This is a genomic window from Leifsonia sp. 10L418 (assembly GCF_056395445.1).
The window spans coordinates 57672-114765 of record NZ_JBFTJN010000010.1 but is presented as its reverse complement, the minus strand read 5'-3'; the positions used below and the strand labels follow the sequence as shown (position 1 = coordinate 114765).

The following is a 57094-nucleotide window of genomic DNA, read 5'->3' as shown; positions in this document are numbered from 1 at the left end:
ACCTGTCCCGACGCCGTCCCGCCGGTCATATGGGTGAATTGGCCGCCGATGTAGAGCCAGTTGCCCTGCACGTCGAGTGCACGAACGACCGGCACCCCGCCGCTGAGGGTATTGATCAGTTTTGTCGTGAACGCGGTCTCCGTCGCTCCCGTTGTCGGGTTGAGCACGACCAATGCCGGTCGAGCCGCTCCGTTCACTTGACTGAAGTACCCGCCGACGGCGAGCGTGCCATTCGGCAAGACGGCGAGTGCCTTCACCTGCTTGTCAAAGGTGGGTCTGAATGACGAAATCCATTCGCCGGTCTTCACGTCAAAGGCGGCCAAATAAGCCTGTGAGACTTGGGAAGCGCCAGCTGCCGTCTTCTGAACCGTCAGGAAGTTGCCGCCGACGTAGACGACGCCGTTGCTCTCCGCGAATGCTGAAACCTCGTTGCTGCCCTCGACCGTGTTGGGTCCGGCGCCGAGTCCGCTGACACCCCACACGGTCGGAACGGCGAAGCTCTCCGCGACGGCCGGCTGCTCGACTTTCACCGTTCCCGTGTCGGGAATAGCGGTGAAGATGGACGAGCTCATCAGCTTCGGACGCAGGAACACCTGGGTGAATGGCCGAGGGTACCCGGCGCTGGTGCTCGAAGCCCAGATGTAGCTGCCGGCATCGGGCGTCCCTCGAGCGTCGCTGCCGAACCCGAATCCCGAAGACCAGCCGGGGGTCGCCCCTGTCGCCGTTTCGATTCGGTTCTGGGCGGTGCCGGAACCGAACCCCTGGGTCATGCCGCCGATGCCTGACTCGGTTCCGATCGTCCACGAGTCGACTCGCTGCACGTTGCCGAACATCCACGACCACCGATCACGTGGCGATGAGAACGTGAATGTCGACTCCTGCCACTGTGTCCCGGCCGTGTCCGTCGCACGGCGCAGCCGGACGCCATCCGTCATCGACGAAACCGGCTGGCCGTTCAGAAGACCCGTGATCACTCGGCTGGACAGCTGCTTCGGGGCGAACGCCGCTTGCCCGGTGATCGTGCCGCTCACGTCGCCCGGCGTGCCTGAGCCTTCATCGGACTGGGACCAGCTGTCGCGTCCGCGCCCGACTAGAACCCAACCGCCACCACTCGTGCTCTGATCGCAATAGAACTGCTGCGGCGCGCCCGAACGGGGTGTGCCGAGCCAATACACGCCGCTGGGGGCCGCGGGCGTCAGCTGCTTGACTTCCCAACACGACGCGGCCGCTGTGGCGGCGGTCAGCCCGTCGGGTGCCGGAAGAGTCGTCACCGCGTTGACGCTCTGGGGCACCAGCACCGACACCAACACGATTCCGGCCGCCAGCAGTGGCCCCAGACGTGAAACGGTCGAACGATCCGAAACGCTTCGGGTAAGCGCCATCTCAGTTCTCCTTGTTCTGTGTTGACGTTTCGAGGGACGGACGCTCACCGAACCGGCGCTCAGCACGTCGTGTCGGCGGGGAAGGTGCGTGAGATCACGCGCCAGGTTGAACCGCTCTGCTGCAGCGTGAAGATGTTCAGCGCGCGGTGGGTCTGATCGTTTCCGGCACCGGCAAGCGACTTTCCGTCGGAATCGAGAGTGACAACGTCACTGGAGTCGATGCACGCCTCCGCAACGGTCGTCGGCGGAATCGCGGTGGGGTCCGCGCTCACAATCGTCAACGAGACGACAGTCGGCGTTCCCTCCTGCGTCCAGCCGTTGGCGACGAGTTCCTGTTGATCGTTCTCGATCTCGGCAATGATGGCGCCGGATGCCACCTTCGACAGCCTGTCGGACGTGTCGTTGGCGTCGGGCGCGATGGCCGCCGCTGCAGCAAGGAAATCGGCGACGTGGGTGGTGGCCGCAACCGGAGCAAGCAGGTCGGGAGCGGGCGATGCGCTCGGGGCGGCTGAAGGGGGAGCTGCTGCGGAGGTGGTCGGGATCGGAGTCGACACCACGGGCTGCTCAGCCGCCTGGGTCGAGGCGGTGGTGCTCGTCCCGGTCGGCCAGACGGACCAGGTGAGGCCGATCACGGCGACTGTCGCGAGCATGCTCACGGTGACGATCGTGGTTCGACGCCGGGAATCGCGCCGCGCGGCCCGTGCAACTTCAGCAGAGTCGTCGATGGCGGCTTCGGGAGACGGGGGCTCGACAGGGTTGCTCATCTGCTGGCTCCCGGACGTTGGGGGAGACGGCGAGGCGAGCGGTGGCGCGCTGCACGGCCCATGCGCAGAAACAATGCAGGTGTCGGGTCCACCAGTACTCTCCTGTATTTCGGGTTACAGGCCTATGTGTGAAGTTGACCAGCTAGAAAAGCTGAATAAATTTCAACATAGGCCGCAGACTACGCCCGCGCCCAGTCGGGAAATACCCCCCATTCGGGTGACCTCGCTCCGCACGCGGCTCAGTGGCGTCGGGCGAGCAGCCGGAAATCATGCAGATGCAGCCGCTTCCGATCGAGCATGCACCAGCTTGCGAACAGGATGGTGCCGCCGATGATCGCAAGGAACAGTGCCAGGACCGTCTCGCCCAGCACCATCCGCAGTGTGATCGCCGGAACTCCAAAAGTGACGAGAGGAACAACGAGCGCATAGGTGATCGCTCCGACGCCCATCCGGATGCCGAGAAAATGTCGGACTTCGATGGTCGCCAGCGCTGCGTCAAGCAGCATGCAGAAAGCCCACGAGATCGCAGCGCCGGTGATTCCGATCAGTGGAATGAGCACAAGGTTTCCGGCCACGTTGACCAGAAGGACGACACCCTTGTTGATGGCTGCCCAGCCGCTTCGCCCGCTCATCAGGAGCACCGACTGAATGTTTCCGGCGGTGAACGCGAGTGTGGCCCCGACGCAGAGGATGACGAGGGCCGTTGCACCCTGCTCGAATCCGGGCCCCAGCCAGCTGAGTACCACCGGGGCGAAGACGGCCAGGATGAGGTAGGCCGGCGTGCCGAACAACACGAGGAGTGTGGCCGTCAGCCGATACAGCGCTTCGACCTCGGTGTACTTCTTCTCAAAAAGGAGGGTGCTGAACCGCGTCGAAACCACGATCCGCAATGCGGTGTCGATGATCAGGCCGGCCGCGACGAATCGGCTCGCGCCGCCGTAGACTCCGGCTGCCGCCGAACCCGCGATCACGCCGACCATGATCACATCCAGCCAGATGAGGGTCTGTTCGAGCCCCGCCGAGGCCGTGCGTGGCAGCGCATAGTTCAGGATGCTGCGCCGCAACGCCGGGACCGGGCGCCACGAGCCGCGCACGTCAGCGGCGCGTTCGTGCCGGCCAACCTGGAACCTGACGATGATCAGGGCGGCGATGAGCGCAAACGGGAGCGGGGCGGCCCACGCGAGGGTGACTGCGACAAACGATCCACCCGCGGTGGCCACCAGCCACACGACGATCGGGCGCACGACAGGCAGACCGATGCTCCCCACGCTCACAAACGGAATGATGCCCCCGAGCCCCCGCGTCACGGCCAGGGCGACGAGGAGCAGTGCTCCGGCCGGCAGGAACCAGCCGGCGACGGTGACGGCGCGCACCACCTCGCTGGAGTGGGCGTCGTCGCCGAGCATCAATGCGGGGGCCACGATGGCGATCGCGAGGGCGCAGGCGCTACTGCTGAGCGCCGTCACGAAGAACATCGTGCCGAGCGCGCTCCGGATCCGACCCGGATCGTGCGCGACAAGGCGCGGCATGATCCAGAGGGCGGCCGAGTCCATTCCGGCACGGGCGAGGCTCAGCACGATGGTGAAGACGGCAATGGCTTGCAAGACGACACCTGAACCCGCGTCACCCAGTGTGCGCGCAAGAACGACCGTCAGGACGAAACCCATGATCGCGCTGGTCGCCGAGCCGACAAAGCTCGCAGCTCCCTGGCGCGCGATGAGTCTCGAATCCTGGGCCCGGGATTCGAGGTCTGACTTGCTCACCTCACTGGGCTGACCCACGTCGGAGGCTCACCACCTGCTTGCTGAGTCGGTAGAGAAACGTCGGGTTGCCGAGAAGGTACCGGGAGCCGAGCCGTTTCGGTTCGATCATCAGGCGCCAGAACCATTCGAGCCCCGACGAGATCATCCACGATGGTGCGCGCTTATTGTCACCGCTCACCCAGTCGAAGAGACCACCACAGGTCAGAATGACGGGAACAGAGAGTAGATCTCGATGACGTGCGACCCAGTCCTGTTGCAGAGGGTCGCCCAGCCCCACAAACAGAATGTGAGCCCCTGACCCGTTGATGTCGGCAATCAACTGGTCCATTTGATCGGAAGGAATGTAGCCGTCTCTGGCCTCGATCAGCAGGTCGGGCTGCGCATCGCGAAGCCGGGCTGCGGCGCGCTCCGCAACACCGGGTTTACCGCCATAAAGGAAGATCTTCTTGCCTTCCAGAGCCGAGACCGAGGCAAGCGGGTGGATGAGGTCTGTCGTTGCGACCCTCTCCGGTACTTCGCCCCCGAGAAGCCGGGCTGCCCAGACGACCGATCGGCCGTCGGCGTAGCTCAGGTCGGCCTCCAGTAGGTTCTTGTGGAACACTCTGTCCGTGGCCGCCAGATTGCAGACCGCGGCATTCACTCCGACGGCGACCCGGGTGTGCGGTGCGTTCGTCCAGGTCATGACCGTCTCGACGATTTGGTCTTGACGCATCCGGTCGACGGGGACCCCGACGACTATCGTGCGGGGCGCCGCGACATCGGCCTCGCTCATTTCGGTGCCGACGACGAGAGCGCGTACGAATCGGCGTCGGGCTCTTCACCGGCGACGACCCGCTCGCCGGGCGGCACCGGCGTCGGGACCAGGGTTTGGGGAGAGGGAAGTGAGCGTTCGCGGGGCACGGTGATCGTGCCGAGGACGGCGATTCCGAGGCGCGCCGACTCGGTGACGACGTCGGCGATTCGGTCGGATCGGCTTGCCCGAAGCGCTGCGACAATCACGACGGCGTCGGAGTGACGGAGCGCGGCAAGTTGGCTGGATCGGGGTGACGCGTGGTCGAGCACGACGAAGTTGAGTTCTCCTTGCCGATGTTGCGAGACTCGGTCGCGCACGTCTTTTGACAGGTCAGGAGAAGAATTGCCGGCCAGGTCCGCCTCCGCCGGAATGAAGACATCAAGGTGCTGGCTGAGGCCGGACCGGTAGAGGTTTCCCGACTCGTCGGCGCTTTGCGAGATCAGGTCAAGGCCCACCCGTATCTCTGCTGAGAAGGCGGGTGGCCCCGACAGAATGAGATGCGTCGTGAGGTCCTGTTCGGCCATTACAACGGCCAGATTGACCGGAATGTCAGAGAGCACCTCACCAGGGGTGTCGTCGAAGATCGTGATGACGTGCGCGTCGACCGGGAGGTCGGTCAGGATGCGTTCGCGGGCGACGCGCAGCAGTTCAAGGGTGTCGCCGCTCACGGGGATCGATGCGTTCAGCGAGATGATGTCCGCAAGGATGGGTGCCCCGGTGATGCGACGCACTTCCTGGGCGTTCCGGAGCCGACGGTCGAATGGGTTGACGATGAAGGCGGCGATGAGGCCGAGAACGCCGCCGACCAGTAAGCCGGCTCCCAATGTCTGTGTCTTGCTCGGTTTCACCACGACGTCATTCTGGGAGGCCGTGGTGAGCACCGATCCTCCGGCAGTGTCGATCTGAGCGAGCACGCTCTTCTGGGTGAGAAGGGTGTTGAGCTCCATGGTGATGAGGTCGCGATCGCTTGCCGCCTGGTTCGCTTCGGTGGTTCCCGATTTCGATGAGCTGATCCGGGAGTTCGCATTCGCGAGTTCCTCGCCCAGCTGGGTTCGGCGAGTTTCGACTCCTTTCAGGAGCGCGTCGAGTTTCGTTTGGGCTTGGGCGGTGCGATAGGCGAGGTAGGCGCCGGCGACGGCATCGGCACCGGCCTGCGCCTCGGCCGCGGTGGGAGCGGTGAACGCGATGTGCACGACCGAAGCGCCGGTGACCGCATCGACCGAAACGTTGCGTCGTACCTCGGCAGCCGACGCCCCCGTTCCCATCTCGTTCGCGGCATCCTTTGCAACCGAGTATGACGTGGCGATCTGGGTCTCCGTCGTTCCGTCGAGAAGGCTGGATGCCTGCTTGGACGCATTGAACGGATCGGTCGAGATGATATTGATATTGACGTCGGCGGTGGCGGTGGCTCTGGTCGGAGTCAGCAGGAGAAAGAATCCAGCAATCAGGCCGCCGAGAAGCACTGACGCCACGATGACCAGCCACTGCCGTCGAAGTACGCGGCCGTAATACTCCAGGCCCAGTGTCGATCCCTCTGCTGACTGCGACATGCTCTGCGTACCCCCACTGTCGGTCAGGCTCGAGCCGGCTGCTCAAATGCACCTAGTTGTGTCGGTTCGCCCGGAATTGACTCCCTCCGGGGTGTAGCTCCATATACTAATCTCCTCGAGAAGCAAAATCGGTGCCAGAGGGCGGTGTTCGTCCGCAGGAGGTGGCCACAAGCGTGCGAGACGGATTCGCAGGTCGGAGCGCTGTTCGAGCGTCTGAGTCCGAACTTTCCGCGCGCTTGGGCGGTACCGGGCGAGTCGATCAGCTTCCCCGCTGGCCGTTCACTGCGATGTTCGTGCTCTTCCCGCTCTGGTGGCTGCTGGGTCCGGGCGAAGCAGTCTGGATCGCGTTGGCCGCGGTGATGGTTTTCTATCTGGCGCGCCACGGGCATGTCGAAGTGCCTCGTGGTTTCGGGATCTGGCTGCTCTTTCTGGTCTGGATGGCCTGCTCGGTAGTCGGGATCGATACCGGCGGGCGTCTACTCGGCTTTCTCTACCGGGCGCTGCTCTATCTCACCGTCACCGTGGTGTTTATCTACGTCTACAACGCCAGATCGAGATTGACCGTGCGCTATGTCGCGGGGGTGTTGACGGTGTTCTGGCTGATTGTCGTCGCCGGCGGGTATCTGGGAGTGCTCGTTCCGCTGTTCACCGTGCACACGCCGTTCGGCCTCCTCTTCTCGCCGACGATCAGCTCGAACGAGTTGGTGCAGGAAATGGTGGTGCGCCGCGTCTCTCAATACAATCCGACGGGTTGGCTCAAACTCGACCCGCGACCGAGCGCGCCGTTTCTCTATACCAACGGCTGGGGCAATGCGTACTCGATGCTGACGCCGATCGTGGTCGCCTACCTGGTTCTCGTGCGGAGGGAACGACGGTTCTGGTGGTTACTCCTCGCCATCCCGGTGTCATTCGTTCCGGCATTTCTGACCTTGAACCGGGGGATGTTCATCGGGCTCGGGCTCGCCGTCGTCTACGTCAGCGTGCGGGCAATTGCCCGGGGCAGCCTCAAAGCGATTCTCATGGTGGCCGGGTTGGTGATGCTGGTGGCGGTGGCCTTCGCGGTGCTTCCGATCGAGCAGCGGCTGACCGACCGCGTCGAGATGAGTTCGTCGACGCAGGACCGGGCGAGTCTCTATGTCGAGACGTTCACGCGCACTCTGGATTCGCCCCTGTTCGGTTACGGAGCACCTCGGCCGTCGGCGTCGCCGTATATTCCGGCGGCCGGCACCCAGGGTCAAGTGTGGATGGTCATGTTCTCGCACGGATTTCCGGCGGTGATTCTCTTCATGGGGTGGTTGGTCTGGGCTTTCTGCGCATCGTTTCGGGCACGGGATCCGGTGCAGGTAGCATGCAACACGGTCTTACTCGTCGTCATCGTGGAGTCGGCCTACTACGGAATCATGGCGACGGGCCTGTCGCTGGCGATGATCGCCGCAGCGCTCACTATGCGTCCCGGATCGGATCGAGCGCCCGAAACTCAAGCTGAGCGGTCCTCAGTTCGTCGGCTACACTAACGCCACGGTTGTCGAACCACGGTTGTCACACGTGTCGACTTTTCGACGCGCAGGAGGCGGGGGACAGGGTGGCAGAGCAGCAGGGCGAGCGGATGCCTCGCGTCAGTGTCGTGATTGCGACTCGAGGCAGGCCCCAGATGCTTCGCACGGCAGTACGAGCAGTGCTCGGCCAGGACTATGCCGGTGCGATCGATGTGACCGTGGTCTCTGACCGCATCGAAATCGATCCGCTCGACGACGTCGAGGTTCCGCTCCTGCGGCGACGGTTGCGAACCGTGGCGAACACTCGTTCACCTGGCCTGGCCGGCGGCCGGAACACCGGAATCCTCGCCTCCGACGGTGAGCTTGTCGCTTTCTGCGACGATGACGACGAATGGTTGCCATCGAAACTTGCTCGTCAGATCGCCCTGTGGAGGGAGCATCCCGACGCGGTTCTCATCGCGACGGGCATCCGGATCGCCACGTCAGGTCGACTCGTGGACCGGATTCCGCCGGAACGCACCGAGTTCGCCGACTTGATCAGATCCCGGCTGACGGAGCTTCACCCGTCGTCATTTCTGTTCCGGAGATCAGACGTGACCGGCCCGATCGGTCTGGTCGACGAGGAGTTGCCCGCTTCCTACGGGGAAGACTACGACTTCCTCTTGCGGGCGTCGCGCGTCGGGCTCATCCGGGCAGTGCCGGAGCCCCTGGTCGTTGTGCATTGGAACCGCACGTCATTCTTCGACGGCAAGTGGGAAGGGATCGTCGACGGTCTCACCTACCTGCTGAACAAACATCCCGAATTCACCCAGAGCGCAATCGGGTCAGCGCGGATCGAAGGCCAAATCGCGTTTGCGATGGCGGCGCTCGGGCGACGGCCGGAGGCGAAGCAGTGGGCCAGGCGAACGATCGGACATGATCGATCTCAATTGAGGGCCTACGCGGCGTGGGCGATTGCAACAGGTCTGGTGCCGGCGGGCCCTCTGGTGTCGGCGGTCAACCGGCATGGTCGCGGGCTGTGAGATGAGCCGACAGAGTGGCCTCGGCGGAGGTGTTCCTCCATGCCACGGTTGAGCGTGATCGTTCCCGTGAAGAACGGTGAGCTGACGATCGCGAGGGCCCTCGGCTCCACGCTGAGGGCGCTGCCCACCGATTCCGAAATCGTGGTTTTCAACGACGGAAGCACTGACGCCACTCTCTCGCTCGTGCAGTCCTACGATTCCCGGGTGGTGCGCGTGATCACCGCACCTCAGTCGGTGGGGGTCGCGACCGCGTTGAACCTGCTGCTTGAACACACCGACAGCGAATTTGTCGCACGCATGGATGCCGATGACGTCACACTGCGGGGAAGATTTCACTATCAGCGACGCGCGATATCTCCGGCGGCCGAGGTCAACTTCACGACGGTTCTCAATTGGCGACCGGATGCCCGCCGAATTGGTCTTGCGGCTCCGCTGGCGATTAGCGCGCGGGCTTTTCCATTTCACCTGTTGCTGACAAATCCGGTTTCACACCCCACCATGTTCGCGCGACGCGACGCGCTGACACGAGTGGGCGGATATCGGCCGGTGCCGGCGGAGGACTATGACCTGTGGCTGCGTCTGGCTGCAGCCGGTGTGGGGATACGGCGCCTGCCGCGTCCGACTCTGCTGTACCGCGTGCATCCGGGGCAGGTCACTGCCTCGCTGGCGTGGAGACATGCGTCGTGGACCGACCCTGACGTTGCGTCGGCGTTCGCCGACCTCAGCCAGTCGGTTCTTGGCCATTCATTCAGAAGGCTGACCACGCTCGGCTTCAGCCCAGACATCACTCCGGCGGATTTCGAGCGTTCGCTTGCCGACTTCGCACGGGCGTTTCGAGCGTCGACGATGCGGTTGCCCCGATCGGAACAGCTCATCGTCAATCGAAAACTCGGCCAACGAATCGAAACGGTGCGCGCAATGAAAGCGAGTGTTGGTCAGGCCTGACCGTGCCGGGGTGTCGACCTCGCGAGCCGTGGAGGAAAGCCCCGGCGACGGAGGAGTGTGGCGGAACCGAGGGTGTCGAGCGAGTCCAGGGCGCGCCGGAGGGTCGTGCTCGATGTCTCCATGGTGTACGGGAAGTAGACGACTTCGACACCGACCGCGGCGAATTCGCGCTCGAGCTTCCGACCGCGCTCGGTGCCCTTCCAGTCGTCGCCTTTGAAATAGACGTCGAAACGCACCTCGCGCCAGGTGTCGAGCTTGTTCGGGAGCCGCTCTTCCACTGCCTCATCGACGAACGAGATATGTCGCACGATCTCCAAGCGTTCCCCGAGGGGGACCACCGGTCCGCGGCCTTTCGTCTGCAGGAGCATTTCGTCGGAGACGACGCCGGCGATGAGGTGGTCGCACTGGCTTTTCGCATGCTTGAGAATGTTCAGGTGGCCGACATGGAACAGGTCGAAGGCCCCGCCGGCATATCCAACACGTGACACGTTCACTCCTCGTACAATTCGATTCAGGATGCCTTCGGCACCGGTCAGTAGGCGCCAACGGGACGAATGACTGTCTTGACAGTGCGCCAGATGATCATCAAGTCGCCGGCAAGCGACCAGTTCTCGACGTAGTAGAGGTCGAGCCTGACGCTGTCTTCCCAGCTCAGGTTCGAACGACCATTCACCTGCCACATTCCGGTCAGCCCGGGCTTGATGTAGAGGCGGCGATGCACATGGGTCTCGTAGGACAGCACCTCGGCCGGCAGCGGCGGTCGCGGACCGACCACACTCATCTGGCCGACGAGGATGTTCCAGATCTGCGGAAGTTCATCGAGGGAGTACTTGCGGAGCACCCGGCCGACCCGCGTCACCCGGGGATCGTTGCGCAGTTTGAAGAGAACGCCGGAAGCCTCGTTCTGGTCGAGAAGGCCGGCCAGGTCGTCTTCGGCAGTGGCCACCATCGACCGGAACTTCAGAATGCGGAAGGTGCGACCGCCGCGTCCGCATCGCTCCTGCCGGAAGAGCACAGGGCCGGGGCTGTCGAGTTTGATCAGCAGCGCGATGAGGAGCAGCAAAGGCGCAAACATGAGGAGGGCTGTCGCGGACAGCACGACATCGACGAAGCGTTTCAACGCGTGCTTGGCGCCGTCGAAATGGGGGATTTCGACATGGATGAGGGGAAGTCCCTCAACCGGCCGAAAATGGATGCGTGGTCCGGCGATGTCGGTCAACCGGCTGGAGAGTACGAGTTCGGCCGACGTGGATTCGAGGTCCCAGCCGAGATTGCGGATGAATTGGCTTCCGCCTTGCGGTTGGCCCGCGACGACGACGGTGTCCACGCCCAGTGTCGCGGCTGCGGCCGCCACATGTTCAAAATCGGACACGATGGGAACGCAATGGCCTCCCACGGTGATGGTCTCTGGCTGATCCGATTCGAGGGCCACGCCGACGACGTAATAGGCGGCACCGGATTTGTCATCGATCTGACCGACAACGTATTCGACGTCCTCGCGGTTACCCACGACGATGGCGCGGGCCAGGTAGTGCCCGAAGCGTCTCTGGCGAAGCAGCCATTTGCGCCAGAGCCACCGATCGAGCAGCAATCCGACCATGCCGAGCGGAAGCGCAAGCATGAAGTAGCCGCGTGCGATCTCGACCTGGAAGACCAGGAAACCGATGGCCAGCAGCCCGAAGGCGAGCGCGCTCGCATTCATCACCTGGCGGTACTCGGCAGCTCCGACGCCGATCACCCGGGAATCGCGGGTGTGAAAGGCGCCGAGGGCGACAATCCACGCGGCAATGATAAGCACCGAGATCGACCAGTACTCGACGTGAAGTGAACTCGGGGTCACGGTGCTCGCGCCGCCGAAGCGCAGCATCAACGCGAGGCTGACGGCGATCATGATGATGCTGATGTCGGTGAACTGGAGACGTGCGCGATAGCGCTTCGCCCAGACCAGCCCTGCCGAGAGGGCGTCGACAGGGGGAAAGAACACCGCCGGTGCCGGAGGTGGCGTCGGGATCAGGCGAAGAACCGGCGGGGGTGCGCTCGCCGCGCTCGATGAGGCCTGATCGCGTGGCTTCGGGTCAGTCATCCGGCGCTCACCCCCCACACAGCGCGGTTCCCCTGGGGGTGTCGCTGCGGAGGCGCTGACGCGCTGGTCCTGATGGATTCGGGTCTATTGGGTCGACAGAATCGTCGACACATTGTCGATGTTTTCACTAGCCATTCCCTGCAATTCGGGTGTACAGGTTATGTTTCAGGTTGCATCGGGCTCACGGCCTAGGGGACCGATCCACCGACGATGAATAGCTGACAAATTCTCAGCTAGACACAGGCTGACATTAGCGTGAATCGCGCGCGGGGCGCTGTGCCCCAATCGGGGGGCGTGATGTGGGCCCATGGTCATCGACGTGAATGAGGGCTGGATTCGGCGACGGCCTCGAGCGCTGCATCGGCTGGGGTGGGCGGAAAAGTCACGCCTGATTCGAGTCGGCTTAAATGAAAAAAGGCCACCCGCGGTAGAAGCCCGCAGATGGCCAAGTGGCTCCGACCGGCATCGATCCGGTGACCTTCCGATTTTCAGTGAGCCTGAGGGTGTTCTCGTACTGTATCTCTGGAGGCGATATCGCGCTGATCAGGAATCATTCTGAATGATCGCAGTTCGTTTCAGTTGCTTTTTGGGCCATTAATGGCCCCTTAATGGCCCACGACTGGCTCGCCAGCCCCACTCGAGCGGCGCTGGCGACTATGTGCTCGGCTCGAAGTGGGCCTTCCTTCAGGAGCGCGTGGCGACGGAGTCGACGAGGTCGAGCTTCTGGTCGAGAGTGACATCTCTGTGCACCTGACTGACACCGTGGGCGGCTCGCGTGAGGTGTGGGCCAGCTGCCGCACCGCGCTTGCGGCTGGCACTGCAAAACTAAATTGGTGCCGTCCCTGGCAGGAGCTCGGCCTCGTCCTCAAGGCGCGGATGGTCTCGGAAGGGTGACCCGCCTGCGATCCCAGTCTCGAAAACGAGCATGCGTCTTCTCCTTTACGCGTCGGGACGAAATATTCCCACGCGGGCATTGCTACTTTTCCGGCAGACGTCGCGTGTGCTTAGTTGCTTTGCGAAGCTCCGTCACGAAGCCTTATGCGCGACAGGATGCGAGCAAGGACTCAGCGATGCGAGGCCGATCGTGGCGAGAACTGCGCCCTTATGCTTGGCCGTTACCCGGTTACCTTCAAAGTCTCGATCGGCCTCGAATAGCAATTGCGTAGCCGTCTTACGGTAGGTCTTGAAAGGAATCTCCGAATGCCCGGCCGTATCGCGCGTCCAGTAGAGCCCCGTCCCCGGGTCGCGAAGATACCGGTGGCCGTCTTGGAGGTGCAAGCACTCGGTCGGCTCGGCCTGAAAGGGGAATGGAAGGCTTCCGGCTTTGCGCTTCGGTCTTGTGTCTCGTGGCAGCTGGATTTGCAGCGACGGCGATAAGCCCACGATGGCGGCGAATCGCTCGCGAAGAGATTGAAGGACGTCGTCGGGTGTCTCTCCGACCAGGGTGCCAACTCGGTCGAAACCATGCGTCGCCCCAAAGTTGTCGCGTACGTCGTTCAGGGGGCAGCTCGTGCCGACGAAGAGCAGGTGGTTGGGCATGTGGGTCGATAGCGTCTTTTCGAGGAAATTCGTGTCTTGGTCCGAAGTCAAGCCAAAAATGTTGGCTTCAACACCGGCCACGGCTGCCGACAGCTTGACTCTCTTTTCCCAACCGGCGTCCGCGAGATCGATCTCGTCGGTGTTGAAAATGATCGCGACGGAGGTCCCGGACGCCTTGTGAGCCATTCCGATGGAACCAAATACCGGCTCAAGCGCGCCCTGGAGAGAACGAGTCGAGTCGTGCCAGGTCGTTGTCAACCATGCGTCGGGCGAGCTTCCGCCTGTTTCAGCAAGAGCCAACGTCAATGTCGCGACCCCTGCGAAGGGGGCATGGTACACAACGCCGGCCTCGAGAAATTCATCGTCGTGCCGGAAGACCGAGACGAGGGTCAGCTGGCGGAGTCGCTCCCGAGGGACGAGCTTCCCGTTGGACGCCCACTCGTCTCCGCTCGGTATCGGAACCACGAGTGTTAGTTTGGGCGTTTGGAGGAGAGAGCACCAGACCGCCCGAGACTCTTCCTCGGTGAGACCTGCGATTTGCCGCACACCAAGTTCTTTGAGCCGCTGCATTCCCGTGCCCGCTTGGGGCAGGGCAAACTTCCCAACGTCGGTTGCGTAAGCCTTCTTTGCCTTGATGCCTGCACCGATCGGATGCGGGTTGGAGCGCGTCAGATTGTGAACAGCGCTGCTGACGAGCGTTGCGTCTGTGACAAGCGAAAGCAGCTGCGCACCCGCCGCCAACTTCACTGCTTGAGCGCGTACTCGACCGGGATCGGAAGACGCAACAACTCACTCAGCGGCATCGAGGCTAGGATGTCGAGCACCCGAGCCTTCAGGACGCCGTCGTCTGCCGCCTGTGGCGCGGTGGACGGTTCTAGCGAGGAGAGAGCTTCAGCCTTCGTCGGTACTTTGACACTTTCGATGGCTGATAGCGGGATACCTTGGGTATCCGCCCACGTCGTGGCCCGGTCGAGGACACGCTTTTTCAGGTAACGCTTCCATCGCCGGCCCGCAGCCTCGAGGTCGCGAACGGCATGGGAAAAACCTCTGACGGGGACATCCTCGTCGAGTGCGCTCAGGAGGGCCTGGCGGGTGTCATGGGAATCTTGGGCTTCGGCGAATGCTCGCATCCACCCAAGCTGCTCGTCTTTCGTGATGGACGGGACGACGACGTAATCGGCAGTGTCGGCCGTGGTGCCTTTCGTCGTCTTCCCACTGACTCGATTGAAGACGTAGTGTGCGCCGGGATCCCAATCTAGAAGCGCTTGCCACAGGTCGACGTTGATCTGAATGCTGGTGCTTCGGGGCTTCGCCGGACCCGCCTCACTTGTAACCGACGAGTTGACACCGCGCACTGTCACGTCGCTCGACCCTGGTGTCCTGTCGACGACAACTAGCCGCCGCAGCTCCGCTTCCTCCAGAAGCTGTCGGAAGGAGTTGAACCCGTCATCCGTGTAGGAGAAGGTCGGATCAATCCGCTTCATGCGCGAATAGACGCCAGCTGCGGCCGGCGGGCTTCCCTTCCAAGCCAACGCCCGAAGTCCATCCAAGAGAAGGTCCATGGAACGGAGGGAGTCGGGCTGGAGAGACGATGTCTCTCCAGCCGCGCCCTGAGGTTCTGAGGCTGGAGGAGCAATGGGCCCAGCATTCGTCGAATAAGTCGCATCCGTCCCAAAAAGGGGAGCGTTCGGCTGTTGCCGATCGTCTGCAGAGTGCTGTTTCGATGAATTGGGCATAGCCAAGGCTCCTCGCGCCGAATAAATGCTGCCCTCTGAAATTCAGAGAGCGACGAGGAAATAGCCAACAACTTCACTGATCGCCTTCCATGCCGTGAAGCATGGACACCCGAAGGTCCTAGCCTGGCCCAACAACCTCATGTTGACGAGTTGGAGGGCGTGCGTTGGTTCAATCAGTACCGCGATTCCGAAAGCCAGAAGACTCCCGAAACCCCAATTTCTCTTCTGCCATCGTACGTGATCGTCTCCGCATCTGGCAAGACGGGTGACGGTCCCCTTTTTGGTGACAGTGGAACCCCCATCTGCGACCGGGTGCCATCAAGACGTCGCGTACTTTTCAGCCCTTCCACCATGCGCGGACAGAGGCCTCATCTCGAGCCGCTTTTCTATTCCATCTCATGTCTGGCTCTATGAGTACTGGACTCGCGGATTAGCTTTTTGCCATTCGGGTCAGTGTGCACAGCCCCTCTTTGGGGGCTAAGCGGGCGAAGGCCACAAGAGCCAGGTCAGGGAACTTGCACCTCATCGGCTCAGGCCGACTTCCGGCGTGTTACGCGTTGAAGAGGCCAAGCTGAAGCTCGTCCCGTTCAGCTGACGAGTTCCGCGACGCCACTTCTCCGTGCCGGTCGCGAGTCCGCGCATGGACTCCTGCGCGGACGCTGTGGCCTTGGCGAGCCCGCGATCGGCGCGGTCGCATTCCGTCGCGAAGACGAACTGCTCCCGTGCATCATCGAAGTCAGGTGCGACGACGTGCAGGCGGTTGGAGTTACGTCCGCGTGTCATGCCCACGTAGATGCCCGCAGCATCCATGCGGTCGCCGAGGACCGTGTGGGACTCGCGCACGGTGGCGCCCTGCATCCCGTAGGCGGTCGACGCGTACGCTAGATGGGTGTGCTCAGCGACGTAGTCCGTCGGCAGTCGCACAGCGCGTTGTCGCCGACTCGAGGCGCGTTCCTTTGCCCACACCGCGCCGTCGTCGCCCACGCTTTGCACGAGCCAGGTCTGCCGGTTCACTACGCGAATTTCGGAGTCATTCTGCCGCGTCTGGATCACATCCCCGCGTCCGATGCTGAGACCGTCGCGACCGGTCGCGGTGCGGCAGTCGTCAACTTGGCCGGCGAGTAGCCTCTCGTCTCGGATGCAAGCGCTCAGTTCGCGCGCTTCGTCGTTGGTTGCCACGGTGATGCCGTCTCCGTCGGACCACTCACGCGCGAGCGCCTCCTGCGGGGCATCCGTGCTCTCATGCAGGACGAAGTGTGTGAAGGCGATCGAACACAGCCTCCGGATGGACCCCGTGCCGCATCTGAACCGTGAGTGCGGCGTACGCGGGGTCGGTGAAGCGGTGCACGGTAGTCAGGTTGAGCTCGCGGGGGAGGAATTGGGCGGCCATGTCGAGTATGCCGCCGCGGCCGATCGCGGCGAGCTGTGCGCGGTCGCCGACCAGGGCGACGGTGGCGCCGTACTCGTCCGCGACGGCGAGGAGCGCGAGTGCTGTGTCCTGGTCGAGCATGCCAGCTTCATCGACCACAATCCGCTCGCCGCGCACGAGTCGCGCGGCCGTCGTCGGGCCCGTGTAGCGTGCGCCGGTTTCGGGGTCGGTCTCCCCGATCGAGAGTCGCGTCCAGACTCCGTCGCGATTCCAGCGCCAGCCGTGCTCGTGGACGAGCTTCGCGACACTGTCGGTCACAACACCCAGTTCCTGATGCGCAACGTCGGCCGCCTTCTTCGTCGGCGTTATGACTCGAGTTGCCCGGCCGTGCGCAGCGGCGGCCTCGATCGCGCCGGCAAGCATCATCGTCTTGCCCGCGCCTGCAGCGCCTTCCACGACCACAAGCGGATCGCTGGATGCCACTGCGGTGGCTGCCCGCGCTTGCGCTGGGTCGAGCCGGTGGCGGCGCGCGACATGCATCACGTCTGGTGCGAGGCGACCGCCCGCATAGGCAGCCCGTGCCGTGAGTAGGTCGCGCAGCCGGGTCTCGGAGGCGATGACGTGCAGGCTCGTGAGGTGCGCGACGTGCTCGGGATGCGCGCTCTCGGGCGGTAGGACCGACAGGCAATCCTGGGTGGCCAACCGCGTCGTGAGCATAACGAGCTCTCGCAGCGGTTCGTGGGCAGCGCGCAGGCCGGTCTCCGTGATGATGTGTGTGACGTGCTCCTGAATGTCGTGCACCGTCCACGTCGACGCGGCAGCCGCGCAGCGGTCGAGAGCGCGCGATGCGACATCCCGAACACTCACATCCTCAAGCGAAACGGACGTGCGCACCGGCGCTCGGGCGACATCTGAGCGGTAGCCGAGGTCCTCGAGCTCGGCTCGCCATGCCGCCTCGTTGCCGAGCGCGGTCGGTCGCTTGTGCGGCCGCTCGTGATCCCAGGACATGGCGACTAGGCGCGACATCGCAGACGGGCCAGGCTGCTGGTCGGGATGCGCAGTGCGCCGCTCCTTCTCGAAGTGCGTGAGGTTACGCGCGACCTGCTCAGCTCGCTTGCTCATCACGGCGTTGAAGGGCTGCAGCTCCGCGACTTCTCCGGTCACGGGATCAAAGGTGAGGCCGTGGGCGTCGAGGACCGCCGCGAGATGCGGATGCGCGGCAATCACTGCCGTGCCCAGCGAACGGATTGCGCCTTGCTGCCTGAACAGCGCCGCGGTGTCGAGGCCACGCCATGCGTCGGCTGCCCACACACGCGTCCCGATCTGGAAGTGCATGTGCCGGTGCGGGTCTCCGGCCCGGGAGGTTTTGTGCGAGACGGCGATCGTCTCCAACTGTTCGACCGGCACGACTCGCTGCTGCTCGCGCGGTCCGACGCGGGTGACGGAATGTTGGCCGAGCCAGGCGCGGATTGCGGCGACTGCGTCGCCTTGCGCGGCGTCGAGTGCGACGGACACCTCGGGGTGCAGGGCCGCGGCGATCGACAGCGACTTCGGTGCGTTCACGACCATCTCAGCGAAGCGCGGCGATCCCTGCCGTCCGTCTCCCGGTAGCCTCGGCTTGCCCATCGACTCGGTGGTGAGTGGGTTGATCCAGTTGACCCACTGCGCGTACTCGTCTGGGGTGAGCGCCCCTTCGCCGATCACCGCGCCGTCGCCGTCGACGACGGAGAACTCGGCGATGGATGTCCCGCCTTCGAGGTAGTACTCGTCAGCGCGTGATCGATCCGACTCGAGGTAGCGGCGCGCGTCGGCCCCGGTGCCCCGAAACAGGATTACGCCACCCTTCATTGCCGCCCTCCGAGCTGGCTCAGGTTCTTGCAACTACCTACGGTAGCATACGTCCATTCAGGGGGAATAGGGGAAGGCGAAAAAGAAGGGGATGCCGGCTCGCGGAGGGGCGCCTCGGAATGACACATTACCTCGGCAGACTCGCTGTATGAGTTCACCGAAGTTGCATCACTTTGTGCCCCAGTTCTATTTGCGACGATTCGCTGATGAAAACGGCAAGCTTTGGGTGTGGGACCGGGCGCTCGACCGGGTGTTCATTGCTAAGCCGGGGTCGATCGCAGCTGAATCGCGGTTCTACTTCCACGACGGTCTCCACTCCGCAGGACACGACCCCCTGACCATGGAACGTCAGTTCAGCGCCTTAGAGCACGACGCTGCCGTAATCATCAATCATTGGCTAGCGCAAGCTCGAGTCTCTGCACCCGGCGACCCTCTTGATATCTCAGACGATGACCGTGACACGATGGGCCTTTTCCTGGCGCTCCAAGCCTTTCGCACCGCCGACACTCGCGAATTGCTCATGAAACTCACCGTCGGCGCCGACCAAGCGGTAGAAACAACCGACGCGGAGGCGCGAGAACGCCATCTCGATCTTCTTTGGGACGAGGTTGTGGTTGACGGCCTCGCGCTACGGATCACAACGTCGACGTGGGTATTGGCGCTGAACCCTTCCTCTACCCCGTTGGTTACCTCCGATAATCCGGTCACGTTTCGGACCAACGACAATCGAATGTGGGTGAGAGGTGCCCTATTCCCTGCAGGTACGTATTTGGCGTACCCACTCGCGCCCGATGTCATTATGTTCGCGTACCCGGACGAGGGCGAATGGCAGGGCAGCGGGGTGCGTAGGTTGAATAACACCGTTTCGCCGGTCGAGGTGACATCCGAGATGGCCCTTAGCGAGAACACGGCGCACGTCTTCATGGCGTCACGTCACATCGTTTCGACTGTCCAAGACTTCGCGTGGGCACGCGAGTTTGCGGCAACAATCGGGACCGACGCGTACGCTCCGCGGCTCGCTGAGTGAGCGAACCGAGCCTGTCCTGGCGGGAGGCTCCGGTCTTCACCATCTTCGCCATTTTCTCCGCCGTGATGATGGTGGCGACTGAGGGAGCAACCAGTGCTCTATCGCAACCCGCGCGCGTGCCCCGTAGAGGCTTCGCCGAGCTTCCTGAGACGCACAGCGATACAGGTAGATCGCGCAGGCCGCGCGTGATGCGAGCGATCTCGTCAGACGAGAAGGGCAAGTATTCGGCGGCTCGTCGCGCACCTCGCCGGGCCGCTGAGCGATCGTGCCGGCGTGTAACAGCTATTATGCGTTACATGCAGAACGTCGGACGCCTATCGTTGGGTGAGCTGACAACGCTCTCTGCCTTGGTCGCCGAAGAGCTTCGCGCTCGACGTGCGCCAAATCGGACGTGCGTGGCGTGTGGCCGACGTTTCGCCGCGCGGCGCGATGCTCTGTACTGCAGTTCGCGGTGCCGGGTGGCAGCGCATCGGCTGCGTCGACGGAAGGAACGACAAATGAGCATCACGGGAATTGGCTACGAAGGATTGGCGCTGGACGATTTCATCTCGCGGCTACGCATCCGAGGGGTGGGGGCTCTGGTCGACGTTCGTCTCAACGCGATCTCCCGAAAGCGTGGGTTTTCGAAGCGTGCTCTGCGTGAGGCGCTCGAGGCTGCCGACATCGCATATATCCACATGCCGGCGCTCGGAAATCAGCGGGACAACCGTGCCGGATACGGCGAACTGACAACGGACCTCGCGCGTGAGGTGCGCGATCGCTTTCGGCAGGAGCTGCGGTCCGAGACCGCAGCGTCAGCCCTTCAAGAGGTCGCTGAACTCGCTCGATCGGGTGAAGTGGTCCTGTTCTGCTATGAGCAGGACGAGCGGCATTGCCACCGTGAGCAAGTGCTCGAGCAAGTGCGGATGCTGCTCGAGCGCGCCTTGATTGCGTCCTAGAAGAGCGTTGGCTGCGGAGCGACCGTATCCTCTGCTCTCGGCCAATAGACACCCAAGACGCTGAATTTCCCTCGGCGCGCAGCGAGCTCGAAGTTTCCCATGTAGAAACCCGAGCGGCGTTCTGAGGCGAACATCTGGTCAAGGAACTTTTCGGTGACTCCAGCTTTCACGTCATCACCGCGATGGCGGAGGCGGTTCTGCAGTGAGGTCAATTCCCAGTCCAAAATGCGTCCCTGGTGTCCGGGGCATCTCAACGCCTCGCAACGGTATCGATATCGGACTTTGAACGCCGGCTCCTTCAGGATGGCGGGGATCGAGCCGCTCATTGGAATGAGAGCGGACGATTCTTTCTCGATGCGCGCCTTCATCTTTGCCAGCTGATCTGGCGTCCATTTTGGGTGAGGCTCGAACTCAAGGCGATCGACATCTGCCGGGTAAATGAGCCCTAACGAGTGCGCGGCACCGTCGGCGGATGCAGCTCGGCTGAGGTCGCACGTTGTCGTGGGCTCAAGTTGTCCGACGACTTCGTGGATGGCTCTCCATGGTGGAAGCTTCTGGACGACTCTCCAGGAGTTCTGGGTGGGCGAATAGCTCTCCTTGCGTGTGTCGGGATCCCTGCGGCGTACCTCGAGTTCGATGACGTCATATTTTTTGAACTGTGAGTCCCCATCAAGCCATCGGAAGGCCATCGGGTAGAGCCGGATCCAAGACGGTTGAATGCCATCGACGCGGATGCCAGCGATGCACGAGGTGTCGCCGTAGTTTGTCGACGGCTGAGGCGTCGCCTTGACGGTGATGAGCACCTGCGCTCGTTCGCCTTGCACTCTCATGCCGACAGCATACGGGTCGGCGAAGGCAGTGACGTCTAGCGCGGCTTCCCGTGGGCGTGTGCGGCCCCGTCACATGACCAGGCAACGCTCGACGATCGGTTCGATGTTGCCCGCGACGAGTCTTTCAGCCCGGTCGGTGGGGCCGGGCCGCATGCGGGCAGGCGGGAAAATTTTCGGCTTCAACCACCTCGCCCGGTGGATGCGTAATATCAGCGGTTACCTCGTCTTAGGAGGGCGACTGTCGTAGCCGCCTACCGTTCTCGGGGGTCGGCCTACCGGCGAGGTGCGCAGGTGCTGAAGGCGCTCGGTACGTATCATCGCCCACGTCGGAGCCGCCACCGCTCGAGCGGCCCGATCGCGTCTCGTCGTGCTGCTACCCAGCCCGTCCCCGCCGCCCGGGCGGCAGCAGCCCGCGCTCCCGCGCCTTCGTCACCCACCCCTGTGCGGTCGAGAGTGCTATTCCGTTGACCTCTGCCATTGTCGCGCTCGGGTTGGCGTCACCCCGCTGGGTGAGGCGGCTGTGCTGGAGGGCGACTAGTTCGTAGAAGTCCGCGACCTTCTTCGGATCGCCCAGCGGCTTGAGCAGGTCGCGCTCGCTGATCTTGCGTCCTGAGGGGAGGAGGATCTTTCCGCCCGTGATCGTCTCGGTACGCTTCATCGCAAACAGGCGCTTGTTGATCGCCGCCTCGATGCGGGCCGTCGGCAACTCGCGGAGAAGCTGACTCGTGATCGGGTCGCCTGGGCGCCAGGGTAGGTAAATCACGCCGGTGATGCGGACCTCCTCCGGCACGGCGAAGAGCTGACGCTGCAGGCGGATCATCACTCGAGTGTGCGTGGCCTCGTGCTCGAGATAGCGCCAGCGCCCGTCGATCGTCTCGTTCTCGTCGGAGGCGCGCTGCGTCTCGTGTCGCGAGTCGGTGGCAACGCCGTCGTTATACCCGAGCACGAGATCGATCTGCTCGCTCGCGTCATCGTCACGCTCACCGGGGAATCGGCTGGGCAGATACCACCCGTCGGGCAGGTCGCTTGCGACCAGCAGGCCGTCGTACGACTGGTCGCCAGGGCGCGGCGTGGAAAGATCCATGCGCCGAGTCTAGCCAAACATCTCAGGTTCTTGCCAAAAGCCGCGCAACGGTGATATTCTCAGGTAATTGCAAATAGCCGCGCGTGTGCCGGCGTGCACTAGATGCCAGCACCGTAGGCATGTCAGCCGAAGGAGTGCATTACGGTCGACGCTGCGCTGAGGGTCGAGTACCTGAGTCGTGTCGAGGCGGCCGCGCGGTGCCGCGTTCCAGTCTCGACTTTCGACAAGCTTCGTCACGACGGGCTGATTCCTGAGCCCGACGCGCACATGGGCAAGCACTTGCTGTGGAGCGCCGACACGATCGACGATGTGCTAGCGCGGGGTGGGACGGAAAGCTGATGGCCGGGGGGCCCAGCCGGGATTCCCCGACGAGGGTTGATCCGCGCACGGGACGCCCGCTCCCAGAAGGCATTCGCTGGCGCGCCGACCGGCAGCGGTACCAGATCCGCGTCGTCGGCCCGAGCGTCGAGGGTGGCGTCGCAGAACGATCGCGCACGTTCCTGACGTTGGCCGAAGCCAAGCGCGAGCTCGCGAAGCTGGTCGCCGGCCGCAACCCGAACGGCTCGATGACGCTCGAGCAGTGGCACGAGAAGTACTGGCCGGCGATCGAGTCATCGGTGCGGCCCGCTACCGCGCGCAGCTACGGCGTCGCCTGGCGACTCCGTATAAAGCCGGCACTTGGCCGCCAGCGGCTCGAGGACATCACTTCGCCGATGATCGAGTCGGCGATGGTCGCGTGGTCGGGCGGGGCATCCGCCAAGAACGATGCACTCGCCGTGCTGTGCTGGACGGCGCCCGGCGTTCCCGGTTCATCGACTACGACCCGGCGCGCGAGGTCAAGCGGCCGAGCATGCGCGAGTCAATCTCGCCGGTCTCGCGCGCGCTCACCCTCGACCAAATTCGCGAGCTGCTCGAACTCGTGCCCGACGGCGTCTACCGTCGCTACCTCGCCGCTCTCGTCTACACCGGGATGAGGGCGGGGGAGGCCACAGCGCTGCGGGTCGGCGATGTCGATTTCGAGCGTGGCATCATCCGGGTCAGCCGGTCGCTTAGTCCAGGCATGCGCGGCGAACTGATCGAGCAGTCGCCGAAGAGCCATAAGTCACGCGAGGTCCCGCTGATCGACGCGCTGCGCCCATACGCCGAGGCGGCTGCGCGGGGCAAACGGCCCAACGACCTGCTCTTCGACGGCGCAGATGGCGGACGGCTCACGAACTACAATGCGCGCCGGGGCGCCGACTGGGACGAGTTACGGACGGCGATCGGCCGACCCACCCTGCGGATCCACGACCTCCGCCACACCTTCGCGACCATCCTGTTCGACGCCGGCGCCAGCGCTCCAGATGTGCAGGCGACCCTGGGTCACTCAAGCCTCCAGGTAACCGAGCGCTATTCGCGTGCCCGGGAGGGCGTCGCGCTTCGTGCAGGAGCTGCCCTCAACGACGCGCTGAAAGAAGACGAGGGCGCCCAACCGGAAACGGAACAGCGGCGGACCCCTGCCCGCCTTAATGGCACATTAATGGCACAGCCTCGGCGACGGGCCGAGGGAATCGACCGCTGAAACCGAGAAAACCCTTGGTTGCCCGGCGGCAACTCCCGCTTAAATAAAGAAATCCCCGTAAGTAGAAGCCTTACGAGGATTTCAGTGGCTCCGACCGGCATCGATCCGGTGACCTTTCGATTTTCAGTCGAACGCTCTACCAACTGAGCTACAGAGCCGGAAAACTGCTTCGAGAAGCCGCTTTCTAAGGCAAAAGCCCTTCCTCTCAGAAGGGCTTTCAGCCTGGCGACCCTGACGGGACTTGAACCCGCGACCTCCGCCGTGACAGGGCGGCACGCTAACCAACTGCGCTACAGGGCCTCGATGTAGACAAGTCTACATTTAGTTTTACAACTCGAGATTTACTGCTATTTGTTCACTTGCTTGATATTACTATACTGCGTATTTAATTGTGTGACCCCAACGGGATTCGAACCCGTGTTAACGCCGTGAAAGGGCGCCGTCCTAGGCCGCTAAACGATGGGGCCGAGAGGTCATAACGTGTATGACTTCCGACGCATAAGCATACGCAGAGTTCGGCCGAATGCCCAAATCGAAAACCGCCTGGCGTGTCGCGTGACGCCTCGAGGCGGTCTCCGGCCGGCATGCCTTGATTTAGCGACCCTCGGCGAATGGTCGAAGGTTTTCGGCGCCTCCGAGATAGATTCGGGATTCTTGCTGGGCGAGAGTTGCCTGGAGTTGTTAGTGTGAAAATTGACGACGCGAGTGACAGAAGTGAAGATCACACGCCCGAACGGGGAGTTATGTACCGGATGCCGACCGCACTGAGCACGAAGTTGCGAAATAAACGCGCACGCATCCTGTCGGTGGTCGGGCTAGCGACATCGCTTGTTCTCGCATTCAGTTTGATTGCGCCATCGGTCAGCGCTCAGGCTGCCAGCTACCCCAGCTGGCAGGACCTCGAGAAGGCCAAATCAAATACCGCGGCCGGTGAGGCGCAGGTTCAATCGATCAAGTCGCTCCTCGTCGGGCTGCAGGCCGAGGTCGAACGTACCGAAGCCGAAGCGCTCGCGCGCAGCACTGAGCTTCAGATCGCCCAAGACAAGTTCGATGAAGCCGCCCGGCGCGCCACGTCGCTGAAGGAGCAGGCCGACTCAAGCAAAGCGACTGCAAGTACTGCAACTCGCCAAGCCGGCCAGCTCGCCGCTCAGCTCTACCGCAGCGGCGGCACCGACCTCAGCGTCAATCTGCTTCTCGACGGAACCGGCGCCGGCGAAGAGGCGACGGAGCTTTTGTCGAAGCTCGGCAGCATGAGCAAACTCGTGCAGCGCAGCTCCGAGGTCTATGAGCAGGCCCAAACCGCGACGAACACTGCCCAAGCGCTCGGCGACCAGGCTGTCATTGCCGAATCAGAGCGGGAGAAGCTGCGCGTTGCCGCAGAATCGGCACTTGCCGCTGCGCAGGCGGCATCCGACGCGGCAGAGGCCGCGTTGGCCGAATCTCAATCGAAGAAGATCGAGCTCGAACAGCAGCTCAAGTTCCTGCAGGACACCCAGGCGACAACGGCCGCCGGCTACGAGGCCGGCGTGGCAGAGCGTGCCCGGCTCGCTGCAGAAGCGGCCGCTGCCGCGGCGGCCGCAGGCGGCGGAAGCGGCGGTGGCGGTGGCAGCGGCTCCGCCGGCCCCGGTCTCGGCGGCGGGTACATCAGCTCACAGGGCTGGGCGGTCCCGGCCAGCGGGCGCATCACCGACGTCTTCGGACCGCGCCCGGTCCTCTGCGGCAGCGACGGCTGCAGCAGCAGCTATCACTCGGGCACCGACCTCGGAACCGGTTGCTATTCACCGATCTACGCAGCGCACGACGGCGTCGTCACCTATGCGGGCCGGAACGGCACCTACGGCAACTTCATCTTGATCGACCACGGCAACGGTATTGCAACGGGCTACGCGCACATCAGGGACGGCGGTCTGTTTGTTGGCGTGGGCCAACAGGTTGGTGTCGGACAGAACATCGCGAGCTCGGGAACGACCGGCGCTTCGACCGGCTGCCACCTGCACTTCGAAGTACGAATAAACGGGCAACGTCAAGATGCCCAACCGTTCATGGCATCGATGGGAGCACCCCTTGGCTAATAACAAGACTCGACCTTTATCGCGTGTGAAACCGGCCACCCTCTTCGCGGCAGTCGCCGTTGGGGCCGTCACGGCAACCGTCGGCATCTCTGCCCCGGCGGCGATCGCCGACCCCGGATACCCGAGCTGGGATGAGGTCGCGAAGGCCAAGCAGAACGAGGCCGCGAAGCGCGCACAGATCGACGCGATCTCCGGACTGCTCGACGGGCTGCGGGCATCCGCTGAAGCTGCCACCAAGACGTCGCTGATCGCCGCAGAGGCCTATCGAGTGACCCAGGACAAGCTCGACGCCGCGACCGAGCGTGAGGCGACGCTGAAAACACAGGCAAAGGATGCGCAGGCCGCTGCGGAAACCTCACGGATGCGCGCCGGGTTGATTGCCGCGCACCTGGCGAAGTCCGGTGCGCAGGATCTCTCGGTCAAGTTGTTTCTCAACGGCAGCTCCGCCGACGATCTGCTGCAGCAGCTCGGCACCGCCAGCAAACTCAGCGAGCAGTCAGCGACCATTTACCGCACGGCGATGCAAGACAAGAACGAGGCGACGTCGCTCGGTGAGCAGGCGACTGCGGCCACCGCGGAGCGCACCCGGCTCGTTGGCGAATCCAAGTCGACGTTCGAAACGGCCAATGCAGCCTCGCAAGCCTCGAACGCCGCCTACGAAACCGAGCAGAAGAAGTCGAACGAGTTGTTCGAGCAGCTCGCGCTGCTGAACGACACGACGGCATCGGCCGAGCGCGAGTACCGTGCGGCGCTCGATGCCAAGAAGGCCGCGGATGCGCAGGCCGAGGCCGAGAAGAACAAGCCGGGGCCGCCGCCCACCAACCCGAACCCGCCGACGAACCCGAACCCGCCGACGAACCCGAACCCGCCGACGAACCCGAACCCGCCGACGAACCCGAACCCGCCCGTGAATCCACCGGTCAATCCGCCGGTCACGCCGCCGGTGAACCCGAACCCGCCGGTGAACCCGCCCGTGACTCCGCCGGTGAGTCCGCCGGTCGTCGCACCCCCGAACGCGAGCGCGGTGGAGACGGCGATCGCCTTCGCCCGCAACCAGCTCGGCAAGCGGTATCAGCTCGGCGGCGCGGGCCCGGATGTCTGGGACTGCTCCGGGCTGACGATGAAGGCCTACGGCGCGGCCGGTGTCTCCATCGGGAGCCACTCGGCGACGAATCAGTACTACACGATGATGAATCGGAACCGACTGGTCCCGTTCTCACAGGCTCAAGTCGGCGACCTGGTTTTCTGGGAAGACCGCCCCGGCGACTTCTATCACGTCGCGATCTACATGGGCGGCGGTCAGATCCTCGAGGCTCCTGACGTCGGCAAGCCCGTGCGCATCCACTCGATCTGGAGCTGGAACGACGTCGCCGCCTACGTCGGTCGTCCGACCGGCTAGCCGATCGCGACATCCGTTGAATTGAAGAAGGCCCCCTGGATCGAGATTCAGGGGGCCTTCTTCACGTGTGCAGGAGGCTAGTGGCCTTCGGCAGCCAGCTTCTCGATGCCGTCGCGGATGATCTGGTCGGCCTCAGCGGCGTCGCCCCAACCCTCGGTCTTGACCCACTTGCCGGGCTCGAGGTCCTTGTAGTGCTCGAAGAAGTGCTCGATTTCCTTGCGGGTGTACTCGGGGATGTCGTTGACGTCCTGGATGTGGTCCCAGCGCGGGTCGCCGGCCGGAACTGCGATGACCTTGGCGTCTGAGCCGCCATCGTCGGTCATGTTGAAGACGCCGACCGGGCGAGCCTTGACGCCCACGCCCGGGAACAGCGGGTAGTCGAGCAGCACGAGCACGTCGACGGGGTCGCCGTCGAGGCCGAGCGTGTTCTCGAAGTAGCCGTAGTCGGTCGGGTAGACGAATGCCGTGTAGAGCACGCGGTCGAGGTAGACGCGACCGGTCTCGTGGTCGACCTCGTACTTGTTGCGGCTTCCGCGGGGGATCTCAATGACTGCGGTGTATTCGGCCATGGCCGGTTCTCCTCTGATTCAAGGTTTCGGATCAACGTTTCGTGGTTCTACGTTGATGGTTCAACGCGCCTGAATGAGCACATCGATTGGACATCTGCGTGATCGACGGCCGGCTGCCTCGCGCGAGTGAATGCATCCGGATGCCGCAATGGCCGTCGAAGTCTGGGGATAACGTTACTGGATGGACTCTGAACGCCGCCCGCGATTGACCCCCGCCATCGCCGACGTGCGCCGAGCCGTGCGTGAGTCGCTCGCCGCGGCACTGGCGGATCGGCCGGATTCCACTGATTCACCGGTCGTGCTCGTTGCGCTGTCGGGTGGAGCGGATTCGCTCGCGTTGGCCGCGGCGACGGCATTCGAAGCGCCGCGCGCCGGTCTTCGTGCGGGCGCGGTGATCGTCGACCACGGTCTGCAGGCCGGTTCGGCCGAGTTCGCCGCCACGGCTGCCCAGCAGGCGCAAGCACTCGGACTCGATCCGGTTCTGGTGCGCCGGGTGCACATTGACGGCGGAGGGGGAGACGGGCCAGAGGCCACAGCCCGTGCCGCCCGGTATGCGGCGCTCGATGCGGCGCGCACCGAGACCGGCGCCAGTCACGTCGTGCTCGGCCACACCCTCGACGACCAGGCCGAAACGGTGCTACTCGGCTTGGCGCGCGGCTCCGGCGCGGGCAGTTTGCAGGGGATGGCCGCGATCGCCGGGCCGTATCTTCGACCGATGCTCGGCATCCGTCGTGCGACGACCCGACAATTCTGTGTCGACGCGGGAATCGCGCCGTGGGACGACCCGCACAATCTCGACCCCCGCTACGCCCGGGTGCGGGTGCGGAACGTGGTGCTGCCGACGTTGGAGGCCGAGCTCGGCCCAGGGATCGCTGAGGCACTCGCGCGCACCGCCGATCAGTTGCGAGAGGACTCCGCCGCGCTCGACGCGATGGTGGTCGAGATCATCGAGGAAATCTGCGAACCGGCCGAAGCCGGCATTGCCGTGTCGGTCGGGGTGCTGGCGGCGAATCCGCCGGCCTTGCGCCAACGCATTGTCAGGTACATGGTCGAAAGTGAGTTCGGCGTGTCGCTCGAACGAGTGCACACGCTCGCCGTACTCAGCCTCGTGACCGATTGGCACGGGCAGAAACCGCTCGACCTGCCAGGCGTTAGAGTTAATCGTCAGGACGGAATGCTGGTCTTTTCAGCACCGGGCACCCCACCGAGCAAAGGACTCTTTCGTTCCCATGGAACCTCGCGACATTGATGGCGACCTCACTGAAATCCTGATCGACCAGGAGCAGATTCGCGCTCGCCTGGCCGAGATGTGTCGCAGCATCGAAACCGACTACGCCGGCAAAGACGTGCTGCTCGTCGGTGTGCTGAAGGGCGCGGTCATGGTCATGGCCGACCTGGCCCGCGAACTCACGCTGCCGATCACCATGGACTGGATGGCCGTCAGCTCCTACGGCTCCGGCACCTCGTCCAGCGGCGTCGTGCGCATCCTGAAGGACCTCGACACCGACCTCATGGGGCGCCACGTTCTGATCGTCGAGGACATCATCGACTCAGGCCTCACCCTGTCCTGGCTGCTGGCGAACCTCAAGTCGCGTGGCCCCGCATCCGTCGAAGTCTGCGCGCTGCTTCGCAAGCCCGAGGCGGCGACTGTGGAGATCGACGTCAAGTACGTCGGCTTCGACATCCCCAACAAGTTCGTCGTCGGCTACGGCCTCGACTACGCGGAGAAGTACCGCAACTTGCGTTCGGTGGGGATCCTTGCTCCTCACGTTTACTCGTAGGTCTACGAGAACGGCGGCGCGGGTCGATAGGTTTCCTGAGTCGGGGCTGCCGCCTTTCGCGAGGCTGCGCCTCGCGCACGTCTATTCCTAACGTTTAGCCGCAACCTAGCCGCATCGCACCACACTTTCTAGAAACTGTTCCCCTCACGGCGAACATGCGGCATTCGTTCAGTGCTGGGGCGGTAGCCTGTGAGCACCATGAACGTCAAGAAGCTTCTTCGCGGCCCGCTCCTCTACATCGTGCTTGCAGTCATCGCTGTGTGGGTGGGCTCGAGCCTGCTCACCATGTCGGGATTCAAGGAAGTCACCACCCAGCAGGGTCTTGAGCTTCTGAAAGACGGCAAGGTGAGCGAGGCGACGATCATCGACGGTGATCAGCGCGTCGACCTCACCCTGGCTGAGCCAGACGGTGACCTCGGCAAGCAGGTGCAGTTCTACTACGTCGCGCCGCGAGGCACGGAGGTCGTCGAGGCTGTCACCAGCGCGAACCCGAAGGACGGCTTCACCGACGAGGTGCCGCAGGCCAACTGGTTCCTGTCGCTGCTCGGCATCCTGCTTCCCGTTCTGCTGATCGGCGTGTTCTTCTGGCTGATGCTCTCCGGCATGCAGGGCGGCGGAAACAAGGTCATGCAGTTCGGCAAGTCGAAGGCGAAACTTGTCACCAAGGAGACTCCGCAGGTCACCTTCGCGGATGTCGCCGGTGCCGACGAGGCCATCGAAGAACTTCACGAGATCAAAGACTTCTTGAAAGACCCCGCCCGTTTCCAGGCGGTCGGTGCCCGCATCCCGAAGGGCGTGCTGCTGTACGGCCCTCCCGGAACCGGCAAGACGCTTCTCGCCCGCGCTGTCGCCGGCGAGGCCGGCGTGCCGTTCTACTCGATCTCCGGTTCTGATTTCGTTGAGATGTTCGTCGGTGTCGGTGCCAGTCGTGTGCGTGACCTGTTCCAGCAGGCGAAAGAAAACGCTCCGGCAATCATCTTCATCGACGAGATCGACGCCGTCGGCCGCCACCGTGGCGCCGGAATGGGCGGCGGTCACGATGAGCGTGAGCAGACCCTGAACCAGCTGCTCGTTGAGATGGACGGCTTCGACGTCAAGGCGAACGTCATCCTGATCGCCGCGACGAACCGTCCGGACATCCTCGACCCCGCGCTTCTTCGCCCCGGACGCTTCGACCGCCAGATCGGCGTCGACGCCCCCGACATGCTCGGCCGCAAGCACATTCTTGAGGTGCACGCCAAGGGCAAGCCGATGGCTCAGGGCGTCGACCTCGAGGTGCTCGCCCGCAAGACGCCGGGCTTCACCGGCGCCGACCTGGCCAACGTGCTCAACGAGGCAGCCCTGCTCACCGCGCGCTCCAACGCGCAGCTCATCGACAACCGGGCCCTCGACGAGGCCGTCGACCGCGTGATGGCCGGCCCGCAGCGCCGCACCCGCATCATGCGCGACAAGGAGAAGCTGATCACCGCCTATCACGAGGGCGGTCACGCCCTGGTGGCCACGGCGATGAACAACACCGACCCGGTGACCAAGATCACGATCCTCCCGCGTGGACGTGCCCTCGGATACACGATGGTGATGCCCCTCGAAGACCGCTACTCGGTTTCGCGCAATGAGCTCCTCGACCAGCTCGCCTACTCAATGGGCGGCCGTGTCGCCGAAGAAATCATCTTCCACGACCCGACCACCGGTGCCTCGAACGACATCGAAAAGGCCACCTCCACGGCCCGCAAGATGGTCACCGAGTTCGGCATGAGCGCGGCCGTCGGCCCGCTCAAGTTGGGTCAGGCATCCGGCGAAATGTTCCTCGGCCGTGACATGGGTCACCAGCGCGACTATTCGGAGCGCCTCGCCGAGCGCGTGGACACCGAGGTGCGCGAGCTGCTCGAAAACGCCCACGACGAGGCCTACCTGGTGCTGAACCAGAACCGGGAGATCCTCGACCGGCTGGCGCAGGCACTGCTCGAGCACGAAACGCTCGACCAGGTCGCACTCGCCCCGATCTTCGAAGGCGTCGTCAAGCTTCCTCCGCGCCCGCAGTGGCTCTCAAGCGACAAGCGTCCCGTCTCCGACGTTCCGCCCATCGCCATGCCGGAGCCGAAGGCGCCCATCGATGCGGGAGCAGTCGACGGGGGAGTTTCCAGCGGCGCGGCGGCAGACGCCAAGCCCAAGCGCGAGCCCAACCGGGCACCGCGTCCCGCTACCGCCTAGGCCGCCGTGGCAGTCGACAAGGCACGCGTTGAGGCCGCCGTCGCAGAGATTCTGGCCGCGATCGGGGAAGACCCGGGTCGCGCCGGCCTGGAATCGACGCCGCGGCGCGTGGCCGAGGCGTACCGCGAGTTCTTTGCCGGAATCGGGCAGAATCCGCTCGATCATCTGACCGACACGGTGGCGGTCGGCGAGCACACCGGCGAGCTGGTGCTGTTGCGCAACCTGGTTTTCCGGTCGATTTGCGAGCACCACCTGCTTCCGTTCCACGGCGTCGCCCACCTGGCCTATCTGCCCGGTGACCGCGTCGTCGGCCTGGGACGCCTTCCCGCCGTGCTTGAAACTCTGGCGGCTCGGCCGCAGATGCAGGAGCGTCTGACCGAGGAGATCGCCGACGCCCTGCAGACGGGGTTGGACCCTCAGGGGGTGCTCGTCGTGCTGGATGCCGTGCACGGATGTGTTTCGGCTCGTGGCCCGCGCCAGACCGGCAGCTCCACCGTCACGCTGGCCTCGCGGGGCGCACTGACCGACCCGGTTGCCCGCGCCGAGATCATGGCCCTGATCGGGGCCCGGGCGTGACACTGATCATGGGAGTGCTCAACGTCACTCCCGATTCGTTCAGTGACGGCGGCCTTTTTTCACACACGGATGCCGCGCTCCGGCACGCTCACACACTCCTCGCCGAGGGCGCTGACCTGATCGACGTCGGCGGTGAGTCGACCCGGCCGGGCGCCGGACGCGTTTCGCCCGCCGACGAGCAGCGTCGCGTGCTGCCGGTGATCACCGAGCTCGCGCGGCAGGGTGTCGTCGTGAGCGTCGACACCCTCAACTCGTCGACCGCCCGTGCCGCCGCCGCCGCCGGTGCCAGCATCATCAACGACGTCTCCGGTGGTCTGGCCGACCCGCTGATGGCATCCGTCGCGGCCGAGACCGGCCTGACCTACGTGGCGATGCACTGGCGCGGCCACGCCGATGAAATGGATTCGCTCGCAGAGTACGGCGACGTGGTCGCCGAGGTCACCGGTGAGTTGGCGGCGCGCGTCGATGCACTCACCACGGCCGGCGTGGCCAGAGACAAGATTGTGCTCGACCCCGGGTTCGGCTTCGCCAAACGCGCGGAGCACAATTGGCGACTGCTCGCCCACCTGTCGGCACTCGATGAACTGGGGTTGCCGGTCTTGGTCGGTGTCTCGCGCAAACGCTTTCTGGCAGAGGTTCTGCCGGCCGAGGCGTCGTTCGCCGATCGAGACCTGCCGACCGCGGTGCTCAGCGTGCATGCCGCGCAGGCCGGAGCCTGGGCGGTGCGGGTGCATGACGTGCGGGCGACGCGAACGGCGCTGAACGTGCTTGATCACCTCACGTCGGCCAGAATGGACCCATGAGCACCGACTCGATCACCCTCACCGGACTGCGTGTGAACGCACACCACGGCGTCTTCGACTTCGAACGGGAGAACGGGCAAGATTTCATCATCGACGTCACCGTCTGGCTCGACCTGCGCAAGGCGGCGTCGGGGGACGACTTGACCCAGACCGTGCACTACGGCGAACTGGCCGTTGCCGTGACCGATGCCGTCGCCGAGAATCCGGTCGATCTCATTGAAACCGTTGCCGAACGCGTGGCCGGGGTGGCCTTCGGCTTTGCAGCTGTCGAACGCGTGCGCGTGACGCTGCACAAGCCGCAGGCGCCGATCCCGGTGTTCTTCGAGGATGTCGCGGTGCAGATCGAGCGCACGCGCGCCGACTATCCGCACGCTGACGCGTCCTCGGATGCCGAGGCGTCCGAATGACGCCGTCCCCGGGCCGTGAGGGGTCGCAGATCGACCTTCCCGAGCCCCACGAAGGTCGATTTGCGACCCCTCACGGCGCTCGGCCGGGCGATGGCGGAGACGGGGGAGTGGGAGTGAGTGTGGTGCTCGCCCTCGGCAGCAACCTCGGCGACCGAGCGGCGACCCTGGCGGCAGCTGTGCGGGAGATCGCTGCGCTCGATGGCGCTGAGCTCGTGGCCGCCTCGCCGATCTATGAATCGGCAGCGGTCAAACTCCACGGCGTCGACGCCGATGCCCCCGAATATTTGAACGCGGTGATCCGCATCCGTTACCGCCGCACGGCCGACGATCTGCTCGATGCGGTCAACCGCATCGAAGCAGACCACGGACGGGTGCGCGCTGAGCGGTGGGGAGACCGCACCCTTGACATCGACCTGATCGCGTTCGGCACAGTGCAGCAAGACGACCCGCGCTTGACGCTGCCGCACCCGCGTGCGGCCGAGCGTGATTTTGTTCTCGCTCCGTGGCTCGACATCGATGCTGAGGCTGAGATTCCCGGGCTGGGCCGGGTTGCCGACCTGCTGGCTGCCATGCCGAACACCGTGCGGCGTCAGGCCGCTTCTGGCACAGATGATTCCGCTTCCGCTTCCGCTTCCGCTTCGGCACGCACCGGGGAGGCCACCCGATGAAGCGCACTCATGCGACACCACTGATCGCGCTCGCCCTGGTCGGACTCGTGCTCGGTTTTCTCCTTGAGATCGCCGCTGCGGCATCCGGTTTTCCGCAGATTGTTCCGCCGATCTCCTTGCCGATCACCCTGGTTGCCGTCGGCAGCATCGTCGTGGCGCTCGCCTGGCCGATTCGCCAGGCCACGCGCGCGAACGGCACAGGAAAGGCCGTCAAACCGGTCAACCCCTTCGTTGCAATGCGGGTGGCCGTGCTGGCGAAGGCATCAAGTTTGAGCGGAGCGCTGCTGCTCGGTGGCTCCAGCGGGATCGTGCTCTACATCCTGACCCGCTCGGTGGTGCCGGCGGTAACATCGTTATGGCTGGCAATTGCTGCGGCGGTCGGCGCGGCACTTCTGCTTGCCGGCGGACTCATCGCCGAACATTTCTGCACACTGCCGCCGTCGGATGATGACCAGAACGAGCATGGAGCGACACATGTCTGAGCAGGTCGAATCGAAGCAGGTCGAATCGGGCCAGGTTGAAACGCAGGTCGAATCGGACCAGGTCGCCGCTACCCGCGCCGCCGGGACCGACCGAAACGTGAGCATCGGTGCCGATGACGCGTGGAAGCGTGTCGCACCGCGATACGTCGTCGTCGAAATCGTCAGCACACTGCTGTTCGGGGTCATCGTTTGCGCCATTGCCGCATTCGTGTGGCTCGCCATGGACCTGCAGTGGGCGGTCTACGTGGGCGCTGCGGTGGCGCTGATCACCCTCATCTCGTTGATCGTTCTGCCGCGGCGAGTGCGCTCAATCGGCTATCAGCTGCGCCAGGATGACCTGCTCTTTCGTCGCGGCATCATGTTCCAGCGTTTCGTGTCGGTGCCCTACGGCCGGATGCAGCTGGTCGACATCACCCGTGGCCCCGTGGCTCGGTGGCTCGGCCTGGCCGACCTCAAGTTCGTGACGGCCGCTGCATCCAGCGGGGTCGCCATCCCGGGGCTGGCTGAGGCCGACGCGGAGGCCCTCCGCGACCGGCTGGTCGAGCTGGCGGAAAGCCGCCGGGCCGGGCTGTGAGTTCGCCGGCTCGCACCGACGCGGCTCCGGCCTCGCTGGCCGACGGAGAGTGGCACCGTCTCTACCCGGCCAGCCCGTTGCTGCGTGGAGGAATCTTCGTCTTCGCGGTTCTCGGATTCATCATCGCGAACCTCCGCGAGCGACTCATCGACCTGTTTTTCGGGGTGCCGAGCTACAGCGGTGATCCGATCGACGAGATCGTGCGCCGCGGGGCGGTCGGCTGGGCGCTCGGCGGCGTCGCCGTTGTCCTCATCGTCATCCTGATCGGGTTCTATCTCTCCTGGCGGATGCACACCTTCCGGGTCAGCGACGAGTCGGTCGAAGTGCGCAGCGGCATTCTCTTTCGCAGCCACCGCAAGGCGAGGCTCGACCGCATTCAGGGCGTGAACATTGTGCGACCGCTGATTCCACGCTTGTTCGGAGCGGCAAAACTCGAGATCAGTGTCGCCGGCCAGGATGCGAATGTGCAACTGGCCTACCTCGGCTCGGCGCTGGCCGACGGGCTGCGTCGGGACATCCTGCGGCTCGCCTCCGGGGTGCGGCAGGGCGAGGCGCGTGCCGGTGCGGGGACCGCGGCGGGTGCAGGTGGCGCCGACGCAGGCGCGGCCGCTGCAACTGCGCTGCCGGCCGCGCCCCTCGCCGCCGCGGGACCGCATTCAGGAACGGACTGGCGTGTCGCCCCCGAACCCGATGCAGGGAGTCCACAACGCACCTCCGCTCCTGAATTGGGTATCGGTGCAGATGCGGGCGCCGGGGCGACGCGTCCCGAGGTGACAGGTCCGGCTGCGACGGGGATTGGTGCCACGATCGGCAGCTTCGCCTCAGACCGCGTCGCCGAGTTTCTGGCCCCCGAGCTCGACCCCGATGCCGCACCGCCCGCATCCGTCGTGTCGATCCCGGTTGGGCGACTGATCGGCTCAATCCTTTTCAGCGGCTTCACACTCTTTCTGTTTGCCGGGATCGTGGCGCTCATCGTGATCGTGAACACCGGAGCCTCGAACTGGATTCTGTTCGCGATTCTGCCCGGCCTGATCGGTAGCGCCACCTACTACTTCTCGCGGTTCACGAAGTCGCTGCGCTACAGCATTGCCGGAACACCCGACGGGGTACGTGTGGGATTCGGCCTCTTCACCACCAGCAACGAGACGCTGCCGCCCGGGCGCATCCATGCGATCAGCGTGAGTCAGCCACTGCTGTGGCGCCTGTTCGGGTGGTGGGAGATCCGCGTCAACAAGGCCAGTCATTCTTCGAACTCGGGGGCTGCCGGTCAGGCCAACACCACGATCCTCCCGGTCGGAAGCTTGGCCGATGCTGCCCGCGTGCTCGCACTCATCCTGCCGAGTTTCACGGCCGAGGAGCAGCATTCGCTCGTGACCGCGGGTCTGCTCGGGACCGGTCGTGCCGATCGAGCCGGGTCCGTCGAGTCCGCCGGCGATGACGGTTACCGGAACGCGCCCCACCGGGCCGCGTGGCTCCGGCCCTTCTCCTGGCGCCGCACCGGCTATTCGGTGGCCGAGGATGTCGTATTGATCCGGAGTGGTCAACTCTCGCGCCAACTCGTGCTGATTCCGCTCGCCCGCCTGCAGAGCGTCGCCATCGAGCAAGGACCGGTGCGACGGATGCTGCGCCTCGCCTCGGCCCGCCTGCACACCGTCACCGGCCCGGTCTTCGGCACTCTCAGCGTCGTCGATGTCGACGAGGCGTCGCGGTTGTTCGAGCACGTCGCCCGGGGAGCCATTGAATCGGCCACCTCCGACACCAGTCATCGATGGAACGAACAGAGCGGAATGAACGCATGACACCCCGTCCCGGACGCCTCGGCATCGGCATCATCGGCGCCGGCCGTGTCGGCCCCATTCTCGGCGCCGCCCTCGCCGGCGCCGGCCACGCGGTCATCGGCATTACCGCCATCTCCCAGGCGAGCCGCGACCGGGCCGACGCCATCCTTCCCAACGTGCCGATTCTGACCGTGCCGGAGATCGTCGAGCGCAGTGAACTCGTCATCATCGCCGTGCCCGATTCCGAGCTGGCCGGTCTGGTCGCGGGACTTGCGGCAACCCAGACCTGGCGGCCCGGCCAGCTCGTGCTGCACACCTCGGCGCAGTTCGGCACCGCGATTCTCGCTCCCGCCCAGGCGGCCGGGGCGATTCCGCTCGCGATTCACCCGGCGCTCACCTTCACCGGCACGAGCATCGACCTGGCCCGGCTCGCGGACAGCTATTTCGCGGTGACCGCCTCGAGCCCGGTTCTGCCGATCGGGCAGGCACTCGTCGTTGAGATGGGTGGGGAACCGGTGATCGTGGCCGAGGCCGACCGGCCCGGCTACGCGGAAGCGATCGAGACGGCCACTGCCTTTTCGAGCTCCATCATCGAGCAGGCCACCAGTCTGCTGGCGGGCATCGGGATCGAGCATCCGGGCGCAGTGATCGCGCCCCTGGTGCGCTCGGCCATGGAGAACGCCCTGGCGAGCACCGGGCCGGATCGGCGCACCTTGCGGATGCGGGGCCGTGACGAACTCGGCGACGGTCCGTTTCCGTTCGACCAGTTCAACCAATTCGACCAGGAGGACTGATGAGCGCAGAGAGTCAGGTCGAGCCGACCGCGCCGCAGGTGATCGGGTCGATCAGCGAACTGCGTCAGCGTCTGACCGAGGCGAGGCTGCAGGCATCCGCCGCCACGTCTCGCCGCGCCGGCGACACACGGCGACCCCCGCGCGTCGTACTCGTGCCGACCATGGGCGCCCTGCACGCCGGGCACCTCTCGTTGGTCGCCCGGGCACAGGAACTCGGCGACATCGTTGTCGTGTCGATCTTCGTGAACCCGCTGCAGTTCGGTGCCGGTGAAGACCTCGACAGCTACCCGCGCACGTTGCAGGCGGATGTCGCCGCACTGGCTCCGCTCGGCGTTCCGTTCGTGTTCGCTCCGACGGCGCTCGAGATGTACCCCAACGGTCCGACCGCGACCCGCGTCACGGCGGGGGACGCCGGGACGCTCTATGAGGGTGCCGCCCGCCCCGGACACTTCGACGGGATGCTCACCGTCGTCGCGAAACTGTTCAACATCGTCGGCTGCGATGCCGCGGTTTTCGGCCAGAAAGACGCGCAACAGGTGTTCTTGGTTCGGCGCATGGTCGCCGATCTCAACCTTCCGGTCGAGATCGAGGTGGCCCCGACGGTGCGGGAGAGTACCGGACTCGCACTCTCGAGCCGCAACCAGTACCTCACCGAGGCCGAAAAGCTGGGCGCCGGGGCGATTTCGGCGGGGCTGCGCGCGGCGGAAGCTGCCGCGCCGAACGCACGCGCGGCGGTCGCGGCGGCGCACGGAATCATCGACACCCAGCCACTGGTTAAACTGGAGTACCTCGTTGTCGTGCATCCGCAGAGTTTTCTACCGGTCGATGACGACTATCGCGGCGCGGCCAGGATGCTCGTCGCCGCGTATGTCGGAACGACCAGACTCATCGACAACGTCCCACTTGACCTCAACTCACCACCATCACGGGTTTCGTAAGCCAGCCCAGCCGGCTTCAAACAGCCATCCGACGGAGAACCGCATGACCGAGAACATCGCAGCAGACGCCACCCCCGCTCAGTTGGAGCTGGCCGCAAAGCGCGCAGCAAAAGCGGAGGCGAAAGCTGCGGTGAAGGCCGCTGCCAAGGCCAAGGCGGCTGCCGCGGCAGCTCCCGAGGCCGACGCTACCGCTGAAGCCGAACTCGTCGACGGTGGGTTCACCGCCGCCGAGATGAACGAGCAGAAGGTCGTGCGCCTCGGCAAGCGGGAACGCCTGAACGCCCTGTCGACAACCCCCGGCGGCGGCGCGTACCCGGTCTCCGTGCCGATTACCGACACGATCCCCGCCGTGCGCGCGCGCTTCGGCGACCTCGAAGCGGATGCCACCACCGGCGTCACCGTCGGGCTCGCCGGCCGTGTCGTGCACCAGCGCAACACCGGCAAGCTCTGCTTCGCGAGCTTGCAGTCCGGAGACGGCAGCCGCATCCAGGCCATGGTCTCGCTCGCCGTCGTCGGCGAAGAGTCACTCGCGAACTGGAAGGAACTCGTCGACCTCGGCGACCACCTCTTCGTTTCGGGTGAAGTCATTTCTTCCCGGAGCGGCGAACTGTCGATCATGGTCGCCGAATGGCAGATCGCCACCAAGGCCCTGCTGCCGCTGCCGAACCTGCACACCGAGCTCAGCGAAGAGACCCGCGTGCGCAGCCGCTACCTCGACCTGATCGCCCGCGAGCAGGCCCGCCGCAACGTGGTCAACCGCTCGAAGACCGTCGCCAGCCTGCGCAAGACCTTCACCGACCTCGACTTTCTTGAGATCGAGACGCCGATGCTGCAGACCATGCACGGCGGCGCATCCGCTCGCCCGTTCGTGACACACAGCAACGCGTTCGACACCGAACTGTTCCTGCGCATCGCACCGGAACTCTTCTTGAAGCGCGCCGTTGTCGGCGGCATCGACCGGGTCTACGAGATCAACCGCAACTTCCGCAACGAAGGCGCCGACTCCACGCACTCGCCCGAGTTCGCGATGCTCGAGGCCTACCAGGCCTACGGCGACTACAACTCGATCGCCAATCTCACCCAGCTGCTCATCCAGAACGCGGCCGAAGCCATCTCGGGCGGCCATGTCGTCACCTGGGCCGACGGCACCGAGTACGACCTGGGCGGTGAATGGGATCGGATCAGCATGTACGACAGCCTGAACGCTGCCGCCGACACTGCGTTCACTCCGCAGACTCCGCTGGCCGAGCTCAAGGCGCTCGCTGACCGCGAGGGCATCGAAATCGATCACCCGATTCACGGCAAGTACATCGAAGAGCTCTGGGAGCACTTCGTGAAGGGCGACCTGGTTCGCCCCACCTTCGTGATGGACTTCCCGGTCGACACCAGCCCGCTCGTGCGCGGCCACCGTTCGATCGACGGCGTTGTCGAGAAGTGGGACCTCTACATTCGCGGCTTTGAACTGGCCACCGGCTACTCCGAGCTCGTCGACCCCGTCATCCAGCGGGATCGCTTCATCGAACAGGCCAGCCTGGCCGCGGGCGGAGACCCCGAGGCGATGCGCCTCGATGAGGAGTTCCTTCGTGCGCTCGAGTACGGCATGCCGCCGTCGGGCGGTATGGGCATGGGCATCGACCGCCTGCTGATGGCGCTGTCGGGCCTCGGCATCCGCGAGACCATCCTCTTCCCGTTGGTGAAGTAATGAGCTTCCTGCCGAAGGACGAGCTCGAGCCCAAGCGCGACGGCGCCGAGGACAAGGGCAAGCGCCCCCGCCCGTCGATGAACCGGATCATCCTCTGGGTCGTCGTGGGCGGCGTCGGTGTCTACATGGTCGCCTCGGGCCTCATCGGGGTGCTGACGAAGTAGCGCCGCGCCGCTCGGTGTAGCAAGAAGCGCAAGAATTGCGCACCTGTCGCTGAACACCGCACCGATTGTGCGGCATACGGTGACAGTTGCGGTTTTCGCGACGGATGCTGCGGCGTAGGTGTCAAGGCGGGCCGCGCCTTCGGCCGAGCTCGACCGCAAGCTCGCGTGTTCCTCGCTCCCCTCGGGGTGCTCCTGCACAGGGGCGCTGGGACGTCGATTTCCACGGATCATGGTTTGCCGATCCGCGTGCGCCAGGCTTGAGCCAGAGTCAGACGATGGATCGTTCACTCAGCGCCGATATGGGCCGGTTCGGCAACCTGGCCACCCGCGCACAGCTTCAGGAACTCGGTTACACGGCCCGCGACATCCGTAGCGCCCTTGCCGCGCAACAGCTCTGGCCCATCCGGAAGGCCTGGGTCGCGCATCGCGGCGCCGAGGCGAAGGCGATGCGCGCCGTTGCGCTTCGCGGGCGATTGGCCGCCGGGTCCGCACTGGCCAGCCACGGGATCTGGGTGACCGAGGTATCTGGAGTGTGGCTCGGAACACCACAGGGAACGAGCGGCGTGCCACCGACGGGGCCCGGCGAACATCGGCTCTGGGTGCGCGAGCATTTTCCGAGCAACGATGACCGCCGGTGGCGGGTGTCAGTGGGCGACGCCCTCGTGCAGCACATCTCCCGGGTGCCGGCAGGCGACGCGATCGCATCCATCGACAGTGCCCTTCACCAGCGTCTGACCACCTACATTCAGCTTGACGAGGTGTTCGCACGGCTTCCGCGTCGCCTTCGCGGCCTGCGTCGGCGGGTGAACGCTCAGTCGCAGTCGGGACTCGAGTCCATCTTTCGAATCGCGGCAGAGGATGCCGGTTGGCGAGTGGACATCCAGGTCAAGATTTCTCGCGTGGGGCACGTCGATATTCTCATCGACGGCTGGCTCGTCATCGAACTCGATGGCGCCGAGTGGCATGACGACGACTCTGCTCGGGACGAGGACTCCCGGCGCGACGCGGAACTGATCCTGCTCGGTTATCGCTACCACCGGTTTCGCCACGGCCAGGTTCTCACTCAGATGCCGCTGTGCCTGGAAGTTGTGCGCGCCATCCTTGCCGAGGGGCGTCCGCGCGCCTCCGCCGCCGGCCGTTGAGCGCCACCGTGTACCAAGAGCGCAAGGTTTGCGTCGGTGGAACTGAATGCCGCACAGGTTGTGCGCTATTGCATGACAGTTGCGGTGTTCGCGACGGATGTCTTCGGTCGCGTCGCCGTCGCGGATGAGTGCGTCGGGTCAGCCATCGCGTCGATTCTCGCCTCGGCGTGTAGGCCAAAGGCGCAAGGATCACGCTTGTGTCACCGAAGACCGCGCAGATTGTGCGGCGTTCGCTGACTGTTGCGGTTTTCGCGACGGAAGCCGGCGACACTACGCTGCCCGTGCGCGCGCCGCCGCTCCCAGCCGCGACGGAACATTTTCGCGTATCCTGAGAGGGCTATGGATAATTTTTGGGCAAACGCCGCTTGGTCGCTCGCGCCGACTGTTCTCGTCGGTCTGATCTTCTGGCTGGTCATGCGCTCGATCATTCATGCCGACCGCACGGAGCGCCGCGTCTACTCGGAGATTGAAGCCGAAGAGCGCGCGCGACTCGGGCTCGATAAGCCCACGAGCTAGGCCGCAGGCTCAGCGACCATGGGGGGCATGGATATCGCGACCATTTCTGTTCTGGTCGCCTTAGTCATCGACTTCGTCATCCGTGTCGTCGCGGTAATTGTGGTGCCGCGCAACCGCCGACCCACCTCGGGGATGGCCTGGTTGCTCGCCATTTTCTTCATCCCCTACCTCGGGGTGCTGCTCTTTCTGCTGATCGGCTATCGCACGCTGCCCAAGAAGCGCTTGGCCATGCAGGCCGAGATCAACCAGTTCATCCTCGACAACACCGAGGGAATGGAACGGCCGCCGCGTGGCGAACAGTGGCCACCGTGGCTCGCCTCCGTCGTCGAACTCAACCGCACTTTGGGAGCGCTTCCGCTCGTCGGCGACAACAGCGCCACCCTGCTCGGCGATTACAACGGCACGTTCGCGTCGATGATCGCCGACATCGACAGGGCCGAACGGTATGTGCACGTCGAGTTCTACATCCTCTCTCTCGACACCACGACTGCACCCTTTTTCAACGCCCTCGAGCGTGCCGTGGCGCGAGGAGTGTCGGTGCGGGTGCTGATGGATCACATCCAGTCGATGCGCAAGCCCGGCTACCGGAAGACCAAGCGGCGGCTGACCACGGCGGGTGTGCGCTGGGAGCTGATGCTGCCGTTGCAGCCGTTCAAGGGCAAATGGCAGCGGCCCGACCTGCGCAACCACCGCAAGCTGCTCATCGTCGACGGAGCCGTCGGCTACATGGGCTCGCAGAACGTGATTGATCGCACGTACAACGAGCGCAGCAACATCCGACGCGGGCTGAAATGGAAAGACCTGATGACGCGGGTCGAGGGCCCCATCGTCGGCGAACTGAACGCGATCTTCTTGACTGACTGGTACAGCGAGACGCAGGAACTGCTCTCCCGCGATCTCGACCCGGTGCATCCGGCAATCGTTTCGGACCCGCTCGACTGCCAGGTTGTTCCAAGCGGCCCCGGGTTCAAAGGGGAGAACAACCTCCGACTGTTCTTGGCGCTGCTCTACTACGCGCAAGAGCGCATCATCATTACGAGCCCGTACTTCGTGCCCGACGAGTCGATTCTCTACGCGATCACCACGGCGACCCAGCGCGGCATCCACGTGGAACTTTTCGTCTCGGAGATCGGTGACCAGGCGTTGGTCTACCACGCACAACGCTCGTATTACGAGGAACTGCTCCGCGCCGGGGTCATCATCTACATGTACAAGGCCCCGTACATTCTGCACGCCAAGCACTTCACCATCGACGACGACGTGGCCGTGATCGGCTCGAGCAACATGGACATGCGCTCGTTCAGTCTCAACATGGAGGTATCGATGATGGTGCGCGGCAAGACGTTTGTACAGCAACTGCGCGCCGTCGAAGACTCTTATCGCAAGGACAGTCGCGAACTCACCCTCGACGAATGGATGAAGCAGCCGCTGCGTTCGACAATTCTCGACAACCTGGCCCGCCTGACCTCGGCGGTTCAGTAGGCGGATCTAGTGCGGATCTAGCGCGAAAACGGATGCGCCGCGCGGGTCACTCGCGCGGCTTCAACCGCACGTTCGGCATCGGGGGTGCGGGCAGGGGCGCCCCGTCGAAGTCGGCGACGGTGCCGAACCGACCGTCGGCATCCGTGCCGTCAATCACATCTGACTGCCAGGCCGTGCGAAAAGCGGCGATCTCGTCGTGGCTGCGGCCGATGAAGTTCCACCACATCACAATCTGCTCGTGCAGCGGCGCCCCGCCGAGCAGCAGCACGCGGGCCGGTTCGTCGCCGGTCGCAAGCACGAGGACGTCGGCGCCCGGAGCCCGATACCCGATCGCGTGAAGGGGGACCGGCTCGTCGTCGAGCGCCACCGCGCCGGTGTCAAGAAGCACCCCGTGTTCGAAGCCGGCATCGACGGGCAGCGCGATCTCGGTGTGCGGCGGCAGATCAATCTGCGCGCCGAGCAGGGGGCTGAAGGTGGTTGCTGTCGAAACCTGACCCAGCAGGCTGCCGAGAAACACCCGCACGACCGCGCCCTGATGCTGAACGGGCTGCGGCACGTACCGTTCGAAGAACGGGGCGGTGTGGCGGTGTGCGTCGGGAAGGGCCGTCCACAGCTGAGCGCCGTGCAGACTCGTCGTGGCCGGCGTCGACACTTCGGAGTGCGAGATGCCGGCTCCGGCCGTCATCAGATTAAGTTCGCCGGGGCGTACGAAGGCATGGGAACCGGCGGAGTCGCGGTGTTCCACCTCCCCGGCGAAGAGCCAGCTCACGGTCTGCAGACCGGTGTGCGGGTGCGGCGGCACGTTCATCGACCGCTCGCCGAGGGCATCCGGTCCGTAGTGATCGACGAAACACCAGGCGCCGATGAACGAGCGTTCACGCTGCGGCAGCGTGCGCCGCACGGTCATCGCGCGCGGCCCGCCGAGCGGCACCAGTCGCGGTTCGAGAATCTGGATGCCGTTGGTCGTCCCGGGCAGGTCGTCGCAGATGCGCTCTTCCGGTTCGGTCTCGAGATTGCTCATAGGGGAAGCCTAATCCGAGGGAGTGCCGAAACCCGGGGCCAGCCAGGGGTGACAACCCGAGCATGCTTGTGGAAGGTGACCGGAGGAATGCCGCTGAATCGGCGCGGATTCCGCGCATCGAAAATTCGTACCCCGGTATGACGCGGTTCTGGCCTCCGTTGCACCATACTTGGGGGTTGTCGTTGGGGGGAACTGACACCTGTCTTCTCTCATCGCGCCTCGGCGGCATTGCCCGCCGGAACGATTTCTGCACCGCGCAGAATCAGTGAAAGGAATCACCGCATGAGCAACATCTGGGATGTCATCTGGACGTTCTTCTGGATCTTCGCCTTCGTGGCCTACCTGATGATCCTCTTCTCGATCATCGGAGACCTCTTCCGCGACCACAAGCTCAACGGCTGGTGGAAGGCACTCTGGGTGATCTTCCTGATCTGGGTTCCGTTCGTCACCGCACTCGTCTACCTGATCGCGCGTGGCCGCGGCATGGCCGAGCGCACGATTGAGGCCCAGAAGCGCGCCCAGCAGGCCGCTGAGTCCTACATCAAGGAGGTCGCCGGTTCGAGCACCGCCGACGAGATCGCCAAGGCGAAGGCCCTGCTCGACTCCGGTGCGATCACCGCCGACGAGTTCGCGGCGCTGAAGGCCAAGGCTCTCGTCTAAGGCTTCACCACTCCGAAGGGCCGGTCGCGATTCGCGACCGGCCCTTTGTGCATCGCGAGTGCGCCGAGTTTGTCAGTTGCGGTCGACTTTCCCCGTTCTGCCGGGCGAACTCGACCGCAACGCTCAAACTCGGCGGCTAAGCAGGCCGGTCAGAGACGAGCAGGTCGCCAACTTCGCAATTCAGCGCCGCACAGATTGCCGCGAGGGTTGAGAACCGGATGGCGCGGGCCCGGTCGTTCTTCAGAACCGACAGATTCACGACGCTGACGCCCACCAACTCGCTCAGGCGGGTGAGCGTCATCTCGCGTTCGGCGAGCAGCTCGTCGAGCCGGCAGTGGATGCCGCTGGCCTCGTCGATGTCGGCGGGCGCCACTAGACGAGACCTTCGGTGTCGCGCTGCATCCGACGCCCTGTCTCGAATGCGGTTGCCACCAGGAGCAGCACAATGCCGACGAAAGCCGGTGCGAAGTCGAGCGGAGTGGTCAGCGGCCAGAATCCATCCAGGCCGTCGTGATTGAGCTCGCTGGCCGCCATCATGCGACCGAGACCGCCGAAGCCCTGGCCAAGGATGGTGCCGACCAGCAGAACGCACCCAACGGCGTAGGCCATCCACGAGACCGACCGGTCAAATGGTCGGCGCTTCAGGAGCTTCCAGCAGAGAAGGGCAATTGCCGTCGAGACGATCAGAGTGGTGAGGATGCCGACAATGGCGCCCAGGGCCAGGAGAATACTTGTCAGCGGGGTGAGGTTGGAGAGCGTCACGAACGCTGTCTCGAACGTGCCGTCAACGATCTGAGCGGTGCCGCCGGAGGCCTCGGGCGGAAGGGCGGCATCCGTGAGGAGCGTGACCGGAATCTCGCCTGACGACAGGCTGGAAACGAGACCGCGAGCTCCAATCACCGTGGCAATGACGCCCGTCGCGAGTGCGCCGAACAGCGCCACCCAGGTGAGATACCGCTGAAACGCGGTCTCGAAGCGGGTCAAGCGAGTCTGTGTTTGAGTCTTCACGAGGCAACCTAACGTTTATCGATACTAACGATAATCGTTACGGTATCGACTTCAGGAGCTGAATGCAACCTGCCCTGATCGTTGTGCTCCCTCTCAGGCATCACGCTGGGGGCGAACAGAGGCATCTATCCCAGCTTCGGCTGGTTACTCTTTTTGTATCGGTGCCACTACTGCCCTGGTGCCAAGGGAGCAATCACATGTTTGAGAGATTTACCGACCGAGCTCGTCGCGTCGTCGTTTTGGCCCAGGAAGAGGCCAAGATGCTCAACCACAACTACATCGGTACCGAGCACATTCTGCTCGGCCTGATCCACGAGGGCGAGGGAGTCGCCGCCAAGGCGCTGGAGTCCCTCGGCATCTCGCTCGACGCCGTGCGCGAGCAGGTTCAAGACATCATCGGTCAGGGTCAGCAGCAGCCGACCGGCCACATTCCGTTCACCCCGCGCGCCAAAAAGGTGCTCGAGCTGAGCCTCCGCGAAGCGTTGCAGCTCGGCCACAACTACATCGGTACCGAGCACATCCTGCTCGGCCTGATCCGCGAGGGCGAAGGCGTTGCCGCTCAGGTGCTCGTCAAGCTCGGTGCTGACCTCAACCGGGTGCGCCAGCAGGTCATCCAGCTCCTCTCTGGCTACCAGGGCAAAGAGCAGGTGCAGGTCGGCGCCAACGAGCAGACGGGTACTCAGGCGGGCAGCCAGATCCTCGACCAGTTCGGACGCAACCTCACGCAGGCTGCGCGCGACAACAAGCTCGACCCGGTCATCGGCCGTGAGAAGGAAATCGAGCGGGTCATGCAGATCCTCTCGCGTCGCTCGAAGAACAACCCCGTGCTGATCGGTGAGCCCGGCGTCGGTAAGACCGCCGTCGTTGAGGGCCTCGCCCAGGCCATCGTCAAGGGCGATGTTCCCGAGACGCTGAAAGACAAGCAGCTCTACTCGCTCGACCTTGGTTCGCTCATCGCCGGCAGCCGTTACCGCGGTGACTTCGAAGAGCGTCTGAAAAAGGTCACCAAGGAGATCCGCGCTCGCGGCGACATCATCATCTTCATCGACGAGATCCACACCCTCGTCGGAGCCGGTGCGGCCGAAGGCGCGATCGATGCCGCCAGCATCCTCAAGCCCCTTCTCGCCCGCGGTGAACTGCAGACGATCGGTGCGACCACCCTCGACGAGTACCGCAAGCACTTCGAGAAGGATGCCGCGCTCGAGCGTCGCTTCCAGTCGATTCAGGTCGCTGAGCCGTCGCTGCCGCACACCATCAACATCCTCAAGGGCCTGCGCGACCGTTACGAAGCGCACCACAAGGTGTCCATCACCGATGGTGCCCTCGTGGCCGCGGCGAACCTCGCCGACCGGTACATCTCCGACCGCTTCCTGCCGGACAAGGCCATCGACCTGATCGACGAGGCCGGCGCTCGCCTGCGCCTGTCGATCCTCTCGAGCCCTCCCGAGCTGCGTGAGTTCGACGAGAAGATCGCCGTCGTGCGTTCCGCCAAGGAAACCGCGATCGAAGACCAGGACTTCGAGAAGGCCGCCAGCCTGCGCGACGAGGAGAAGAACCTCCTCGGCGAGCGTCTGCGCCTCGAGAAGAAGTGGAAGTCGGGCGACGTCAAGACCACTGCGGTCGTCGACGAAGGTCTGATCGCCGAGGTGCTCGCACAGGCCACCGGCATTCCCGTCTTCAAGCTCACCGAAGAGGAGTCCTCGCGTCTCGTCTTCATGGAGAAGGCACTGCACCAGCGCGTCATCGGTCAGGAAGAGGCCATCTCGGCGCTCGCCCGCACCATCCGTCGCACCCGTGCCGGCCTGAAGGACCCGAAGCGTCCGAGCGGTTCGTTCGTCTTCGCCGGCCCGACCGGTGTCGGAAAGACCGAGCTGGCCAAGGCGCTCGCCGAGTTCTTGTTCGACGATGAGGCCGCCATGATCTCGCTCGACATGAGCGAGTACGGCGAGAAGCACACCGTTTCGCGTCTGTTCGGTGCTCCTCCCGGATTCGTCGGCTTCGAAGAGGGCGGCCAGCTCACCGAGAAGGTGCGCCGCAAGCCGTTCAGCGTCGTGCTGTTCGACGAGATCGAGAAGGCTCACCCCGACATCTTCAACTCGCTGCTTCAGATTCTTGAAGAGGGCCGGTTGACGGATGGTCAGGGTCGCGTCGTCGACTTCAAGAACACCGTGATCATCATGACCACGAACCTCGGTACCAAGGACATCAGTGGCGGACCCGTCGGTTTCCAGATCGAGGGCGACACCTCGACCAGCTACGACCGGATGAGCGGCAAGGTGAAGGAGGAATTGAAGAAGCACTTCAAGCCCGAGTTCCTCAACCGTGTTGACGAGATCATCGTCTTCCCGCAGCTGTCGAAGCCGGAACTGCTGCAGATCGTCGACCTGTTCATCAAGCGTCTGTCGGTCCGTATGCTCGACCGCGACATGACCGTCGAGCTCACCACCGCGGCGAAGGAACGCCTGATCGAGGTCGGCTTCGACCCCGCTCTCGGCGCCCGGCCGCTGCGTCGTGCGATCCAACACGAGGTGGAAGACCGCCTGAGCGAGAAGATCCTGCAGGGCGAGCTGAACGCGGGCGACCACGTGCACGTGGACTTCTCCGGCACCGAGTTCGTCTTCACGACGACCGCGCGGGCCACGTCTGCTGCGATCGGGATCAACAGTTCCGCCGCGCTCGGCACCGGTTCGGTCACGCCCGACCTGGCCATCTCCGGCGAGTAGTTCGCAACACCAGCGCGTTCAGCGTTCACGAAGGGCCCGGCAGTTTTCTGCCGGGCCCTTCGGCGTCCCAGCGTGCCTGTCGACGTTTCCATTCGACGGAGATTTCGGCCAATTCGGGCAGTTTCGGCCCGAAACGCCTCGCTTTCGTGAAAATCTCCGTCGAATGGGATCTCTAGACTGAGTAGTTCATTTGAACTCAACACGAGAGAGGTGCCGGGCGTGAGCGAACAGAGGTTTACCGTGCGCCGTGCGCGCACCAGCGATGTGCCGGGGATCAGGGCGCTCGTCGAGCCTCTCGTGCAGGAGCGCATCCTGCTCGGCAAGGACATGGTCGTGTTCTACGAGGCCGTGCAGGAGTTTCGTGTGGCCGAGGATGCCGATGGCCGGCTGATCGGCTGCGGCGCCCTCCACGTGATGTGGGAGGATCTGGCCGAGGTGCGCACTCTCGCCGTCGACAAGGACTGGCTCGGTCACGGAGTCGGCCACGCGCTTCTCGATCGCCTTGAGGCCGACGCGCGCGAACTCGGGCTCAGCCGCCTCTTCTGCCTGACCTTCGAGGTGCCGTTCTTCACTCGGCACGGCTTCGAAGACATGGGGACCGAGACCGTTGACCCCTCGATCTACGCCGAACTCGTACGCTCACCCGATGAGGGCGTCGCCGAGTTTCTCGACCTGGCCCGCGTGAAGCCGAACACCCTCGGCAACACCCGGATGGTCAAGCGTCTGGTCTGAGCCTGCGGAGGCGCCTTGTGCCTCGTGCGGTGAGGCGTGCTGCGGGTGAGCTTGAAGCGCACGCCCGCAGCAGGCAGCCCGTGTCGCGAGCTCGCAGCTGACACTCAGCGGGCGCGCCGCAACCGATCCCTGGTTTTGACCGGTCGCTCGCTAGCCTGGGGGCATGTCGACGATCAAGCATCCCGTCGGACCTCAGTCTGACAAGGTTTACCGCCGCCGGCGCGCCGTCGTGGGCCTCGGCCTGCTCGCCGTGATCATCATCGTCATTTTGATCATCGTGCGCCCCGGTGCGAGCGTCGGCGAGCCCGACGGTTTGCCCACGTCGAAGCAAGGCACGTCGACGGATGCGCCGTCCCAGTCGGCGAATCCGGCCGCGGCCGCCGGTGCGTGCGATCCAGCCGCGATCAACGTCGAGGCGCTGACCAACGCACCCGATTACAGTGCCGACCAGCTTCCGGAGCTGACGCTCAGCGTGACCAACACCGGAACGACCGCCTGCGTGATCGATGCGGGAACGTCGAAGCAGGTGTTCACCATCACGAGTGGTGATGACGTCTGGTGGAACTCGACCGATTGCCAGACCGGCGCCGCTGACGCCAAAGTGACGCTTGCGCCCGGTGCGACCGAGAAGTCGACGGCGCCCCTCACCTGGGACCGCACACGGTCGGCGAAAGACACCTGCGAGTCCGACTCACGAGAGCTTGCCCCGGCCGAGGGCGCCTCGTACCACTTGAGTGTCACCGTCGACGGGATTGCGGCGAAGAGCCCAACCCAGTTCCTGCTCAACTAGCCTCCCGGTTCCGGCCCTCCTCCGAAACCGACGTTCGGGAGAGCCCCACATCGCGGTCGGGAGAGCCTCGCTGCCGCTCGGGCTAGGCTTGATGCATGGCGAAATCAGCGCGAAAGAAGTCCAAGAACGGGTCGAAAGCACCCGTCGAGTTTCGCTCTGAAGCGCTCGCCCAGGCGCTCGAACGTCAGGATATGGCAGCGATCGCTCTCGCGCTGAAGCACGGCAACACTGTTGTGCCGCTCACTGCCCCCGGAAACCGGGACAGCCCGCTGAAGTCAGGCGAGGTGTGGACCTACCGCGACCCGAACACGCAAGAAGTCGCGCTGCTGCTGTTCAGTTCGGCCGACAACAAGCCCGACAATCTGCCGCCGACCGTTGGCCTGCAGAGTCCCGACTGGTTGCGCGCATTCCTGACCCGCTACGTCGACGAAATCACGACGGTGTTCTTTGACATCGCCGGACCGCATCCGTTGCAGGCGTCGCCAGCCGACTTGCTCGCGGCAATCGGCTCAGCGCCCGGCTCCGACCTGCCGGATGCCGATTAGCCTGCCGGATGCCGACCGGCCGGGAGCGGGCGGGGCGCTATGGCCTCGCACGCCGGGATCACACGCCCTAGAACGACCGGTCGAGCTCGACCTCACGCGGCGACGCCGCTGTTGACAGGGCGCGACCAATCGCAACGCGAATCGCTTCGCTGCTGGCATCGATTCGATCGGTGAAGCCCAATCGGGCGGCCTCGCTTGCGCGTTGCTTCGCCGCCGACACCGGCCGGATCTCACCCGCCAAGCTGATCTCCCCGAAGGCGACGACATTGTGGGCAATGGGAACATCGCGAACCGCGGATGCGATGGCGAGGGCGATGGCGAGATCGGCGGCCGGTTCGATCAGCCTCACCCCGCCCACCGTCGAGACATACACGTCGTGGCCCGACAACGAGTAGTTGGCACGTTTCTCGAGCACCGCGAGCAGCATGGCCACGCGCGAGGAATCGACCCCATTGGTCACCCGCCGCGGGTTGGGCGCTTTCGTGTCGACTACCAGTGCCTGAATCTCGACCGGCATGGCGCGGCGTCCCTCGAGAGCCACCGTGACGCAGGTGCCAGAGACCGGGGCCGTGCCACGGCTCAGGAAGAGCCCGCTCGGGTCGGGCACCTCGGCGATGCCGTCGCCGGTCATCTCGAAGCAGCCCACCTCATCCGTCGGTCCGAACCGGTTCTTCAACGCGCGCACGAACCGCAGCGCCGTCTGCCGGTCGCCCTCGAACTGGCAGACAACGTCGACGATGTGCTCGAGCAGGCGCGGCCCGGCGATCGAGCCGTCTTTGGTGACGTGCCCGACGAGCAAAATAGGCAGATCGCGGTCTTTCGCGACCCGGATCAGAGTGGATGCGACCTCCCGCACCTGGCTGGGCTGGCCGGCGAGGCCGTCGGAGAGCGCACTCGACACCGTCTGAACGGAGTCGATGATGACGAGGTCGGGCTTGACCGCGTCGATCTGCCCGAGGATGGTGCCGAGGTCGGTCTCGGCGGCGAGATACAGCTCCGGCTGCAGCGCGCCCGTGCGCTCGGCGCGGAGGCGTACCTGGCTCACCGATTCCTCGGCGCTGACGTAGAGCACGCGGGACTTCGCCGCGGCGGCCTTCGACGCGACCTCGAGCAGCAGAGTCGACTTGCCCACGCCCGGCTCACCGCTGAGCAGGATCACGGCGCCGGGAACGATGCCGCCGCCGAGAACTCGGTCGAACTCGCCGATGCCGCTTGGCCAGTGCTCGACGGCCGTGGTGTCGACGTGGGTGATCGGGCGGGCCACGCCGGCGCCGCTGACCGCCGACGCCTTGACCAGTCGTGAGAGGCCCGGCTTCTCGGTGGCATCGGCGACGGTGCCCCATTGCTGGCATTCGGCGCACCGGCCGGCCCACTTCGCGGTGGTCCAGCCACACTCGGTGCAACGAAAGGAGGAGACGGGTTTTGCCATGCTTGCGAGCCTAGCTCGCGCCGCTGACACCCTCCGGTTCGGCGGCGTTCGCCGGTGCAGAGGCGTCGCCGGCCTGCCCCTGTGCAAACCGCCCGGGCATCGTGGGCTGCGCGGCCGGCACCCGCAGCCGAAGATCGGCGCCGAGCGCCGGGAGAAAGGCCTGCGCCCAGACCCGGTAGCCGCGATCATTCGGGTGGAACATGTCGTTGGCGAACTGGGTGGCGATGCTGCGCCACCCCTGTCGCTCGGTCGTCGCGTGCAGTGGCACGACCGTGAGGCGGTGTTCCGCGGCGACCTCCCGCAGAATCCGGTTGGCTTCGGCCACCTTGCGCTCATTGTGCGGAAAGTGGAAGCAGGGCAGATCGGCAACCAGCGCGTGCTCCGGCACCGCGGCCAGAATCTCGCGGATTCCCACTTCAAACACCGCCGCATCCCACAGTGCAATGTCGTTGGCGCCGATCGCGACGGTGACGACATCCGGCTTCAACTTGCGCAGTCGGGGAAGCTGGTCGCGCACCGCGAGGGCGACCGTCGCGCCAGACACGCTCAGATTGACCACGCGCACCGTGCGGCCGGTCGCCTGACGGATGTAGTCGGCCACGATTCCGACGTAGCCGCGGCTCGGCGCACTGGCCCCGATCCCCTGAGCGGCGCTGTCGCCGATCGCGACGTAGAGCAGCTGACCGGAATCCTTCGCCTGGTCGCGCCACCATTTGGAGTTGATCGGCAGGGTCTCGTTGAGCACCGCGGCGTTCTCGGCGATGTGGTGGCGGAACCGCCGGTAGCCGGCGAAGGCTGCAGCGCTGACGGCGACCGACGCGGCGACGGTGCTGCCGGCGACGGCGATGGTGCGGAGTCCTGGATTCGCGGATGTCACCCGCTGAGGGTACAACGTGGGGCCGGGTTTTCGCTGCCCCGTGGCGATGGATGTCGACGGTGCAGCGACGTTCAACTCCGCGCTCGGGTCGCTGCGGCACGCCCGGCTGCCGCTCAATTGGCGTCGGGGTTCAAGTCTCGACTACAATCGTCCTCGGTACCGTGTCCGAGCGGCCGAAGGTGCAACTCTCGAAAAGTTGTGTGGGGGAGACTCCACCGTGGGTTCAAATCCCACCGGTACCGCCATCGAAACCCCCTGATTCCCGGTGTGAGAACACCGAGGTCAGGGGGTTTTTGTTTTCGAAAGCCGCGCGGCTGAAAAACATCACACGTCAGGGAAAATGCCCTGAAACATGATGTTTTGGAGCGCAGGCTGCAAGCGGTGATGTTTTGGCGGTTGCCGCCCGAATCGCTGTGCCCGTTGGTTGTCCGGCCGACCTGCAGGCGAGACGTGACGGTCGGTTCGGTCTGCAAACTGTCGCCGCGCTACGATCGACCGATGAGCCTCCCGTCACCGAAGCTGCCGTCACCGAAGCACCCGACAGGCCTGTCCGCGCCCGCGCGATTCACACCGGTCTCAGACGCTCGCCCTGATGACACCCCGTGGACTCCGATGACCTGGCCGCCGGCCTCCACGGCGATGCTTGTCGGCGAGCACGTGCGACTTCGGCCGCTGATCCCCGAGCGAGACTCGGCTGAGCTCTTTCAGGCACTTGACGAGGACGCGAACTGGGAGCATGTCGCCGGTCGACCCGCCGACACGGCAGAGTATGTGGCGGCGTTGCACGCCGGGGCGGAGCGTGGTCATTGGGCCTGGGCCGTGCAGCTCACCCGGCCGTTCGGTTCGTTCGCCGCGGGGGCGCTCGTCGGCAAAACAACGTTCCTCGATGTGTCGCCCGCCGACGGCCGGCTTGAGATCGGCTCGACCATGTACGCGCGGTCGTGCTGGGGGACTGCCGTCAACCCTGAGACCAAGCTTCTGCTGCTCGGCCACGCTTTCGACACTCTGGGCGCCGGCCGGGTGCAGCTGAAAACGGATGCACGGAATTCCCGTTCCCAACAGGCGATCGCACGGCTGGGCGCCACTTACGAAGGCACACTGCGCCGCTACCAACGCCGGGCCGATGGGAGTATCCGGGACACCGTGATGTTCTCGATCACCGTCGAAGACTGGCCGGCCGTGCGCGACGGGCTGCTCAGGAGGCTTGCCGATCAGGGCTGATTGAGGCCGATCGAGTTCGTGATCGTGGCTAGCCGAGCCCCGGCCCGATGTAGTGGTGCTCGAACACCATGCTCGTGCGGGTCGAGGCGACCGCCGGGTTCGCCGAGAGGTTCGCGACGACGAAGTCGCGCACGTCGTCGGAGTCCTCGGCGAGCAGGTGGATGATGAAGTCCTCGGCGCCGCCGAGAAAGAACACCTGCACCACGCGCGGCATCGCCCGGATCTCGTCCCGAAAGGCGGGGATCTGCGTGCGGGCGCCCGAGCGGATGTTCACGCTGATGAGCGCCTGCAGCCCGAGCCCCAGCGCCTTCGGGTTCACCTCCGCCGTGAACCGGGTGATCACGCCACGGCTCACCAGCGATCGCACCCGTACCACGCAGGTCGACTCGGCGATGCCGGCGGCCTGGGCCAAACGGCTGTTCGTCATCCGCGCATCGGCCTGCAACTGGGCAACAAGAATACGGTCGACGTCGTCGAGCTCAGTCGTGCTCTGAATTCTCTTCAGCTCGGCCATCGATTCTCTCTCCAATTCCGCAACTTCCACTGCGTGAGTGCCAATTCTTGTAGATTCCGCGGAGTAAGGCTATACCCAGCGAGTAAAACGCAAAATTAATGAATTGAAACCGGAGATTCCCGGGCACGACAATGAAGACGGAGCAGCAGATGCGGGTTGGCATTCCCACCGAGATCAAGAACAACGAGAACCGCGTTGCGATCACCCCAGCCGGAGTTCACGAGCTGGCCCGCCGCGGTCACGAGGTGTTCATCCAGGAAGGCGCCGGACTCGGCTCCAGCTTCAGCGACGACGAGTACCGCCTCGCCGGCGCGACGATTCTCGGATCGGCCGAAGAAGTCTGGGCAGCAGGCGACCTGCTGCTCAAGGTCAAAGAGCCGATCGCGTCTGAGTACAGCCTCATGCGCAAGGACCAGGTGCTCTTCACGTACCTGCACCTGGCCGCCTCCCGCCCCTGCACCGACGCGCTTCTCGCAGCCGGCACCACGGCGATCGCCTACGAAACCGTGCAGTTGGCCGACCGCAGCCTCCCGCTGCTGTCGCCGATGAGCGAGGTCGCCGGACGCCTGTCGGTTCAGGTCGGTGCCTACCAGCTCATGAAGGCGGCCGGCGGAAAAGGCATCCTGCTCGGCGGCGTTCCCGGAACCCCGAAGGCCAAGGTCGTCGTCATCGGCGGCGGCGTCGCCGGCGAGCACGCCGCGGCGAACGCACTCGGCATGGGTGCCGACGTCACGATCATCGACCTCTCGATCCCGCGCCTGCGCCAGCTGGAGAACCGCTTCAACGGTGAGATCCAGACCAGGGCCTCGTCACAGTACGAGATCGCCGAGCAGGTGCGCGATGCCGACCTCGTGATCGGTTCGGTGCTCATTCCCGGTGCGCAGGCGCCCAAGCTCGTCACCGACGCGATGGTGGCGTCGATGAAGCCGGGCAGCGTGCTCGTCGATATTGCGATCGACCAGGGCGGATGCTTCGAAGGCTCCCGTGCGACGACCCACGACGACCCGACCTTTGCCGTGCACGACAGCATCTACTATTGCGTCGCGAACATGCCGGGCGCCGTTCCGGCCACGTCGACGCGTGCGCTGACCAACGCGACCCTGCCCTACGTGGTCGCGCTGGCCGAGAAGGGCTGGCAGAAGGCGCTGGCCGACGATGCCGCGCTGGCGAAGGGGCTCAATACCCACGCCGGTCGCGTCACCAATGAGCATGTTGCAGCAGCACTCGATCTGCCGCTGCTGCCGCTCGCTGAGCTTGTCGCATAACGACTGACGCTCACACAGGAGATTCTGCGACGCTCCGTCGCAGGCCGACCGTTGGCCTCGGGGTGTCGCAGAATCTCCTTTTCGGTGATCGAGCTTGTCGAGGCCTCCCTGGCCGATCTGCAGACGTCGTGTCAGTTCCAGGGGTCGACTCACGGGATCTCGACAGGCCCGATCACCGGTCGGCCCGATCAGCAGATGCGGGAGAGAACCGTCAGTGCGCGCCGCAGGTGTCGCCGACGATGAGCGATCCGGCGAGCACGTGGTGCTGCGCATCGCCCTGCTCGAGCCAGGCGTCGAGCGTCTCGTAGGCGGTGACCGCCAGCTGCTGCAGGGGGAGCGCAACCGTCGTCATCCGGATGCTGCCGCGCAGCGTCTCGCGGATGCCGTCGAATCCGACGACCGCGAGATCCTCCGGAACGCGCAGCCCGAGCACCGCTGCCGCGCGCATCGTCGCGAGAGCCTGTTCGTCGGTCGTTGCGAAGATAACGCGCGGGGCGTCGTCGCCATCGAGAATGTCCAGT

General features: G+C 64.7%; 54 protein-coding genes and 4 tRNA genes (2 of these 58 only partly in view). 34 read left to right on the top strand and 24 right to left on the bottom strand.

Annotated elements, in window-relative coordinates:
• From AC1DCF_RS17760 to AC1DCF_RS17740, 5 genes are all read right to left on the bottom strand, one after another.
• Positions 1–1382, bottom strand: the 5' end (the start) of a protein-coding gene (locus AC1DCF_RS17760; RefSeq protein WP_477212133.1) for a fibrinogen-like YCDxxxxGGGW domain-containing protein. 2032 nt of this gene lie to the left of the window's left edge; the window shows 1382 of its 3414 coding nt (coding positions 1–1382); the start codon lies at positions 1380–1382; the stop codon falls past the left edge of the window.
• Positions 1383–1441: 59 nt separating this feature from the next.
• The gene (locus AC1DCF_RS17755; RefSeq protein WP_477212132.1) at positions 1442–2146 is read right to left on the bottom strand and encodes a hypothetical protein; all 705 of its coding nucleotides are present in this window, start codon (positions 2144–2146) and stop codon (positions 1442–1444) included.
• A gap of 239 nt (positions 2147–2385) precedes the next feature.
• On the bottom strand, positions 2386–3909 hold the full coding sequence (locus AC1DCF_RS17750) for an oligosaccharide flippase family protein (RefSeq protein ID WP_477212131.1): 1524 nt from the start codon (positions 3907–3909) through the stop codon (positions 2386–2388).
• A 1-nt stretch (position 3910) separates the two neighbouring features.
• Positions 3911–4681 carry a WecB/TagA/CpsF family glycosyltransferase gene (locus AC1DCF_RS17745; RefSeq protein WP_477212130.1) on the bottom strand — a complete coding sequence of 257 codons (771 nt, stop codon included), beginning with the start codon at positions 4679–4681 and terminating at the stop codon, positions 3911–3913.
• Positions 4678–6252, bottom strand: coding sequence for a GumC domain-containing protein (locus tag AC1DCF_RS17740; RefSeq protein ID WP_477212129.1), 1575 nt, complete (start codon positions 6250–6252; stop codon positions 4678–4680). Before AC1DCF_RS17740 ends, AC1DCF_RS17745 begins: the two co-directional genes overlap by 4 nt.
• 287 nt (positions 6253–6539) lie before the next feature.
• Here AC1DCF_RS17740 and AC1DCF_RS17735 point away from each other — a divergent pair, with 287 nt between their 5' ends.
• The 3 genes from AC1DCF_RS17735 to AC1DCF_RS17725 all read left to right on the top strand — a co-directional run bounded on the left by AC1DCF_RS17735 (position 6540) and on the right by AC1DCF_RS17725 (position 9715).
• Positions 6540–7766: an O-antigen ligase family protein gene (locus AC1DCF_RS17735; RefSeq protein WP_477212128.1), complete on the top strand. Its 1227-nt coding sequence runs from the start codon at positions 6540–6542 to the stop codon at positions 7764–7766.
• Between the two features lie 92 nt (positions 7767–7858).
• Positions 7859–8770, top strand: coding sequence for a glycosyltransferase family 2 protein (locus AC1DCF_RS17730; protein WP_477212154.1), 912 nt, complete (start codon positions 7859–7861; stop codon positions 8768–8770).
• A gap of 39 nt (positions 8771–8809) precedes the next feature.
• Positions 8810–9715, top strand: coding sequence for a glycosyltransferase family 2 protein (locus AC1DCF_RS17725; RefSeq protein ID WP_477212127.1), 906 nt, complete (start codon positions 8810–8812; stop codon positions 9713–9715).
• Here the strand turns inward: AC1DCF_RS17725 and AC1DCF_RS17720 are convergent.
• From AC1DCF_RS17720 to mobF, 6 genes are all read right to left on the bottom strand, one after another.
• Positions 9706–10203: an FAD synthase family protein gene (locus AC1DCF_RS17720; RefSeq protein WP_477212126.1), complete on the bottom strand. Its 498-nt coding sequence runs from the start codon at positions 10201–10203 to the stop codon at positions 9706–9708. The genes AC1DCF_RS17725 and AC1DCF_RS17720 overlap by 10 nt on opposite strands.
• A 44-nt stretch (positions 10204–10247) precedes the next feature.
• A complete protein-coding gene (locus tag AC1DCF_RS17715; RefSeq protein WP_477212125.1) occupies positions 10248–11798 on the bottom strand; it encodes a sugar transferase in 1551 nt (516 codons plus the stop codon).
• A 1026-nt stretch (positions 11799–12824) separates the two neighbouring features.
• Positions 12825–14084: a hypothetical protein gene (locus AC1DCF_RS17710; RefSeq protein ID WP_477212124.1), complete on the bottom strand. Its 1260-nt coding sequence runs from the start codon at positions 14082–14084 to the stop codon at positions 12825–12827.
• Positions 14081–14899 carry a UPF0158 family protein gene (locus AC1DCF_RS17705; RefSeq protein WP_477212123.1) on the bottom strand — a complete coding sequence of 273 codons (819 nt, stop codon included), beginning with the start codon at positions 14897–14899 and terminating at the stop codon, positions 14081–14083. The genes AC1DCF_RS17710 and AC1DCF_RS17705 overlap by 4 nt, the downstream gene beginning before the upstream one ends.
• Before the next feature lie 696 nt (positions 14900–15595).
• Entirely contained in the window at positions 15596–16252 is a 657-nt protein-coding gene (locus AC1DCF_RS17700) for a hypothetical protein (protein ID WP_477212122.1), read from the bottom strand.
• Between the two features lie 61 nt (positions 16253–16313).
• Positions 16314–18290 (bottom strand): MobF family relaxase, encoded by a 1977-nt coding sequence (gene mobF / locus AC1DCF_RS17695; RefSeq protein WP_477212121.1) that lies wholly within the window; start codon positions 18288–18290, stop codon positions 16314–16316.
• 148 nt (positions 18291–18438) lie between these two features.
• Here mobF and AC1DCF_RS17690 point away from each other — a divergent pair, with 148 nt between their 5' ends.
• Both AC1DCF_RS17690 and AC1DCF_RS17685 read left to right on the top strand, forming a co-directional pair.
• Entirely contained in the window at positions 18439–19317 is an 879-nt protein-coding gene (locus tag AC1DCF_RS17690; RefSeq protein ID WP_477212120.1) for a DUF4238 domain-containing protein, read from the top strand.
• A gap of 296 nt (positions 19318–19613) precedes the next feature.
• On the top strand, positions 19614–20255 hold the full coding sequence (locus AC1DCF_RS17685) for a DUF488 family protein, N3 subclade (RefSeq protein ID WP_477212119.1): 642 nt from the start codon (positions 19614–19616) through the stop codon (positions 20253–20255).
• On the opposite strand, the gene AC1DCF_RS17680 is transcribed toward AC1DCF_RS17685, so the two are convergent.
• Both AC1DCF_RS17680 and AC1DCF_RS17675 read right to left on the bottom strand, forming a co-directional pair.
• The gene (locus AC1DCF_RS17680; RefSeq protein WP_477212118.1) at positions 20252–21058 is read right to left on the bottom strand and encodes a hypothetical protein; all 807 of its coding nucleotides are present in this window, start codon (positions 21056–21058) and stop codon (positions 20252–20254) included. The genes AC1DCF_RS17685 and AC1DCF_RS17680 overlap by 4 nt on opposite strands.
• Positions 21059–21458: 400 nt before the next feature.
• Positions 21459–22169: a hypothetical protein gene (locus tag AC1DCF_RS17675; RefSeq protein ID WP_477212117.1), complete on the bottom strand. Its 711-nt coding sequence runs from the start codon at positions 22167–22169 to the stop codon at positions 21459–21461.
• A 338-nt stretch (positions 22170–22507) separates the two neighbouring features.
• Here AC1DCF_RS17675 and AC1DCF_RS17670 point away from each other — a divergent pair, with 338 nt between their 5' ends.
• On the top strand, positions 22508–23143 hold the full coding sequence (locus AC1DCF_RS17670; protein ID WP_477212116.1) for a tyrosine-type recombinase/integrase: 636 nt from the start codon (positions 22508–22510) through the stop codon (positions 23141–23143).
• Positions 23032–23730, top strand: coding sequence for a tyrosine-type recombinase/integrase (locus tag AC1DCF_RS17665; RefSeq protein WP_477212153.1), 699 nt, complete (start codon positions 23032–23034; stop codon positions 23728–23730). Before AC1DCF_RS17670 ends, AC1DCF_RS17665 begins: the two co-directional genes overlap by 112 nt.
• Positions 23731–23815: 85 nt before the next feature.
• Here AC1DCF_RS17665 and AC1DCF_RS17660 read toward each other — a convergent pair.
• The 3 genes from AC1DCF_RS17660 to AC1DCF_RS17650 form a co-directional block, all read right to left on the bottom strand.
• Positions 23816–23888: transfer RNA gene (locus AC1DCF_RS17660), tRNA-Phe, on the bottom strand.
• 65 nt (positions 23889–23953) lie between these two features.
• Positions 23954–24030, bottom strand: a tRNA-Asp gene (locus AC1DCF_RS17655).
• A gap of 94 nt (positions 24031–24124) precedes the next feature.
• A tRNA-Glu gene (locus tag AC1DCF_RS17650) sits at positions 24125–24197 on the bottom strand.
• 285 nt (positions 24198–24482) lie between these two features.
• Here AC1DCF_RS17650 and AC1DCF_RS17645 point away from each other — a divergent pair.
• A complete protein-coding gene (locus AC1DCF_RS17645; RefSeq protein ID WP_477212115.1) occupies positions 24483–25802 on the top strand; it encodes a peptidoglycan DD-metalloendopeptidase family protein in 1320 nt (439 codons plus the stop codon).
• A 25-nt stretch (positions 25803–25827) separates the two neighbouring features.
• The gene (locus AC1DCF_RS17640; RefSeq protein WP_477212114.1) at positions 25828–27201 is read left to right on the top strand and encodes a C40 family peptidase; all 1374 of its coding nucleotides are present in this window, start codon (positions 25828–25830) and stop codon (positions 27199–27201) included.
• Between the two features lie 77 nt (positions 27202–27278).
• On the opposite strand, the gene ppa is transcribed toward AC1DCF_RS17640, so the two are convergent.
• The gene (gene ppa, locus AC1DCF_RS17635) at positions 27279–27770 is read right to left on the bottom strand and encodes an inorganic diphosphatase (protein WP_477212113.1); all 492 of its coding nucleotides are present in this window, start codon (positions 27768–27770) and stop codon (positions 27279–27281) included.
• Positions 27771–27951: 181 nt separating this feature from the next.
• Between ppa and tilS the strand changes: the two genes are divergently transcribed.
• From tilS to cls, 17 genes are all read left to right on the top strand, one after another.
• Complete coding sequence (gene tilS, locus AC1DCF_RS17630; RefSeq protein WP_477212112.1) at positions 27952–29019, top strand: tRNA lysidine(34) synthetase TilS; 1068 nt, start codon at positions 27952–27954, stop codon at positions 29017–29019.
• Positions 29000–29551 (top strand): hypoxanthine phosphoribosyltransferase, encoded by a 552-nt coding sequence (gene hpt / locus AC1DCF_RS17625; protein WP_477212111.1) that lies wholly within the window; start codon positions 29000–29002, stop codon positions 29549–29551. The genes tilS and hpt overlap by 20 nt, the downstream gene beginning before the upstream one ends.
• Positions 29552–29749: 198 nt before the next feature.
• On the top strand, positions 29750–31762 hold the full coding sequence (gene ftsH / locus AC1DCF_RS17620; protein WP_477212110.1) for an ATP-dependent zinc metalloprotease FtsH: 2013 nt from the start codon (positions 29750–29752) through the stop codon (positions 31760–31762).
• 6 nt (positions 31763–31768) lie between these two features.
• Positions 31769–32338 (top strand): GTP cyclohydrolase I FolE, encoded by a 570-nt coding sequence (gene folE / locus AC1DCF_RS17615; RefSeq protein ID WP_477212109.1) that lies wholly within the window; start codon positions 31769–31771, stop codon positions 32336–32338.
• On the top strand, positions 32335–33141 hold the full coding sequence (gene folP / locus AC1DCF_RS17610; RefSeq protein WP_477212108.1) for a dihydropteroate synthase: 807 nt from the start codon (positions 32335–32337) through the stop codon (positions 33139–33141). The genes folE and folP overlap by 4 nt, the downstream gene beginning before the upstream one ends.
• The gene (gene folB, locus AC1DCF_RS17605) at positions 33138–33548 is read left to right on the top strand and encodes a dihydroneopterin aldolase (protein WP_477212107.1); all 411 of its coding nucleotides are present in this window, start codon (positions 33138–33140) and stop codon (positions 33546–33548) included. Before folP ends, folB begins: the two co-directional genes overlap by 4 nt.
• Positions 33545–34216 carry a 2-amino-4-hydroxy-6-hydroxymethyldihydropteridine diphosphokinase gene (gene folK / locus AC1DCF_RS17600; RefSeq protein ID WP_477212106.1) on the top strand — a complete coding sequence of 224 codons (672 nt, stop codon included), beginning with the start codon at positions 33545–33547 and terminating at the stop codon, positions 34214–34216. The genes folB and folK overlap by 4 nt, the downstream gene beginning before the upstream one ends.
• Positions 34213–34698, top strand: coding sequence for a DUF3180 domain-containing protein (locus tag AC1DCF_RS17595; protein WP_477212105.1), 486 nt, complete (start codon positions 34213–34215; stop codon positions 34696–34698). The genes folK and AC1DCF_RS17595 overlap by 4 nt, the downstream gene beginning before the upstream one ends.
• Positions 34691–35272: a PH domain-containing protein gene (locus AC1DCF_RS17590; protein WP_477212104.1), complete on the top strand. Its 582-nt coding sequence runs from the start codon at positions 34691–34693 to the stop codon at positions 35270–35272. Before AC1DCF_RS17595 ends, AC1DCF_RS17590 begins: the two co-directional genes overlap by 8 nt.
• Positions 35269–37071, top strand: a complete 1803-nt coding sequence (locus AC1DCF_RS17585) for a PH domain-containing protein (protein WP_477212103.1) — start codon at positions 35269–35271, stop codon at positions 37069–37071. Before AC1DCF_RS17590 ends, AC1DCF_RS17585 begins: the two co-directional genes overlap by 4 nt.
• On the top strand, positions 37068–37844 hold the full coding sequence (locus tag AC1DCF_RS17580) for a Rossmann-like and DUF2520 domain-containing protein (protein ID WP_441792002.1): 777 nt from the start codon (positions 37068–37070) through the stop codon (positions 37842–37844). The genes AC1DCF_RS17585 and AC1DCF_RS17580 overlap by 4 nt, the downstream gene beginning before the upstream one ends.
• Positions 37844–38782: a pantoate--beta-alanine ligase gene (gene panC, locus AC1DCF_RS17575; RefSeq protein WP_477212102.1), complete on the top strand. Its 939-nt coding sequence runs from the start codon at positions 37844–37846 to the stop codon at positions 38780–38782. The genes AC1DCF_RS17580 and panC overlap by 1 nt, the downstream gene beginning before the upstream one ends.
• A gap of 232 nt (positions 38783–39014) precedes the next feature.
• Positions 39015–40484: a lysine--tRNA ligase gene (gene lysS / locus AC1DCF_RS17570; RefSeq protein ID WP_477212152.1), complete on the top strand. Its 1470-nt coding sequence runs from the start codon at positions 39015–39017 to the stop codon at positions 40482–40484.
• Positions 40484–40648, top strand: coding sequence for a hypothetical protein (locus AC1DCF_RS17565; RefSeq protein WP_477212101.1), 165 nt, complete (start codon positions 40484–40486; stop codon positions 40646–40648). Before lysS ends, AC1DCF_RS17565 begins: the two co-directional genes overlap by 1 nt.
• A 275-nt stretch (positions 40649–40923) precedes the next feature.
• The gene (locus AC1DCF_RS17560; protein WP_477212100.1) at positions 40924–41790 is read left to right on the top strand and encodes an endonuclease domain-containing protein; all 867 of its coding nucleotides are present in this window, start codon (positions 40924–40926) and stop codon (positions 41788–41790) included.
• 339 nt (positions 41791–42129) lie between these two features.
• Positions 42130–42306, top strand: a complete 177-nt coding sequence (locus AC1DCF_RS17555; protein WP_441792006.1) for a hypothetical protein — start codon at positions 42130–42132, stop codon at positions 42304–42306.
• A 27-nt stretch (positions 42307–42333) separates the two neighbouring features.
• Positions 42334–43788, top strand: a complete 1455-nt coding sequence (gene cls / locus AC1DCF_RS17550) for a cardiolipin synthase (protein WP_477212099.1) — start codon at positions 42334–42336, stop codon at positions 43786–43788.
• Between the two features lie 46 nt (positions 43789–43834).
• Here the strand turns inward: cls and AC1DCF_RS17545 are convergent, their stop codons facing one another.
• Positions 43835–44809 carry a pirin family protein gene (locus AC1DCF_RS17545; protein WP_477212098.1) on the bottom strand — a complete coding sequence of 325 codons (975 nt, stop codon included), beginning with the start codon at positions 44807–44809 and terminating at the stop codon, positions 43835–43837.
• A 282-nt stretch (positions 44810–45091) separates the two neighbouring features.
• Here AC1DCF_RS17545 and AC1DCF_RS17540 point away from each other — a divergent pair, with 282 nt between their 5' ends.
• Positions 45092–45469 carry an SHOCT domain-containing protein gene (locus tag AC1DCF_RS17540; RefSeq protein ID WP_441792009.1) on the top strand — a complete coding sequence of 126 codons (378 nt, stop codon included), beginning with the start codon at positions 45092–45094 and terminating at the stop codon, positions 45467–45469.
• 136 nt (positions 45470–45605) lie between these two features.
• Here the strand turns inward: AC1DCF_RS17540 and AC1DCF_RS17535 are convergent, their stop codons facing one another.
• Together AC1DCF_RS17535 and AC1DCF_RS17530 are read right to left on the bottom strand one after the other, a co-directional pair.
• Entirely contained in the window at positions 45606–45842 is a 237-nt protein-coding gene (locus tag AC1DCF_RS17535) for a helix-turn-helix domain-containing protein (protein WP_477212097.1), read from the bottom strand.
• Entirely contained in the window at positions 45842–46477 is a 636-nt protein-coding gene (locus AC1DCF_RS17530; RefSeq protein ID WP_477212096.1) for a hypothetical protein, read from the bottom strand. The genes AC1DCF_RS17535 and AC1DCF_RS17530 overlap by 1 nt, the downstream gene beginning before the upstream one ends.
• A 197-nt stretch (positions 46478–46674) precedes the next feature.
• Between AC1DCF_RS17530 and AC1DCF_RS17525 the strand changes: the two genes are divergently transcribed.
• The 4 genes from AC1DCF_RS17525 (at position 46675) to AC1DCF_RS17510 (ending at position 51267) form a co-directional block, all read left to right on the top strand.
• Positions 46675–49200, top strand: a complete 2526-nt coding sequence (locus tag AC1DCF_RS17525; protein ID WP_441792012.1) for an ATP-dependent Clp protease ATP-binding subunit — start codon at positions 46675–46677, stop codon at positions 49198–49200.
• Positions 49201–49419: 219 nt separating this feature from the next.
• Positions 49420–49932, top strand: a complete 513-nt coding sequence (locus AC1DCF_RS17520; protein ID WP_441792013.1) for an amino-acid N-acetyltransferase — start codon at positions 49420–49422, stop codon at positions 49930–49932.
• A gap of 163 nt (positions 49933–50095) precedes the next feature.
• Positions 50096–50722, top strand: a complete 627-nt coding sequence (locus AC1DCF_RS17515) for a hypothetical protein (protein WP_477212095.1) — start codon at positions 50096–50098, stop codon at positions 50720–50722.
• Between the two features lie 95 nt (positions 50723–50817).
• Positions 50818–51267, top strand: a complete 450-nt coding sequence (locus tag AC1DCF_RS17510) for a dehydrogenase (protein ID WP_477212094.1) — start codon at positions 50818–50820, stop codon at positions 51265–51267.
• Positions 51268–51334: 67 nt separating this feature from the next.
• Here the strand turns inward: AC1DCF_RS17510 and radA are convergent, their stop codons facing one another.
• A complete protein-coding gene (radA, locus tag AC1DCF_RS17505) occupies positions 51335–52696 on the bottom strand; it encodes a DNA repair protein RadA (protein WP_477212093.1) in 1362 nt (453 codons plus the stop codon).
• Between the two features lie 10 nt (positions 52697–52706).
• Positions 52707–53573 carry an SGNH/GDSL hydrolase family protein gene (locus AC1DCF_RS17500; protein ID WP_477212092.1) on the bottom strand — a complete coding sequence of 289 codons (867 nt, stop codon included), beginning with the start codon at positions 53571–53573 and terminating at the stop codon, positions 52707–52709.
• A 155-nt stretch (positions 53574–53728) separates the two neighbouring features.
• On the opposite strand from AC1DCF_RS17500, the gene AC1DCF_RS17495 reads away from it, so the two are divergent.
• Positions 53729–53818, top strand: a tRNA-Ser gene (locus AC1DCF_RS17495).
• A 253-nt stretch (positions 53819–54071) separates the two neighbouring features.
• Positions 54072–54794 carry a GNAT family N-acetyltransferase gene (locus tag AC1DCF_RS17490; protein ID WP_477212091.1) on the top strand — a complete coding sequence of 241 codons (723 nt, stop codon included), beginning with the start codon at positions 54072–54074 and terminating at the stop codon, positions 54792–54794.
• Positions 54795–54822: 28 nt separating this feature from the next.
• On the opposite strand, the gene AC1DCF_RS17485 is transcribed toward AC1DCF_RS17490, so the two are convergent.
• On the bottom strand, positions 54823–55308 hold the full coding sequence (locus AC1DCF_RS17485; RefSeq protein ID WP_477212090.1) for an Lrp/AsnC family transcriptional regulator: 486 nt from the start codon (positions 55306–55308) through the stop codon (positions 54823–54825).
• Between the two features lie 149 nt (positions 55309–55457).
• Between AC1DCF_RS17485 and ald the strand changes: the two genes are divergently transcribed.
• Positions 55458–56573 (top strand): alanine dehydrogenase, encoded by a 1116-nt coding sequence (gene ald, locus AC1DCF_RS17480; protein WP_441792020.1) that lies wholly within the window; start codon positions 55458–55460, stop codon positions 56571–56573.
• A 211-nt stretch (positions 56574–56784) separates the two neighbouring features.
• Here the strand turns inward: ald and AC1DCF_RS17475 are convergent, their stop codons facing one another.
• A protein-coding gene (locus AC1DCF_RS17475; protein WP_477212089.1) for a LacI family DNA-binding transcriptional regulator crosses the window boundary here: on the bottom strand, positions 56785–57094 show its 3' end. 686 nt of this gene lie beyond the right edge of the window; 310 of the gene's 996 nt are visible here — the last part of the coding sequence; its start codon lies off the right edge, out of view; it ends in the stop codon at positions 56785–56787.

Coding starts and splice junctions, on each gene's coding strand:
- AC1DCF_RS17755 (WP_477212132.1), bottom strand. CDS start 2,146: ATGAGCAACCCTGTCGAGCCCCCGTCTCCCGAAGCCGCCATCGACGAC.
- AC1DCF_RS17745 (WP_477212130.1), bottom strand. CDS start 4,681: ATGAGCGAGGCCGATGTCGCGGCGCCCCGCACGATAGTCGTCGGGGTC.
- AC1DCF_RS17740 (WP_477212129.1), bottom strand. CDS start 6,252: ATGTCGCAGTCAGCAGAGGGATCGACACTGGGCCTGGAGTATTACGGC.
- AC1DCF_RS17735 (WP_477212128.1), top strand. CDS start 6,540: ATGTTCGTGCTCTTCCCGCTCTGGTGGCTGCTGGGTCCGGGCGAAGCA.
- AC1DCF_RS17730 (WP_477212154.1), top strand. CDS start 7,859: ATGCCTCGCGTCAGTGTCGTGATTGCGACTCGAGGCAGGCCCCAGATG.
- AC1DCF_RS17725 (WP_477212127.1), top strand. CDS start 8,810: ATGCCACGGTTGAGCGTGATCGTTCCCGTGAAGAACGGTGAGCTGACG.
- AC1DCF_RS17715 (WP_477212125.1), bottom strand. CDS start 11,798: ATGACTGACCCGAAGCCACGCGATCAGGCCTCATCGAGCGCGGCGAGC.
- AC1DCF_RS17705 (WP_477212123.1), bottom strand. CDS start 14,899: ATGGACCTTCTCTTGGATGGACTTCGGGCGTTGGCTTGGAAGGGAAGC.
- mobF (WP_477212121.1), bottom strand. CDS start 18,290: ATGAAGGGTGGCGTAATCCTGTTTCGGGGCACCGGGGCCGACGCGCGC.
- AC1DCF_RS17690 (WP_477212120.1), top strand. CDS start 18,439: ATGAGTTCACCGAAGTTGCATCACTTTGTGCCCCAGTTCTATTTGCGA.
- AC1DCF_RS17685 (WP_477212119.1), top strand. CDS start 19,614: ATGCAGAACGTCGGACGCCTATCGTTGGGTGAGCTGACAACGCTCTCT.
- AC1DCF_RS17675 (WP_477212117.1), bottom strand. CDS start 22,169: ATGGATCTTTCCACGCCGCGCCCTGGCGACCAGTCGTACGACGGCCTG.
- AC1DCF_RS17670 (WP_477212116.1), top strand. CDS start 22,508: ATGGCCGGGGGGCCCAGCCGGGATTCCCCGACGAGGGTTGATCCGCGC.
- AC1DCF_RS17645 (WP_477212115.1), top strand. CDS start 24,483: ATGCCGACCGCACTGAGCACGAAGTTGCGAAATAAACGCGCACGCATC.
- ppa (WP_477212113.1), bottom strand. CDS start 27,770: ATGGCCGAATACACCGCAGTCATTGAGATCCCCCGCGGAAGCCGCAAC.
- tilS (WP_477212112.1), top strand. CDS start 27,952: ATGGACTCTGAACGCCGCCCGCGATTGACCCCCGCCATCGCCGACGTG.
- hpt (WP_477212111.1), top strand. CDS start 29,000: ATGGAACCTCGCGACATTGATGGCGACCTCACTGAAATCCTGATCGAC.
- ftsH (WP_477212110.1), top strand. CDS start 29,750: ATGAACGTCAAGAAGCTTCTTCGCGGCCCGCTCCTCTACATCGTGCTT.
- folB (WP_477212107.1), top strand. CDS start 33,138: ATGAGCACCGACTCGATCACCCTCACCGGACTGCGTGTGAACGCACAC.
- folK (WP_477212106.1), top strand. CDS start 33,545: ATGACGCCGTCCCCGGGCCGTGAGGGGTCGCAGATCGACCTTCCCGAG.
- AC1DCF_RS17595 (WP_477212105.1), top strand. CDS start 34,213: ATGAAGCGCACTCATGCGACACCACTGATCGCGCTCGCCCTGGTCGGA.
- AC1DCF_RS17590 (WP_477212104.1), top strand. CDS start 34,691: ATGTCTGAGCAGGTCGAATCGAAGCAGGTCGAATCGGGCCAGGTTGAA.
- AC1DCF_RS17580 (WP_441792002.1), top strand. CDS start 37,068: ATGACACCCCGTCCCGGACGCCTCGGCATCGGCATCATCGGCGCCGGC.
- panC (WP_477212102.1), top strand. CDS start 37,844: ATGAGCGCAGAGAGTCAGGTCGAGCCGACCGCGCCGCAGGTGATCGGG.
- lysS (WP_477212152.1), top strand. CDS start 39,015: ATGAACGAGCAGAAGGTCGTGCGCCTCGGCAAGCGGGAACGCCTGAAC.
- AC1DCF_RS17565 (WP_477212101.1), top strand. CDS start 40,484: ATGAGCTTCCTGCCGAAGGACGAGCTCGAGCCCAAGCGCGACGGCGCC.
- AC1DCF_RS17560 (WP_477212100.1), top strand. CDS start 40,924: ATGGATCGTTCACTCAGCGCCGATATGGGCCGGTTCGGCAACCTGGCC.
- AC1DCF_RS17555 (WP_441792006.1), top strand. CDS start 42,130: ATGGATAATTTTTGGGCAAACGCCGCTTGGTCGCTCGCGCCGACTGTT.
- cls (WP_477212099.1), top strand. CDS start 42,334: ATGGATATCGCGACCATTTCTGTTCTGGTCGCCTTAGTCATCGACTTC.
- AC1DCF_RS17545 (WP_477212098.1), bottom strand. CDS start 44,809: ATGAGCAATCTCGAGACCGAACCGGAAGAGCGCATCTGCGACGACCTG.
- AC1DCF_RS17540 (WP_441792009.1), top strand. CDS start 45,092: ATGAGCAACATCTGGGATGTCATCTGGACGTTCTTCTGGATCTTCGCC.
- AC1DCF_RS17525 (WP_441792012.1), top strand. CDS start 46,675: ATGTTTGAGAGATTTACCGACCGAGCTCGTCGCGTCGTCGTTTTGGCC.
- AC1DCF_RS17515 (WP_477212095.1), top strand. CDS start 50,096: ATGTCGACGATCAAGCATCCCGTCGGACCTCAGTCTGACAAGGTTTAC.
- AC1DCF_RS17510 (WP_477212094.1), top strand. CDS start 50,818: ATGGCGAAATCAGCGCGAAAGAAGTCCAAGAACGGGTCGAAAGCACCC.
- radA (WP_477212093.1), bottom strand. CDS start 52,696: ATGGCAAAACCCGTCTCCTCCTTTCGTTGCACCGAGTGTGGCTGGACC.
- AC1DCF_RS17490 (WP_477212091.1), top strand. CDS start 54,072: ATGAGCCTCCCGTCACCGAAGCTGCCGTCACCGAAGCACCCGACAGGC.
- AC1DCF_RS17485 (WP_477212090.1), bottom strand. CDS start 55,308: ATGGCCGAGCTGAAGAGAATTCAGAGCACGACTGAGCTCGACGACGTC.
- ald (WP_441792020.1), top strand. CDS start 55,458: ATGCGGGTTGGCATTCCCACCGAGATCAAGAACAACGAGAACCGCGTT.